General features: G+C 36.7%; 51 protein-coding genes, 3 tRNA genes and 1 pseudogene (1 of these 55 running past the window's edge). 23 read left to right on the top strand and 32 right to left on the bottom strand.

The annotated features are described in order from the left end of the window. Positions 1 to 101, bottom strand: the 5' portion of a protein-coding gene (locus tag AB2B47_RS06675; RefSeq protein ID WP_320693916.1) for a glycoside hydrolase family 125 protein. The gene continues 1,180 nt to the left of window position 1, outside the view; only the first 101 of its 1,281 coding nucleotides appear in the window; the start codon lies at positions 99 to 101; its stop codon lies off the left edge, out of view. 172 nt (positions 102 to 273) lie between these two features. Between AB2B47_RS06675 and AB2B47_RS06670 the strand changes: the two genes are divergently transcribed. Continuing rightward, a complete protein-coding gene (locus AB2B47_RS06670; RefSeq protein ID WP_320693915.1) occupies positions 274 to 2,358 on the top strand; it encodes a GH92 family glycosyl hydrolase in 2,085 nt (694 codons plus the stop codon). 428 nt (positions 2,359 to 2,786) lie between these two features. Beyond that, positions 2,787 to 4,235: an APC family permease gene (locus AB2B47_RS06665; RefSeq protein ID WP_006153364.1), complete on the top strand. Its 1,449-nt coding sequence runs from the start codon at positions 2,787 to 2,789 to the stop codon at positions 4,233 to 4,235. Between the two features lie 105 nt (positions 4,236 to 4,340). Here AB2B47_RS06665 and polA read toward each other — a convergent pair whose 3' ends face one another. From polA to AB2B47_RS06620, 9 genes and pseudogenes are all read right to left on the bottom strand, one after another. Then, entirely contained in the window at positions 4,341 to 6,974 is a 2,634-nt protein-coding gene (gene polA / locus AB2B47_RS06660) for a DNA polymerase I (RefSeq protein ID WP_320693914.1), read from the bottom strand. 64 nt (positions 6,975 to 7,038) lie between these two features. Then, positions 7,039 to 8,160 carry an SH3 domain-containing protein gene (locus tag AB2B47_RS06655; RefSeq protein ID WP_006153391.1) on the bottom strand — a complete coding sequence of 374 codons (1,122 nt, stop codon included), beginning with the start codon at positions 8,158 to 8,160 and terminating at the stop codon, positions 7,039 to 7,041. Positions 8,161 to 8,254: 94 nt separating this feature from the next. Continuing rightward, positions 8,255 to 8,521, bottom strand: coding sequence for a Veg family protein (locus tag AB2B47_RS06650; RefSeq protein ID WP_004250994.1), 267 nt, complete (start codon positions 8,519 to 8,521; stop codon positions 8,255 to 8,257). Further along, the gene (gene dnaB / locus AB2B47_RS06645) at positions 8,518 to 9,876 is read right to left on the bottom strand and encodes a replicative DNA helicase (RefSeq protein ID WP_320693913.1); all 1,359 of its coding nucleotides are present in this window, start codon (positions 9,874 to 9,876) and stop codon (positions 8,518 to 8,520) included. Before dnaB ends, AB2B47_RS06650 begins: the two co-directional genes overlap by 4 nt. 42 nt (positions 9,877 to 9,918) lie before the next feature. Continuing rightward, positions 9,919 to 10,371: a 50S ribosomal protein L9 gene (rplI, locus tag AB2B47_RS06640; RefSeq protein WP_004250991.1), complete on the bottom strand. Its 453-nt coding sequence runs from the start codon at positions 10,369 to 10,371 to the stop codon at positions 9,919 to 9,921. Continuing rightward, positions 10,368 to 12,327 (bottom strand): annotated as a pseudogene (locus AB2B47_RS06635) (GGDEF domain-containing protein). The gene rplI and the pseudogene AB2B47_RS06635 overlap by 4 nt, the downstream one beginning before the upstream one ends. A 166-nt stretch (positions 12,328 to 12,493) precedes the next feature. Next, positions 12,494 to 13,042, bottom strand: coding sequence for a ribosome hibernation-promoting factor, HPF/YfiA family (gene hpf / locus AB2B47_RS06630; protein ID WP_006153348.1), 549 nt, complete (start codon positions 13,040 to 13,042; stop codon positions 12,494 to 12,496). Positions 13,043 to 13,121: 79 nt separating this feature from the next. Next, positions 13,122 to 13,784 (bottom strand): ComF family protein, encoded by a 663-nt coding sequence (locus AB2B47_RS06625; RefSeq protein WP_006153403.1) that lies wholly within the window; start codon positions 13,782 to 13,784, stop codon positions 13,122 to 13,124. Beyond that, positions 13,781 to 15,079 (bottom strand): ATP-dependent helicase ComFA, encoded by a 1,299-nt coding sequence (locus tag AB2B47_RS06620; RefSeq protein WP_006153344.1) that lies wholly within the window; start codon positions 15,077 to 15,079, stop codon positions 13,781 to 13,783. Before AB2B47_RS06620 ends, AB2B47_RS06625 begins: the two co-directional genes overlap by 4 nt. A gap of 55 nt (positions 15,080 to 15,134) precedes the next feature. On the opposite strand from AB2B47_RS06620, the gene AB2B47_RS06615 reads away from it, so the two are divergent. Beyond that, positions 15,135 to 15,770, top strand: coding sequence for a YigZ family protein (locus tag AB2B47_RS06615; RefSeq protein ID WP_006153416.1), 636 nt, complete (start codon positions 15,135 to 15,137; stop codon positions 15,768 to 15,770). A 155-nt stretch (positions 15,771 to 15,925) separates the two neighbouring features. Then, positions 15,926 to 16,852 carry a cysteine synthase A gene (gene cysK, locus AB2B47_RS06610; protein WP_006149073.1) on the top strand — a complete coding sequence of 309 codons (927 nt, stop codon included), beginning with the start codon at positions 15,926 to 15,928 and terminating at the stop codon, positions 16,850 to 16,852. An 87-nt stretch (positions 16,853 to 16,939) separates the two neighbouring features. On the opposite strand, the gene tsf is transcribed toward cysK, so the two are convergent. From tsf to yfmF, 12 genes are all read right to left on the bottom strand, one after another. Then, on the bottom strand, positions 16,940 to 17,980 hold the full coding sequence (gene tsf, locus AB2B47_RS06605) for a translation elongation factor Ts (protein ID WP_006149074.1): 1,041 nt from the start codon (positions 17,978 to 17,980) through the stop codon (positions 16,940 to 16,942). Between the two features lie 78 nt (positions 17,981 to 18,058). After that, positions 18,059 to 18,841, bottom strand: coding sequence for a 30S ribosomal protein S2 (rpsB, locus tag AB2B47_RS06600; RefSeq protein ID WP_004250981.1), 783 nt, complete (start codon positions 18,839 to 18,841; stop codon positions 18,059 to 18,061). A gap of 223 nt (positions 18,842 to 19,064) precedes the next feature. Then, entirely contained in the window at positions 19,065 to 20,273 is a 1,209-nt protein-coding gene (pcsB, locus tag AB2B47_RS06595) for a peptidoglycan hydrolase PcsB (protein WP_320693912.1), read from the bottom strand. Positions 20,274 to 20,366: 93 nt separating this feature from the next. After that, positions 20,367 to 20,861, bottom strand: coding sequence for a rod shape-determining protein MreD (mreD, locus tag AB2B47_RS06590; protein ID WP_320693911.1), 495 nt, complete (start codon positions 20,859 to 20,861; stop codon positions 20,367 to 20,369). Further along, complete coding sequence (gene mreC / locus AB2B47_RS06585; RefSeq protein ID WP_006153401.1) at positions 20,858 to 21,679, bottom strand: rod shape-determining protein MreC; 822 nt, start codon at positions 21,677 to 21,679, stop codon at positions 20,858 to 20,860. The genes mreD and mreC overlap by 4 nt, the downstream gene beginning before the upstream one ends. 31 nt (positions 21,680 to 21,710) lie before the next feature. Further along, entirely contained in the window at positions 21,711 to 22,505 is a 795-nt protein-coding gene (locus tag AB2B47_RS06580; protein WP_320693910.1) for an energy-coupling factor transporter transmembrane component T family protein, read from the bottom strand. Next, a complete protein-coding gene (locus tag AB2B47_RS06575) occupies positions 22,498 to 23,337 on the bottom strand; it encodes an energy-coupling factor transporter ATPase (protein ID WP_006153365.1) in 840 nt (279 codons plus the stop codon). Before AB2B47_RS06575 ends, AB2B47_RS06580 begins: the two co-directional genes overlap by 8 nt. Beyond that, positions 23,322 to 24,149, bottom strand: a complete 828-nt coding sequence (locus tag AB2B47_RS06570; RefSeq protein ID WP_320693909.1) for an energy-coupling factor ABC transporter ATP-binding protein — start codon at positions 24,147 to 24,149, stop codon at positions 23,322 to 23,324. Before AB2B47_RS06570 ends, AB2B47_RS06575 begins: the two co-directional genes overlap by 16 nt. Before the next feature lie 2 nt (positions 24,150 to 24,151). Then, positions 24,152 to 24,691, bottom strand: a complete 540-nt coding sequence (gene pgsA / locus AB2B47_RS06565) for a CDP-diacylglycerol--glycerol-3-phosphate 3-phosphatidyltransferase (protein WP_320693908.1) — start codon at positions 24,689 to 24,691, stop codon at positions 24,152 to 24,154. An 11-nt stretch (positions 24,692 to 24,702) separates the two neighbouring features. Continuing rightward, a complete protein-coding gene (gene rodZ / locus AB2B47_RS06560; protein ID WP_320693907.1) occupies positions 24,703 to 25,530 on the bottom strand; it encodes a cytoskeleton protein RodZ in 828 nt (275 codons plus the stop codon). Positions 25,531 to 25,572: 42 nt separating this feature from the next. After that, positions 25,573 to 26,853: an EF-P 5-aminopentanol modification-associated protein YfmH gene (yfmH, locus tag AB2B47_RS06555; RefSeq protein ID WP_320693906.1), complete on the bottom strand. Its 1,281-nt coding sequence runs from the start codon at positions 26,851 to 26,853 to the stop codon at positions 25,573 to 25,575. Beyond that, a complete protein-coding gene (gene yfmF, locus AB2B47_RS06550) occupies positions 26,850 to 28,100 on the bottom strand; it encodes an EF-P 5-aminopentanol modification-associated protein YfmF (RefSeq protein ID WP_320693905.1) in 1,251 nt (416 codons plus the stop codon). Before yfmF ends, yfmH begins: the two co-directional genes overlap by 4 nt. A gap of 159 nt (positions 28,101 to 28,259) precedes the next feature. Here yfmF and yaaA point away from each other — a divergent pair, with 159 nt between their 5' ends. After that, a complete protein-coding gene (gene yaaA, locus AB2B47_RS06545) occupies positions 28,260 to 28,628 on the top strand; it encodes a S4 domain-containing protein YaaA (RefSeq protein WP_006153329.1) in 369 nt (122 codons plus the stop codon). Between the two features lie 2 nt (positions 28,629 to 28,630). Further along, positions 28,631 to 29,722: a DNA replication/repair protein RecF gene (gene recF, locus AB2B47_RS06540; RefSeq protein ID WP_006153325.1), complete on the top strand. Its 1,092-nt coding sequence runs from the start codon at positions 28,631 to 28,633 to the stop codon at positions 29,720 to 29,722. Between the two features lie 50 nt (positions 29,723 to 29,772). Here the strand turns inward: recF and guaB are convergent, their stop codons facing one another. Both guaB and trpS read right to left on the bottom strand, forming a co-directional pair. Next, complete coding sequence (guaB, locus tag AB2B47_RS06535) at positions 29,773 to 31,251, bottom strand: IMP dehydrogenase (protein WP_320693904.1); 1,479 nt, start codon at positions 31,249 to 31,251, stop codon at positions 29,773 to 29,775. Between the two features lie 162 nt (positions 31,252 to 31,413). Further along, positions 31,414 to 32,439 (bottom strand): tryptophan--tRNA ligase, encoded by a 1,026-nt coding sequence (gene trpS / locus AB2B47_RS06530; RefSeq protein ID WP_006149093.1) that lies wholly within the window; start codon positions 32,437 to 32,439, stop codon positions 31,414 to 31,416. Between the two features lie 206 nt (positions 32,440 to 32,645). Between trpS and AB2B47_RS06525 the strand changes: the two genes are divergently transcribed. Beyond that, positions 32,646 to 34,268 carry an ATP-binding cassette domain-containing protein gene (locus tag AB2B47_RS06525; RefSeq protein ID WP_036756440.1) on the top strand — a complete coding sequence of 541 codons (1,623 nt, stop codon included), beginning with the start codon at positions 32,646 to 32,648 and terminating at the stop codon, positions 34,266 to 34,268. Between the two features lie 194 nt (positions 34,269 to 34,462). Here AB2B47_RS06525 and AB2B47_RS06520 read toward each other — a convergent pair whose 3' ends face one another. Next, complete coding sequence (locus AB2B47_RS06520; protein ID WP_320693903.1) at positions 34,463 to 37,117, bottom strand: YhgE/Pip domain-containing protein; 2,655 nt, start codon at positions 37,115 to 37,117, stop codon at positions 34,463 to 34,465. Between the two features lie 129 nt (positions 37,118 to 37,246). Between AB2B47_RS06520 and AB2B47_RS06515 the strand changes: the two genes are divergently transcribed. Next, positions 37,247 to 37,789 carry a TetR/AcrR family transcriptional regulator gene (locus AB2B47_RS06515; protein ID WP_320693902.1) on the top strand — a complete coding sequence of 181 codons (543 nt, stop codon included), beginning with the start codon at positions 37,247 to 37,249 and terminating at the stop codon, positions 37,787 to 37,789. 39 nt (positions 37,790 to 37,828) lie between these two features. Here AB2B47_RS06515 and AB2B47_RS06510 read toward each other — a convergent pair. The 7 genes from AB2B47_RS06510 to rlmH all read right to left on the bottom strand — a co-directional run bounded on the left by AB2B47_RS06510 (position 37,829) and on the right by rlmH (position 41,005). Next, positions 37,829 to 37,902, bottom strand: a tRNA-Asn gene (locus AB2B47_RS06510). A 5-nt stretch (positions 37,903 to 37,907) separates the two neighbouring features. Then, positions 37,908 to 37,979 (bottom strand) — tRNA-Glu (locus AB2B47_RS06505). A 51-nt stretch (positions 37,980 to 38,030) separates the two neighbouring features. Beyond that, positions 38,031 to 38,783 (bottom strand): competence system response regulator transcription factor ComE, encoded by a 753-nt coding sequence (gene comE, locus AB2B47_RS06500; RefSeq protein ID WP_004250949.1) that lies wholly within the window; start codon positions 38,781 to 38,783, stop codon positions 38,031 to 38,033. Further along, positions 38,780 to 40,099 (bottom strand): competence system sensor histidine kinase ComD, encoded by a 1,320-nt coding sequence (gene comD / locus AB2B47_RS06495; protein WP_320693901.1) that lies wholly within the window; start codon positions 40,097 to 40,099, stop codon positions 38,780 to 38,782. Before comD ends, comE begins: the two co-directional genes overlap by 4 nt. 21 nt (positions 40,100 to 40,120) lie before the next feature. Beyond that, positions 40,121 to 40,246, bottom strand: a complete 126-nt coding sequence (gene comC, locus AB2B47_RS06490) for a competence-stimulating peptide ComC (protein ID WP_006149099.1) — start codon at positions 40,244 to 40,246, stop codon at positions 40,121 to 40,123. A gap of 164 nt (positions 40,247 to 40,410) precedes the next feature. Next, positions 40,411 to 40,484: transfer RNA gene (locus AB2B47_RS06485), tRNA-Arg, on the bottom strand. Positions 40,485 to 40,525: 41 nt separating this feature from the next. Continuing rightward, positions 40,526 to 41,005 (bottom strand): 23S rRNA (pseudouridine(1915)-N(3))-methyltransferase RlmH, encoded by a 480-nt coding sequence (gene rlmH, locus AB2B47_RS06480; protein WP_320693900.1) that lies wholly within the window; start codon positions 41,003 to 41,005, stop codon positions 40,526 to 40,528. A gap of 184 nt (positions 41,006 to 41,189) precedes the next feature. Here rlmH and AB2B47_RS06475 point away from each other — a divergent pair, with 184 nt between their 5' ends. The 15 genes from AB2B47_RS06475 (at position 41,190) to ftsH (ending at position 57,536) form a co-directional block, all read left to right on the top strand. After that, entirely contained in the window at positions 41,190 to 42,371 is a 1,182-nt protein-coding gene (locus AB2B47_RS06475) for a S1C family serine protease (RefSeq protein WP_320693899.1), read from the top strand. Between the two features lie 59 nt (positions 42,372 to 42,430). Then, positions 42,431 to 43,192: a ParB/RepB/Spo0J family partition protein gene (locus AB2B47_RS06470; RefSeq protein WP_320693898.1), complete on the top strand. Its 762-nt coding sequence runs from the start codon at positions 42,431 to 42,433 to the stop codon at positions 43,190 to 43,192. Between the two features lie 212 nt (positions 43,193 to 43,404). Then, entirely contained in the window at positions 43,405 to 44,763 is a 1,359-nt protein-coding gene (gene dnaA, locus AB2B47_RS06465; RefSeq protein ID WP_004250937.1) for a chromosomal replication initiator protein DnaA, read from the top strand. 158 nt (positions 44,764 to 44,921) lie between these two features. Then, positions 44,922 to 46,058 (top strand): DNA polymerase III subunit beta, encoded by a 1,137-nt coding sequence (gene dnaN, locus AB2B47_RS06460; protein ID WP_006152838.1) that lies wholly within the window; start codon positions 44,922 to 44,924, stop codon positions 46,056 to 46,058. 66 nt (positions 46,059 to 46,124) lie between these two features. Then, positions 46,125 to 46,319, top strand: coding sequence for a DUF951 domain-containing protein (locus tag AB2B47_RS06455; RefSeq protein ID WP_004250933.1), 195 nt, complete (start codon positions 46,125 to 46,127; stop codon positions 46,317 to 46,319). An 84-nt stretch (positions 46,320 to 46,403) separates the two neighbouring features. Next, a complete protein-coding gene (gene ychF / locus AB2B47_RS06450; protein ID WP_006153052.1) occupies positions 46,404 to 47,519 on the top strand; it encodes a redox-regulated ATPase YchF in 1,116 nt (371 codons plus the stop codon). Between the two features lie 72 nt (positions 47,520 to 47,591). After that, positions 47,592 to 48,161: an aminoacyl-tRNA hydrolase gene (gene pth, locus AB2B47_RS06445; RefSeq protein WP_004250929.1), complete on the top strand. Its 570-nt coding sequence runs from the start codon at positions 47,592 to 47,594 to the stop codon at positions 48,159 to 48,161. Continuing rightward, complete coding sequence (mfd, locus tag AB2B47_RS06440; protein ID WP_320693949.1) at positions 48,154 to 51,657, top strand: transcription-repair coupling factor; 3,504 nt, start codon at positions 48,154 to 48,156, stop codon at positions 51,655 to 51,657. Before pth ends, mfd begins: the two co-directional genes overlap by 8 nt. A gap of 65 nt (positions 51,658 to 51,722) precedes the next feature. Next, on the top strand, positions 51,723 to 51,989 hold the full coding sequence (locus AB2B47_RS06435) for an RNA-binding S4 domain-containing protein (protein WP_004250926.1): 267 nt from the start codon (positions 51,723 to 51,725) through the stop codon (positions 51,987 to 51,989). Then, positions 51,982 to 52,350: a septum formation initiator family protein gene (locus tag AB2B47_RS06430; protein ID WP_320693897.1), complete on the top strand. Its 369-nt coding sequence runs from the start codon at positions 51,982 to 51,984 to the stop codon at positions 52,348 to 52,350. The genes AB2B47_RS06435 and AB2B47_RS06430 overlap by 8 nt, the downstream gene beginning before the upstream one ends. A gap of 6 nt (positions 52,351 to 52,356) precedes the next feature. Further along, positions 52,357 to 52,479: an SP_0009 family protein gene (locus tag AB2B47_RS06425; protein WP_004250924.1), complete on the top strand. Its 123-nt coding sequence runs from the start codon at positions 52,357 to 52,359 to the stop codon at positions 52,477 to 52,479. Next, positions 52,472 to 53,740, top strand: a complete 1,269-nt coding sequence (locus AB2B47_RS06420) for a serine hydrolase (RefSeq protein ID WP_320693896.1) — start codon at positions 52,472 to 52,474, stop codon at positions 53,738 to 53,740. The genes AB2B47_RS06425 and AB2B47_RS06420 overlap by 8 nt, the downstream gene beginning before the upstream one ends. Continuing rightward, complete coding sequence (gene tilS / locus AB2B47_RS06415; protein WP_320693895.1) at positions 53,737 to 55,014, top strand: tRNA lysidine(34) synthetase TilS; 1,278 nt, start codon at positions 53,737 to 53,739, stop codon at positions 55,012 to 55,014. The genes AB2B47_RS06420 and tilS overlap by 4 nt, the downstream gene beginning before the upstream one ends. Positions 55,015 to 55,018: 4 nt before the next feature. Further along, the gene (hpt, locus tag AB2B47_RS06410; protein ID WP_006149113.1) at positions 55,019 to 55,561 is read left to right on the top strand and encodes a hypoxanthine phosphoribosyltransferase; all 543 of its coding nucleotides are present in this window, start codon (positions 55,019 to 55,021) and stop codon (positions 55,559 to 55,561) included. Between the two features lie 16 nt (positions 55,562 to 55,577). Further along, a complete protein-coding gene (gene ftsH / locus AB2B47_RS06405; RefSeq protein ID WP_320693894.1) occupies positions 55,578 to 57,536 on the top strand; it encodes an ATP-dependent zinc metalloprotease FtsH in 1,959 nt (652 codons plus the stop codon). The last annotated feature ends 135 nt before the right edge of the window (positions 57,537 to 57,671 follow it).

The following is a 57,671-nucleotide window of genomic DNA, read 5'->3' as shown; positions in this document are numbered from 1 at the left end:
GTATAGCAACGCTCAAAAACATCGACCCATTCAGGATGTTCCTTGGCTCTCTCCGCTACCTCATCTAGCCACTCTCTGACGATTTCTTTAGAATAAACCATAAACTATTTTGCCTCTTTCAAACAGATTTTCATTTTCAGTATATAGCTTTTAGCCCAGAAAATATATACACAAATGTTAGTCATTATTCTACAAAATTGTTATATTTTGAAGTCATTTTCTAAAAGTATCCTTTTTCTGATATAATGTAGAAAACTACAGAAGGAAATCGCTATGAAACCGATACTTGAAACCATTGATACCCGATTTGGTACCGCGAGCAAGCATGCCTTTTCACGAGGCAATACCCTACCATACACTGGAGTGCCTTTTGGGATGAATTACTTTGTCCCCCAGACTAGTGACCAGGAGGGGTCTTGGTTTTTTGACCCTCATCTTCCTATCTTTCAGGGTATTCGACTAACCCACCAGCCTAGCCCTTGGATTGGCGATTACTCCTGGATCTTACTGACTCCAGTTACAGGAAAAATCAAGGGTAACACTCTCTTTCATCGTCAATCTTCTTATAATCTTGAACGTGCTATTTTCAATCCTCATTTTCTAAAGATTTTTTCTGAGCGTTATCAGATTGAAACGCAGCTAAGTCCTACTTGCTATGGAGCTTCTATTCAACTAAGACAGATACAAGGCAAGAAACTCTCACTCTATCTGCATGCAGCTGATGATTTATCATTAGAGCAAGTAGATGAGCGTACTGTCAGCCTTGGTCAAAGCGGATTAACCGAAACCAACAAAAGTCCCCTCGTCATGTTTACTGCTCTCGCATTCTCTACGGATATTCTATCTATCAATCAAGTGGGGCAAGACTGGCGTATCGACTTGGCTGGAGCAGAAGTTCAAGTTCAACTGGCAACTTCTTTTATTTCGAAGAAACAAGCCCTCTTTAATCTTCCTAAACAAGATTTTGAAGAAACAAAAGCAGATGCTAAAGTAAGTTGGGAAGATCTTCTAGGCCGATTTGATGTCGTGGAAACCGGCTCTGTAGACCGAACATTTTTTGATCATTGTCTATACAGACTCTTTCTCTTCCCACAAACCTTTTATGAGGTGAGTGAACAGGGAGAAGAGATTCATATAGACCTCGCTTCAGGAACAATTAAACCAGGTCTTCTCTTTACCAATAATGGTTTCTGGGATACCTTCCGCACTTCATTCCCACTCTTTGCCTTGATTATTCCAGAATACTATCGTCAATTCCTTGAAGGCTTCCTCAATAGCTACCGCGACACTGGATATCTTCCTAAGTGGCTTGCTCCTGATGAAAGAGGAATGATGCCTGGCACTTTGATTGATGGTCTTATTGCAGATAGCGCCTGCAAAAACATGGCACCTGAGCTTGAGGAAGAATTTCTCAAAGCCATGATCAAAACTGCGACCAAGGCAGATCCAAAAGCTATCAACGGGCGGCACGGCCTAAGCCAATACCAAGAACTGGGCTATTTATCCACAGATCACCACGAAAGTGTCAGTCATACGCTAGATTATGCCTACAGCGATTTTTGTATCTCTACTTGTGCAGAAAAATTAGGTCAAGAAGAGCTGGCTCAAACCTATGCTCAATATTCTAAAAACTATCAGAATCTATTTGACTCTGAGACGGGTTACATGAGGGCGCGTGATGTAGATGGCAACTTCCGTCCTGACTTTTCTCCATATAGTTGGGGGCGAGATTACGCCGAATGTTCAGCTATTCAAGCCAGTCTAGGTGTCTTACATGACATTTCTGGACTTAGCCAACTAATGGGTGGAAAAGAAGCCTTTAGTAACTATCTTTTAAAAGCTTGTCAAAGTCTCCCTCTCTTTGAAACGACAGGCTATGGATATGAAATTCACGAGATGAGCGAAATGGCAACAGCACCATTTGGTCAACTAGCCATTTCCAACCAACCAAGTTTCCACATCCCTTATCTCTTCCGCTATAGCAATTATCCTCAATACACCAGTCTCTTAATCAAGACTCTCCGTCAAAAAGCCTTTCGAGCTGGCTGGGATGCTTATCCAGGCGATGAGGATAACAGTAGTCTATCTGCCTGGTATGTCTGGTCTGCCCTTGGACTTTACCCGACCTGCCCAGGAAAAGCAAGTTATGACCTTGGAATTCCACTCTTTGACCACCTTCGTGTCTATCTGGCAAAAAAAAATCAGTGGTTGGATGTTCGTACTCAGCAAAATCATGCACACTTCCACTTTGTCCAAGACTGTCAACTGGACGGAAAAGAAAAACAAAGCATCAGCCATCAGGAATTGCTCAATGCTAAGACTCTTGACTTTACCCTCAGCTGGTTGCCAAAGCATTAATAACCTGACCCCTTTGTCAGACGCAAAGGGGTCTTCTTATCCATATAAAGTTATCCACAAACTGTGAATAACCTTCAACCTTTTTTTGGAAAAGATTTTCAAGTTTTTCCAAAATATCTTTCCAATCCAAGTTCATAGGATGTACAAGAGAATAAAGTCTATAAAGCTTGTCCTAACAAGGTTTATAAGAGATTGATTTGTTTCCTATTCTATAAACTTCGTCTCTCTTTTTCCTATTAAAATTATAAAGAGACAATTGTTGTTAATACCTTTAGTTATCCACAGTTTGTGGATAATCCTTTTCTAAACCAACAAGCCCTATTCCCTATCTGTTAGCTAGCTTTTACTTTTTTTATAGTAAATTTCAAATTTTGTTAGGCGCTTTCAAAAAATCATGATATACTGAAATTATCAGAAAAGGAGACATTATGAAAAAAGATCAACACCAACTTAATTGGCTGATGGTTTCTCTAATTGCTTTCAACATGGTTTGGGGGCTAGGAAACGTCGTCAACAACTATTCTCAACAGGGAATTTCAGTAGTCGTATCTTGGGTTTTAATCCTCGCACTCTACTTTATCCCATATTCACTCATCGTCGGACAACTAGGTTCTACCTTCAAGGAAAGCGGAAGCGGTGTTAGCGACTGGGTTGAAAAAACATCAACCAAACGCCTCGCCTACTTTGCCGCTTGGACCTACTGGGTTGTGCACATCCCTTATCTCGCACAAAAACCTCAAGGAATCCTGATTCCGCTTGGATGGGCCTTGCAGGGTAACGGACAATTTCTAAAACAAATCGATATCCACTGGATTGTTATTCTCTGCTTGCTAATCTTTGGACTTTTCCTCTATCTTTCTACAAAAGGATTGACAACACTGAAAGTCATCGGTAGCTTGGCAGGAAGTGCCATGTTGATTATGTCTTTACTCTTTGTGCTTTTGGCTGTCGGTCTGCCTTTCATTAAGCCAGACATCCAGTTTGCGACACCACATATGGATCAACTGAGTACCTACATTCCAAACTTTGATTTTTCTTATTTTACAACCATCTCACTACTGGTCTTTGCCGTTGGTGGTTGTGAAAAAATTTCCCCTTATGTGAATCAAACTCGCAATCCTGCAAAAGAATTTCCAAAAGGTATGATTGTCATGGCCATCATGGTAGGACTCTCTGCTATCCTTGGTTCAGTTGCCATGGGAATGCTATTTGATGGTAATAACATCCCTGAAGATCTTATGCGTAATGGTGCTTATCAAGCCTTCCAAATGTTAGGAAATTCTTGGGGAGTTGGAAATCTTTTCGTTGTGATTTACGCTCTTACAAATATGGTCGGACAAATCGCTGCGCTTGCCTTCTCTATTGACGCACCATTACAAATCCTACTCAATAACGCTGACGAAAACTACATCCCAAGCTGGCTTCGTAAACGGACTGAAAAAGGTGTCCTCATTAACGGTTACCTCCTTACAGGTGTCCTCGTTAGCCTTATCATCATCCTTCCAATTTTTGGTATCCAAGAAATTGATGGACTTGTAAAATGGATGACCAACCTCAATTCTATCGTAATGCCAATGCGTTATCTCTGGGTATTCCTTGCCTACATGATGCTCAATCGCGCTTGGAAAACATACAAAAATGCCGAATACAAGTTTGTGAACAATCCTAAGCTTGGCTTTGTGATCGGTACTTGGTGTTTCCTCTTCACTGCCTTTGCTTGTATCCTAGGTATGGTTCCCAAAATTAGCTATGCTGAAAATCCAACTGCTTGGCAATTCTCTCTTCTTACAAACATCTTGACCCCAATTATTCTGATTGGTTTAGGTGTTATTCTACCAATCCTTGCAAAAAAAGAACAAAAGAAACAAATCAAATAAATCCTACTATTAGCTAGATAGTTTCACTTTTGTCTTTTCCTGAAAGAAAAATCCCCTTTGAACCATAATGTTCAAGGGGATTCTTTTTGTCTAATAGTCTATTTTTTATTTGGCCTCATACCAAGTCACGCCTTCATTTTCATCAGCAATCAGGGGCACACTGAGTTGAATGGCTTCTTCCATGGTTTGTTTGACGATTTTTTTAATGGCAGCCAATTCTGACTTAGGCACTTCAAGAACAATTTCATCGTGTACTTGCAGAAGCATCTTAGTCTGATAACCACCTGCAACCAAGGCCTTATCTAGCTGAATCATAGCGATTTTGAGAATATCTGCAGCCGATCCTTGGATAGGTGAGTTGATAGCTGTACGCTCTGCAAAACCACGAATGTTAAAGTTACGCGAATTGATATCTGGTAACTCACGACGACGTTTAAAGAGAGTATCCACATAACCCTTATCACGCGCCTCACGAACGACTTCATCCATGTAATTTTTGATACCTGGGAAGCGTTCAAAGTAAGTGTCGATGTATGCTTTAGCCTCTTTACGGCTGATACCTAGGTTATTGGATAAACCAAAGTCTGAAATTCCGTAAACCACTCCAAAGTTGACAGCCTTGGCATTGCGACGGTCGTTTGGAGTCACATCCTCAGGACGTTCAATTCCAAAGACCCGCATGGCTGTCGAGGTATGGATATCAGCTCCCTCTTGGAAGGCCTTGATTAAGTGCTCATCTTTAGAGATATGCGCCAAAACTCGCAACTCAATCTGTGAATAGTCAGAGCTGAGAAGGACACTATCCTCCCACTCTGGCACGAAAGCCTTACGAATGAGGCGACCTTGTTCCAAGCGAACAGGAATATTTTGCAAGTTTGGATCCACACTAGATAGACGCCCTGTCTGAGTCAAATCCTGCACATAGCGCGTGTGAATCTTGCCATCCGCTAAAATCCAATCCTGCAAACCAATCACATAAGTCGATTGAATTTTAGCAATCTGACGATAATCTAGAATTTTCTTGACGATTGGGGCAATAGGAGCTAGGCGCTCTAACACATCCACTGCTGTTGAATAACCTGTCTTGGTTTTTTTGGTGTATTCTATAGGGAGACCTAGCTTTTCAAAAAGTAGTTCGCCCAACTGCTTTGGCGAGTTGATATTAAACTCCTCACCAGCCAATTCATAAATCTCTTGAGTTAGCTTTTCAATGACAAGCTCATTTTCAGCTTGCATCTCGAGTAGAGTTTCTTTTTTAACCTTGATCCCAGCGATTTCCATCTTAGCAAGAACAAAGGCCAGAGGTTGCTCCATGTCATAGAGAAGGTCTAATTGTCCGTTTTCACTTAACTTTTCAAGCAATACAGGCTCTGTCTCAACCAGCACAGCAACCTTGCGAGCCAAGTGCTCCAAGAAGGTTTCTCTCTCAGGGATAGCTTTCTTGACCCCCTTACCATAGAAGGTTTCATCATCGACTAGGTAAGTTTGACCATAGAGACTAGCAATGGTTGAAATTTCATTATTCTCTACAGTAGAGAGAAGGTATTTGGCCAAGCGACTGTCAAAGGCAGGAGCCTGCAAGTCCAAACCAAAACGATTTAAGAGAACTTTAGCTTTCTTAAAGTCATATACTTTCAGAGGTGTTTTTTCTAGAAAATCCTTAAGAATCGGATCCTGCAGAAGTTCCAGCTTATCTGTAGCATAGAGCTTGTCTCCACAAGACCAGGCAAAACCAACCAAATCATCTGTATGGTAATTTTCACCAAAAAGTTCAAAGTGGAAGATAGAGTCGGCACTCAGCATATCTTCAGTCACTTTGTCCACCATGGTAAAATTCAAAGTCTCAGATTGATTCGCCTGAGAAGCATTCAAGGCTTGTTTGAGTTGTTTAAAGCCCATCTCATCGTAGAATTTCCCAAGGTTTTCCACATTTGGTCCACTATAGACCAAATCATCTAGACCTATCTCGATTGGCGCTTTCGTGTCGATGGTAGCTAGTGTTTTAGACAGAAAGGCTTGTTCCTTGTCATTGACAAGATTTTCCTTCATCTTGGAAGCCTTCATACCATCGATATTTTCATAAATACCTTCCAGCGAGCCGTGTTCTAACAAGAGCTTAATACCAGTCTTTTCACCAATCTTGGTTACACCAGGGATATTATCAGACTTATCCCCCATGAGTGCCTTAAGATCAATAAACTGAGCTGGTGTGATTCCCATCTTTTCCATGAGATATTCTGGTGTAAAGGCCTCAAACTCAGCCACACCTTTCTTAGAAATCTCAACCACCGTATGTTCATCCGTCAACTGGATTAAGTCTTTATCTCCGCTAACGATCGTCACATCAAAAGAATCCTTTTCAGCCAAGCGACCAAGAGTTCCAATGATATCATCTGCCTCATACTGGGCTAATTCATAGTGGCGAATCCCAAGATGGTCTAGCATCTCACGAATGAAGGGGAATTGCTCACGAAACTCATCTGGAGTTTTAGCACGACCACCCTTGTAGTCTGCATACATCTCTGTACGGAAAGTCGTTTTCCCCGCATCAAAAGCAACCAAAATATGACTCGGCTGGACACGTTCCAATAGGTGATTTAGCATCAGATGAAATCCGTAGATTGCATTGGTATGTAGTCCATTGTCATTTTTAAAACGATCCAACTGCTGATAAAGAGCGAAAAAAGCTCGAAAAGCAACTGAAGATCCATCAATCAATAATAATTTTTTCTTGTCCATACACCCATTATAAAGGAAAGCAGGGAAAAATACCATTGCTAAGAGTTAGATTATCGGTGAAGGCTTATTGGGGTGATTCTTCCACTCGCGCACCATTGCTGTCAACTTGGAATCCATCGATAGTCGTATCTACTGCCAATTCTCCAGATGCGTTCACGTAATAATATTTCCCTGAAACTTGGAACCACTGACTAGTCTTCATAGATCCTGAGTTTTCAAGATAATACCAAATACCTTTATCCTTCAACCATCCTGTCTGCATTTCTCCAGATGATTTCAAGTAGTACCACTTGGAACCGTCTTTTAGCCAACCTGTTCTCATTGAACCATTAGTTTGGAAATAGTACCAACTACCGTTTATCTTTTTCCAACCAAGAGCGACTTTCCCATTTTCATAATAGTACCAAGTTGTCCCCTGTTTTTCCCATCCATTCTTAGCAGTTGCTGTTTTAGCTAGCTGGACATATCTGCGATTTCCAGTTCGGGATAGATAAGAAATCCATTTATAACCATCTTTTTCAAGAGTCTGATCGTAATGAACACTTTCTCCAGGATAGTAATAGTCAATAATCGCAGCCGCTTGTGATGGCTGGTTCATAATAGCAGCTTTTTCTGTAAAAACATGGGTTCCACTAGATACTAAAGTTGACTGATGATTTCCTGTGCTAGCCTGTCCGACATCTTTAAAATGAATGAAACCAGACATAGAGCTTGCCTTCACAAGTCTACGATTGTACTTCTCTCTAATACCATAATTGTACTCCTCAATTTCAATCATATCACCAAAAACATTAGAAACCCATGCAACGTGGCCATAGTCTCCGCTTCCGTCCCAAGCAATCGAACCAATTGTTGGAGTCTTGTCCACACGATAACCTTCTCGTTTAGCACGATAACCCCAATCCTTAGCATTCCCGTACGCAGCAGGTAACTCAAAACCATTGACACTACTTAAACGAAAGGCAGCGAAAGATGTACACTGTCTGGAGTATAGACGCCATTTATCAATTTCTTGACTTCCATTTTTATAATAATAGGGATAATCATCTCCTCGTGCCAGTGAGCCATTGTTTGCCTGATTGGCATGAACAGCTCCTCCACCAAACAAAAAAGCACCTGCTAACAGTAGGGAAGCTGTCCCCACTGTCGTTCTCTTAAGAAAAGTTCCCTTTTTACTATATGTCATTCATTCTCCTTCGAATAGATAAATTTTTGAGGTTGACCTCATTTATATCATTCGAAAGAAAAATAAAAAAGTGAGAAAACTCCCACTTTCAACCTTAATCCAAATAGTGAATCAAATTCTTTTCCGTTAAAATATCAGAATACGTGAAGGATTCAACGTAGACGTTGGCCTGTTTGTCCCCTTCAACATCCCCAAATTCAACGATAAAGAGTGATGGATAGACTTCAATAAGTCTTCCTAAGCGATTCTTTTGGCGTTTACGACCATTTTCCAAGGTCATTTCCACGACTTGTCCTTCATGCGCCTTGATTTCTTCTTTGATTTTTTTCATCTTGGCTACATCTGTAAATGCATCTGTCATCTTTGTTCCTCTCTCTTCGAAATACTTGAAAACTTGTTATACTCTTTTTGGAAAATCAATTCTACCGTTCCACGTGCACCGCTACGGTTTTTCTCGATAATAACTTCTACTTTGTTATTAGGAAGACCTTCCTCTTCTTCGCCACCACGCTCATAATAGTCATCACGATAGAGAAAGGCTACGATATCCGCATCCTGCTCGATAGATCCAGACTCACGAATATCTGATAATACCGGTCTTTTATCTTGACGTTGTTCAACACTACGCGACAACTGACTTAGCGCGATAACGGGAACCTTCAATTCCTTGGCCAGAATTTTCAACTGACGTGAAATCTCTGATACCTCTTGCTGACGGTTCTCACGACCAGTCCCTGTGATTAACTGCAGGTAGTCAATCAAAATCAATCCAAGATTGCCTGTTTCCTGAGACAATTTTCTGGCGCGTGAACGAATCTCTGTGATTCGAATCCCTGGTGTATCATCGATATAAATACTTGCTTTTGCAAGATTACCTTGAGCAATCGTATATTTGCGCCACTCTTCCTCAGTCAATTGCCCTGTACGGATAGAGTGAGACTCCACTAGTCCTTCGGCAGCCAACATACGATCGACCAGACTCTCAGCACCCATCTCAAGTGAGAAAATTGCAACGGTCTTGTCTAGCTTGGTTCCGATATTTTGAGCAATATTCAAGGCAAAAGCAGTCTTACCAACCGCAGGACGAGCAGCAAGAATGATTAACTCCTCCTCGTGCAAACCAGTTGTCATATGATCCAGGTCCTGATAACCAGTTGCAATCCCTGTAATATCAGAAGTTTGTTGTGAACGAGCTTCTAAATTTCCAAAGTTAAGATTTAGGATGTCTCGAATATTTCTAAAACCACTACGATTTGCATTCTCACTGACATCGATCAAACCTTTTTCTGCTCGCGCAATGATTTCATCTGCTGGACTAGAGGCTTCGTAAGCTTGATTTACAGACTCTGTCAACTTCGCAATCAAACGACGAAGCGTGGCTTTCTCTGCTACAATTTTTGCATAGTATTCAGCATTTGCAGAGGTTGGTACAGAGTTGATAATCTCAACAAGGTAGGACAAGCCACCAATATTTTGTAAATCACCTTGATCATCTAATATCGTACGAACAGTCGTTGCATCAATGGCTTCGCCTCGATCCGACAAATCAACCATGGCCTGAAAAATCAAACGGTGAGCATACTTAAAGAAGTCTCGAGAGTCAATATATTCTCGAACAAATACGAGTTTACTCTCATCGATAAATATAGCTCCCAATACAGATTGTTCTGCCAAAATATCCTGGGGCTGAACTCGTAGTTCCTCTACTTCTGCCATCAGACTTTCCTTCCTTTTACAAAATCATTACTCAAATCTAGCTTATCCTTCTTTTACACGAAGATTGATGACGCTAGTTACATCCTGATAAATTTTTACTGGAACATCAATCAAGCCAACTGCTCGAATTGGAGATTGAACTTGAATATGACGTTTATCAATTTTAATTCCAAATTGTTTTTGGAGCTCTTCCGCAATTTTCTTGCTAGTAATTGAACCAAAAGTTCTTCCATCTGGACCAACTTTTTCAACAAACTCAACAATTGTTTCTTCTGCTTCAAGTTTCGCCTTAATTTCTTGTGCTTCTGCAAGAAGTTGAGCATGTGCTTTTTCTTCAGATTTTTGCTTCCCGCGCAACTCACCAATTGCTTGAGAAGTCGCTTCTTTAGCAAGGTTTTTCTTAATCAAAAAGTTTTGCGCATAACCTGTTGGCACTTCCTTGATTTCGCCTTTTTTTCCTTTGCCTTTTACATCTGCTAAAAAGATTACTTTCATTCTTCTGTCTCCTTTTCTCTAATTTCATTAGAAATAACGGTTTTTAGTTTATCACCTGCTTCTTGCAGGGTCATATCTGTCAGTCGGGCAGCTTGCCAGGTTGAAGTGACCTCCACCTCCCAACTCTTCCATAATCCGTTGCACATTGATCTTACTTCGACTTCGTGCAGAAATGGAAATATCCCCTTGGTTGTTTTTAGCAATGACAAAACTAGCTTCAATACCTGACATAGCTAACATAGTATCAGCTGCTTTACTAATCACTACAATATCATACTCCTTACCATCCTTGGCCTGAGCCACAAGAATAGAAGGTTGTACGACCTGTCCTTGCAAGATTAGCTCATTAACCAATCGATACTCTTCAAAGTCAGTCGCCGCAAGTTCTTGAATTACAATACTATCACTACCACGTGTTCTTAGATAACTTGCCACGTCAAAGGTTCGGCTAGTTACACGAGAGGTGAAATTCTTAGTATCCAGCATCATACCGCCCATAAGAACACTGGCTTGGATACGACTTAAGCGTGCTTTCTTAGAGTTTTGGAATTGAATTAACTCTGTTACAAGCTCGCTCGCGCTACTTGCTCCACTCTCGATATAGGTGATAACAGCATTTTCCGGGAAATCCTGATCTCGTCTATGGTGGTCAATAATGATGGTTTGTGTGAATAAATCATAAAACTCTTTTGACAAGGTTAAAGCTGTCTTAGAATGGTCGACCATCACTAGCAAGGAACGATTAGTGACCATTCCCATAGCTTGAGTTAGAGGGATGAGTTTTGTTACTCCCTCATTCTCTAAGAATTGAATGGCACGATGAATGTCCGGAGACATTTGTTCTGCATCATAGACCACATAACTTTCATCCAAGACGTTACTCGAGAACAATTGCATACCAACAGCAGAGCCTAAAGCATCCATGTCTAAGTTTTTATGACCAACTACGAAAACATGGTCAACACTTCTCAACTTTTCAGAGATTGCCGTCATCATTGCTCTTGTACGTGTTCTTGTTCGCTTAATAGAAGCTGCAGAGCCACCACCAAAATAAATTGGATTTTTCGTCTCATCATTTTCTTTTACAACGACCTGGTCTCCACCTCGAACTTCTGCAAGGTTGAGATTTGATAAAGCAACTTTACCAATACCCTCATGATCGCCATCACCGTATGACAAGCCCATACTCATGGTTAAGGCTAAATCTCTCTGCTTAGCTTCTTCACGGAAGGTATCAATTACAGAAAATTTATCCTGCATCAATTGCTCTAATACCGTATAGTCGGTAAATAAGTAAAAACGATCCATGGTCACTCTACGAGAAAACATCTGATATTTTCCAGTAAATTCTGATACAAAATTTGCGACAAAACTATTAATATGACTGATGTCAGATTCAGATGTTTCGTCCTCTAAATCATCATAATTATCTACCGAAATAATACCAATAACAGGGCGACTTGTAACCAATTCTACTGTGGCTTCGTACTCTCCAGAAACGTCAAAAAAGTAGAGTACACCAGAATTTCTATCTAGATGTACAGCATAACGTTTTTCTCCCACATTTGCATAAATTCCAGGAGAAGATATGGATGTTTTTATAATTTCTTGAACTTGAGGAAGATCAATTTCTCCATCTTCCGTTGTCAGCATTAACTCTGCGTAGGGATTGAACCACTCAATCTCACTACTTTCCATGTTTAGTTTGACAACTCCAACCGGCATCTGTTCTAAGAGTGAACTTAAACTATCTTCCGCCTGATGGTTTACGTACTGAATTTGTTCAATTTCTGTTTTTTGATAAGATTTCTTCTGAAAATAAAATAGCAAAAGAAATGCCACCATCAAGAAAAATAAGCATGCTATTGTGACTAGGTTATTTTGAAGAAAAATAACCAATACAGTCATGATTATAAAAGCAATCCCAACAAATAAGTATATAAAAAAGGGATTCATTTCATTTTTTTCATTACAAACCTCTTGCGCAATATTATACCATATTTGCACTGAAAAAGCGACCTTTAAAGAAGGAATAGCACTTGTGCTCAAATGTAGTATTCATGAACACAAAAGGTAGTTTACACTAGTGTAAACCACCTTTTTAATCTAAGCATATTAAGTATTATGATTCTTTCACTTCAAGAAGACCAATATCTCCATCTTCGCGTCGATAAATGACATTTGTTGTTTCATCTTCAACATCGATATAAATGAAGAAATCATGGCCCAATAAGTCCATCTGAAGAAGTGCTTCTTCAAGGTCCATTGGTTTTAAATCAATTTGTTTTGAACGAACAACTTTAGGTTGAGCAGCATCTGTCTCTTCTACCAAGGCATCTGTAAATAGTTGGCTAGTAGAAACTTTATTTCTGTTCTTACGTTCAATTTTAGTTTTATTTTTACGGATTTGACGTTCAATCTTATCTGTCACCAAATCAATAGATCCATACATATCTTGAGAAACGTCTTCTGCACGAAGAGTTATAGACCCAAGCGGAATTGTTACTTCTACCTTAGCAGTCTTTTCACGATACACTTTCAAATTTACACGTGCATCTAGTTCTTGATCTGCTTGGAAGTATTTTTCGATCTTTTCGAGTTTAGAAACTACATAATCACGAATTGCTTCAGTTACTTCTAGGTTTTCACCACGGATACTATATTTAATCATATAAGTACCTTCTTTCTAAACATATTTGTTTTTCTACATTTATTATAACGCTTTCATTATCTTTTTGCAATCTTTTTCCTCATCTTACGAGGGAAAATGTTCTAACCTCTTCTGCTCCTGCATTCTCTAGCATACTCTTGACACGGTTAACAGTCGCTCCTGTCGTATAAATATCATCAATCAATAGAATCTTCTTTGGAATCCTACTGTCTTCTTTAATAAAAAACGGAAGTTCCGTGGCCAAACGCTCCGAACGATTTTTAGAAGAACTGGCTTTCTCTTCTCTTTTCCCTAATACATCCAGATGGGAAAGTCCTGCAGCCTCTATTAGGCCTGCAACCTGATTAAAACCTCTTTTTGCGTATCTCTCAGGACTTAACGGTATTAAAACAAAATCGTAGCCCTTGTACTTTTTTAAATTCTCACTTAAAATCGTTGCGAAAACTTTTCGGAGCATATAATCACCATCAAATTTATAACGATTAAAGAAGTCTTTCATGGCTTGATTATAACTAAAAATCGCTTCATGGCTTACTTCAATCCCTTCTTTACACCAAAGTTGACAATCTTGACACGAACTTGACACTCCTTTTTTATGACAATTTGGGCAATGTTCTTCCCCAATCATTTCAAAACTTGAGTAACAAGCTAAACAAAGTGAGCCCTCCTCCTTTTTCAAAAAAAGAAGTTCTCCAAAGGTTAGATTTTTCTTCAAATGTTGAGCACATAGTAAACAAATCATAGGCCTGCCTCCTTGTTCATCAGTTTAATTTCCTTTATAGCATTCTTAATCGAACAATTTAATCCATTATGAAAGAAAATTAGATCTCCCGTAGGTCTATCCATGCTACGACCGACACGTCCTCCAATTTGAATGAGGCTTGATTTTGTAAAAAGACGATGGTTTGCTTCTACGACACAGACATCAACACAAGGGAAGGTAACTCCGCGCTCCAATATTGTTGTGCTTATCAATATGGTCAATTCCCTATCCCTAAAAGCTTGAACTTGCTCTAATCTATCTTCAGTAACTGAGGATACGAAACCAATTTTCTCATTTGGAAATTTCTCTTGTAAGATTTCCTTCAACTTCTCTCCCTTTGTAATTTCTGATGCAAATATTAGTAAGGGGTAGCCAGTTCTTCTCTGGTTTTCAACATATCTTTTTAGCTTTGGTGGTAGGCGAAACTTATCCAAACATTTATCCAGATCAGATAGCCAAACGGGTTTTGGAATAATTAAAGGATTTCCATGGAACCGCCTTGGCAGGCTTAGTCGTTTTAGCTCCCCTAAGCGAACCTTCTTATCCAACTCATCTGTAGAAGTTGCAGTGAGAAAAATTCTGAGTCCATTTTCCTTTACACAATTCTTTACAGCTTTGTAAAGCATCTTGTTGTCAACATAGGGAAAAGCATCTACTTCATCTACTATTAGTAAATCAAAAGCGTGATAAAACTTTAATAATTGATGAGTTGTTGCAACAACTAGTGGTGTCCGAAAGTATGGTTCAGACTCACCATGCAGTAAAGCTATTTCGCAAGCAAAGTCATTCTGCAATCGCTTATACAATTCCAAACAAACATCTATCCGTGGACTTGCTAGACAAACTGCACCACCATCATTAATAACTTTCGCAACAACTTTATAAATCATTTCTGTCTTCCCAGCGCCAGTCACTGCATGAACTAAAGTCGGTTGCTGGTTCTCTACTGCTTGAAGTAAGCCTTCTGATACTTTCTCTTGAAATGGAGTCAATTGTCCCTTCCATTTAAGAACATCTTGTTTAGGAAAATCTTCTTGAGGGAAATAATATAAGGCCTGATCACTCCTAACTCGCTTCATCAACAAACATTCTCGGCAGTAATGAGCATTAATAGGTAGAGACCATTCATCTTGAATCATACTATCACATCGTTGGCAGAAGAGTTTCCCCTTCTCTTTTCTCATGCTTGGCAGCTTCTCCGCCAGTTGTCGTTCTTCAGGGCTTAATTCTTGTTCTGTAAAAAGTCGACCAAGATAATTTGGATTTATTTTCATACTTCTTTATTCGTAAAATCTAGAACTTTAGACTATTTTTTAGTACAATAAAAATATGGAATTTAGAACGATAAAAGAGGACGGACAAATCCAAGAAGAAATCAAAAAATCACGATTTATTTGTCATGCAAAACGTGTCTATAGTGAAGAAGAAGCTCGTGCCTTTATCACTGCTATCAAAAAAGAACACTATAAGGCTACGCACAACTGCTCTGCTTTTATTATCGGTGAGCGCAGTGAAATCAAGCGAACCAGTGATGATGGGGAGCCAAGTGGAACTGCTGGTGTACCTATGCTAGGAGTTCTAGAAAATCACAATTTGACCAATGTTTGTGTAGTTGTTACCAGATATTTTGGTGGTATCAAACTGGGAGCAGGAGGTCTTATTCGCGCTTATGCAGGTAGTGTTGCCTTAGCTGTCAAAGAAATTGGAATTGTTGAAATTAAAGAACAAGCAGGGGTTCAAATTCAAATGAGCTATGCTCAATATCAAGAGTATGGGAATTTTCTTAAAGAACATAATCTTGTGGAACTCGAAACCAACTTTACAGATCAAGTTGACACAATTATCTTTGTCGATAAAGAAGTTAAAGAGGATACCAAAGCTGCCCTCATAGAATTTTTTAATGGGAAAGTTATTCTAACAGATCAAGGCTTACGAGAAGTTGAAGTCCCTGTAAACCTGGTGTAAAGTACTTTTAAATATCTTCCCTCAATTTTTATATTTACACTAACTATTTTTCTGATTGTTATAAAAAAATCCTATCGCTTCGATAGGATTTCTATATTTTACAAAAGTCAAAGTTAGCGTTATACTAGAAGCATCTTATATAAAGAGGTGCTAACATGGCTATTTATAACAATATCACAGAACTTATCGGAAAAACACCGATTGTTAAATTGAATAACATTGTACCAGAAGGTGCAGCAGACGTTTACGTAAAACTAGAAGCTTTTAACCCAGGTTCATCCGTTAAAGACCGCATCGCTCTTAGTATGATTGAAAAAGCAGAACAAGAGGGTAAACTGAAACCAGGCTCTACTATTGTAGAAGCAACAAGCGGGAACACTGGTATCGGTCTTTCATGGGTTGGCGCTGCTAAAGGTTATAAAGTTGTCATCGTTATGCCTGAAACAATGAGTGTTGAACGCCGTAAGATTATCCAAGCTTATGGTGCTGAACTAGTCCTCACTCCCGGTAGTGAAGGGATGAAAGGTGCGATTGCAAAAGCGCAAGAAATTGCTGCTGAACGCGATGGTTTCCTACCATTACAGTTTAATAACCAAGCTAACCCAGAAGTTCATGAAAGAACAACAGGAGCTGAAATTCTAGCTGATTTCGGAGCTGATGGTTTAGATGCCTTTGTTGCTGGTGTAGGTACTGGAGGAACTATTTCAGGTGTTTCTCATGCTCTTAAAACTGCTAACTCAAACATTCAAGTTTTTGCAGTTGAGGCAGACGAGTCAGCAATCTTGTCAGGTGAAAAACCAGGACCTCACAAAATTCAAGGTATCTCTGCAGGATTCATCCCAGAAACACTTGATACAGAAGCTTATGATGGTATCGTTCGCGTGACATCAGACAATGCTCTTGCACTTGGTCGCGAAATTGGTGGAAAAGAAGGCTTCTTGGTAGGTATTTCTTCTGCCGCAGCTATCTATGCAGCAATCGAAGTTGCTAAAAAACTTGGGGCAGGTAAAAAAGTCCTTGCGCTTGCACCAGATAATGGAGAACGTTACCTATCTACAGCGCTCTATGAGTTCGAAGTCTAGTCTCCTAAATACACAAAGCCCTTTAACAAGGGCTTTGTAATTTTTTCTATAAGAAAGAGGAAGCAAATCTGCTTCCTCTTTTTATTATTAGTTATTCAAAGCTGCTGCCATTGTAGCTGCAACTTCAGCTTCAAAGTCATTTGCAGCTTTTTCGATACCTTCACCAACTTCAAAGCGAGCGAACTCAACTACTGAAGCGTTAACTGATTCAAGGTATGCTTCAACTGTCTTGCTGTCATCCATGATGTAGACTTGTGCAAGAAGTGTGTATGCTTGGTCAACTTTAGTGTTGTCAAGCATGAAGCGATCCATCTTACCTGGGATGATCTTATCCCAGATTTTTTCTGGTTTACCTTCTGCAGCCAATTCTGCTTTAATGTCAGCTTCAGCTTGAGCGATAACTTCATCAGTCAATTGTGCTTTTGATCCATACTTCAAGTGTGGAAGAGCTGGTTTGTTAACCATTGCACGGCTTTCGTTATCTTGGTCGATTACGTGGTTCAATTGAGCCAACTCATCTTTAACAAATTGCTCATCCAATTCTTTGTATGAAAGAACTGTTGGTTTCATTGCAGCAATATGCATTGAGATTTGTTTAGCAAGTGCTTCGTCTCCACCTTCGATTACAGAGATAACACCGATACGTCCACCGTTGTGTTGGTAAGCACCGAAGTGTTGTGCATCTGTTTTTTCAATCAAAGCAAAGCGACGGAATGAGATTTTTTCTCCGATAGTCGCTGTTGCAGACACATAAGCTGCTTCAAGAGTTTCACCTGAAGGCATTGTCAAAGCAAGAGCTTCTTCGTTGTTAGCTGGTTTTCCTTCAGCGATTACTTTTGCAGTTGCATTTACCAATTCAACGAATTGAGCGTTTTTCGCAACGAAGTCAGTTTCAGCATTTACTTCAACTACTGCTGCAACGTTACCGTTAACATAAACACCAGTCAAACCTTCAGCAGCAACACGGTCAGCTTTCTTAGCTGCCTTAGCCATACCTTTTTCGCGAAGCAATTCGATTGCTTTTTCGATATCACCGTCAGTTTCTACAAGTGCCTTTTTAGCGTCCATGACACCAGCACCAGATTTTTCACGCAACTCTTTAACAAGTTTAGCTGTAATTTCTGCCATTTTGATTCTCCTATATTTTTTAAAAATAAGAGAGCCGGGCTAAGCCCCGCCCTCCTAGGTAATTACTATTTATACGAATTAAGCGTTGTCGCCTTCAACAACTTCAACGATTTCTTCGATTGAGTCTGCTTGAGCTTCTGAAGCTGCAAATTCTGCTTCAACTGCTGCTACAGCATCTTCACCTTGGCGACCTTCGATGATAGCGTCTGCCAATTTAGCTGTAATCAACTTAACTGCGCGGATAGCGTCATCGTTAGCTGGGATGATTACATCGATATCATCTGGATCAGTGTTTGTGTCAACCATCGCTACAACTGGGATACCCAATTTTTTAGCTTCTTTAACAGCGATTTGCTCTTTATGCGGGTCAACTACGTACATTACATCAGGGATGCGAGGCATGTCTTCGATACCACCCAAGAATTTTTCAAGACGAGCGCGTTGTTTGTTAAGAAGTGCAACTTCTTTCTTAGGAAGAACGTCGAAGATTCCTTCTTCTTCCATGCGTTTGATTTCTTTCAAACGAGCGATACGTTTTTGGATTGTTCCCCAGTTAGTAAGGGTACCACCCAACCAACGGTGGTTGATGTAGTATTGACCTGAACGTTCTGCTTCTTCTTTAACAGCGTCAGCAGCTTGTTTCTTAGTACCAACAAACAATACAACTGCATCGTTAGCTGCTGCATCACGCATAAAGTCGTATGCTTGGTCAGCGTATTTTACAGTTTGTTGCAAGTCGATAACGTGGATTCCGTTACGCTCAGTGAAGATGTACTTAGCCATCTTAGGGTTCCAGCGACGAGTTTGGTGACCAAAGTGTACACCAGCCTCAAGAAGTTGTTTCATTGAAATTACTGCCATGAGTATTTCTCCTTTTTGTTTTTTCCTCTTCTCGATTTCAGCTTGCAAAACAACCCAAAGGCAACAGTTTCACAATTCATCAAGAATGAGTATTATCGTTCACACGACAAGTTTCATTTTACCACAATTTCTCAATATTATCAAGCTATTTTGATAGTTTTTTAGCAGAACTTCTCAATTTAAAGATAAGAAAAGAGACTCGGAAAGAGTCTCAATTTTTTCATTAGTTTGGATAGATGTAAGTAACATAACCTTCAGAAGTTGTAGTTGGGTTGAACCATCCACGTTTGTTACCGATTGTACGATCTCCACCGTAGTTAGATTCTGATACTTGGATACTTGTTGTAGATGAAACAGCTGTAACAACCGCTACGTGTCCATAGCCACCATCATTCCAACATGCAATCGCACCAACTTGTGGTTGAGAACCAGTACGGAAACCTGCTGCAGCTGCGCTTGTTGCCCACTGCGCTCCGTTACCCCAGTAATCTCCAGCCCAAGGTGCCAATGTTTTAGCTCCCCATGTACATTCACCTGTTGGATAACTTGAAGCGTTTGTACTATATGTAGGACGTTGGCTTACAGGAGTTGGTGCAGGTGTGTAACTTGAGTCATCATCTGATGAAGATGAAGAACTTGAAGTTGCTTGTACTTGTGCTGCAAATGTAGTGTTTGCTGAAGCTGCAACTGTTTGTTGTTGACTTGTTTGTTGAGCTTTGTAAGCTGCTTCTGCTTCTGCTGCTGCTTTCGCTTCTGCCTCAGCTGCCGCCTTTTTCTCTAGCAAGGTAGCTTTTTCACTTTCTGCAGTAGCTTTTTCTGCTGCAAGATTCAACTCAGCCACTTTCAATTCAGCTTGTTTTGTTGTCAAAGCTTGGGCATCATCTGCAAGTGTTTGTTGGTTGGCAATAACTGTGTTGATTGCATCATTGTTAGCAACTTGTTTCTCAGCAATAGCTTTTTTATCTTCTTTTTGTTGTTGCAACATTTTGTTGTTAGCTGATACAATTTCACTCATAGCTGCTACACGAGAAATAGCTTCTGTGATTGAGTTAGAGTTAATAATTGTATTAATGTAGCTTGTAGCAGTTCCGTTAGTTTGTGCACTACGAGCTTGGTTTTCAAGCGATTCATTACGAGCTACGATATTTTTTGAAAGCTCTGTGATTTCACCTTCAAGTTTTTTAGATTCTTCTTGAAGAGTTTCATTCTCAGTTTGCAACTTTTCTTGTTCTGTTTGAATAGCTGTAACTTGAGTTTGAATCTCATCAACTTGTTTTTGAGCTTCCTTTTGTTGCGTTGTCAACTCACTAATTTTGCTATCTTGAGCTGCAATTTTTTCATCTGTTGTGTTAGCTTTAACACTTGAAAGAACAGCTCCTTGCGAAACCAATACTGTACTTAACAAAAGTGATGCTAGAATTTTTTTCTTCATATGTGTAAATACTCCTTCTTAAAAAAGACAATACTAGTATATCAAAAAAAGGCCTAATAAATATTACGCCTTTATTACAGTTTTGTTTCTTTCTTATATATATATTTTTTCAAAAATATATTGGAAAACTATCATCCATATAAAATTCAATATCATAGTAGGACCCAGACTATAAACTATAAAAACAGGTAGATTTTCTGCAGTCAATCCTACCACGTGTGCTAGGATAAAGCTACCAAATTCAAATGTAAAAGTCATCATTAAAATAGCTAATAATCTTGTCCATCTATTTAACAAAATAACAGAGTTGCTTTTATATACGATTGCTCCAATAATCACAAAAAGAAGACTGGCTATCCCTATCAGATGGAAGAAATAGATATCGTATATAAGTCCTAGAACCAAGCAGTAGGCCAAAAACAAATATTCTGATACTTCTATTGTCTCGAATAATAAGAAGATGAAGATAAAGTGGCTTACAATTTGAAGATGTGGAAAAAAGCTATTTACAAATTGTCCTAAGTGGCTATCTATTAAAATGATTACGGGCAAGAGCAAAAACATCCCTATTTGCTTAAAAAGTCTCATGATGGATTCCCCACTAACTCTACGACTTTAAGATTCATTGGATCAGCATGCATTTTGACCATAACTTCTCTTGTCAGATAATCATTGGTAGGGGTCACAGATACAACTTCTCCTACAGGAATGTCTGTGACATTGAAGTTCCCCAAACCTCCAGTTACCACTTTATCACCTTGACTAATATCTCCACTATTATTTAGCTGACTAATTTTCAGTAGTTCTTTTTCCTTGTCATAGCCAACGATAATACCATAAATACTACTAGATCCATGCTGAATTTTAACAGAAATTTTCTCTGTATTTTCAGCATTTGTTAATAAATTGACCACAGTTGAGTTGTCTTCTACGTTTTCAACGCTTCCAACCAATCCTCCACCAGAAACAACAAGCATACTAGTTGTTACACCTTGTTGCGAACCAACATTAACTGTTAATTCTTGTTTCCAAGTCGCCGGAGTTCTCATGATAACATCCGCAGCAATTAGCTTAGTCGCATTCAATTTTGACTTCATATCTAGTAATTGACGCAGTTGTTCATTTTCTTCTTTTAAGCGATCTGCTTCATTCTTTTCCTTTTCCATTTGATAGAATTCTTTTTTGAGAGTTTCATTCTCATTATAAGCTCTCGTCAAATTTCCTAAATCTGACTTTGTAGATTCTAACCATTGAAATGGTTTTTGCACAATTCTATCTATCAGAGAAATGCCATCTCCAGCTTTTGTCACAACTGTACTTGATTTCGTCATTACTAAAAGAACAGAAACTACTAACACAACGACAAATAGAACAATGATATATTTTGATTTTTTAAAACGGTTCATACCTCTACCCTATCTCATTCTATACTTCACTTTAGGATTTCAACAAAAATAGAATCAAACCCAACACACATACCAGGAGTAAGGCCACACTATCTTTATTCATCCAAATCAACTGCCGGTACTGACTGCGTCCGTTACCACCTTGATACCCTCTAGCCTCCATAGCTGTAGCAAGAGAATCCGCTCGTTTCAAACTCGTAGCGAATAAAGGAATCAAAATAGGAATCATAGCCTTAACTTTTTGGATTATATTCCCTTCTCCAAAATCAACACCACGCGCCTTTTGAGCGTTCATAATTCGAATCGTATCATCCATTAAGGTTGGTACAAAACGTAAACTCATAGACAACATGAGTCCGATTTCATGAACAGGAACCTTAAATCTTTTCAAGGGTCCAAGCAAGGATTCAACTGCTGTAGCCAAGCTTAATGGCATGGTTGTCAAGGTAAGCAAAGTTGAGAAAAAGATAATCAACACAAAGCGGCAAAAAATGATTCCCGCCTGCTCAATGCCATGACTCGTGATTTTAATAAACCCCATCTCGAACAAGACATCTCCACCAGAGATAAAGAAAAGTTGAAAAAGGGTTGTAAAAGCAATCAGAAAAAACATGGACCGCAAACCTTTTATGAAAAAGGATAAGGGAACCTCAGATAAGGCTACAAATATACCTGTTACAACGAAAAGGATCAGATTAGTTATTGGATTATTGGCCCAAAAAACGATCATAATCAATAAAATCATTGCCACTAACTTACTACGAGGATCCAAACGATGAACAATCGAATTTCCTGGTATGTAACGACCTAAAATCATATTATCCATTGATGAACTCCTTAAACTCCTCTATCGTTATCGGCAATTGTTTAAAAGAAACCCCTCGTTCAGCTAGCCTTTGAGCAAATCTTGTGATTTTTGGAACACCTAATTGGATTTTCTCCATGAATTCGACATTTTGAAAAACAAGACTTGGCTTCCCACTCTTGACCAACTTTCCTTTTTCCATCACATAAACTTGGTCAGCAAATTCGGCCACGTCATCCATCAGATGGGTCACTAAAACAATCGTGATACCATCCTGATGAAGTTTTTTAAACAAGGCCATTAACTCTTTTCGACCAATTGGATCCAAACCAGCTGTTGGCTCATCTAAGACCAAAATGCTAGGCTCCATCGCCAAAATACCAGCAATCGCAACCCTTCTCATTTGTCCGCCTGAAAGCTCAAAGGGACTACGTCCAAAGAGTGACTCATCAATTCCTACTAAAGCTAGTTTTTCACGCGCAATAGCTTCTGCCTCTTCTACAGAAACTCCAAAATTTTGAGGTCCAAAAGCCACATCTTTTAAGACAGTCTCCTCAAAGATTTGATTTTCTGCAAACTGAAAGACTAAGCCCACTTGTTTGCGAATTTGACGAATTTGCTTATTGACGGATGTTGATGTAATTAGTGTATCAAAGACACGAACACTTCCCTTTGTGGGAACCAACAAACCATTCAAAAGTTGAAGAATTGTAGATTTCCCGCTTCCTGTATGCCCAATAATTGCTGTATAAGATCCATCCTCTATTGACAAATTAACATCGGACAAGGCAGCTGAGGCAAAGGGGGTTCCTTCCTGATACGTATAACTCACATTGTCTAGAATAATTCCCATAAAGCCTCCTCGAGCTCCTCTTCGGTTAGGTAGTGCTCTGGTAATTTCAAGCCACTAGTACGTAGCGATTCTTTTAATTGGTTGACAAAGGGTTGATCTAAACCAATTTGATCTAAATCTGACCTAGAGAATAATTCTCTAGGAGTACTAGTTGATTCGATTTCTCCTTTTTTCATCACCAAAATACGGTCACTCATGGCCACCTCATCTAGGTCATGCGTAATGGAGATTACTGTCATTTGGTGATCTTGGCGAATCTTTTGGACGATCTTAATCAACTCTAGACGCCCCTCTGGATCCAACATGCTTGTAGCTTCATCCAAAATTAAAATATCTGGTCGCAAGGCGACAACGCCTGCGATAGCCACTCTCTGTTTTTGGCCACCTGACAAGCGAGCTGGTTCCTTTTTAGAAAATTCAGCCATCCCAACTAATGACAGAGCTTCAGAAACTCGCTTCTTCATCTCTTCAAGTGGAATCCCTTGATTTTCAAGCCCAAAAGCAACGTCATCTTCTACGGTTGCCCCCACGAATTGGTTATCAGGATTTTGAAATACCATACCAATCTTACGTCTTTTTTCCCAGACGTTTTCCGGAGTTAGGCAATCACCGTCTATCCAAATTTCTCCAGATTCCGCTTCTAGCAAACCGTCAATCAAGCGAACAGTTGTTGATTTTCCACTACCATTATGACCAACGATAGACAACCATTCTCCACGTTGCACGTGAAACGAAATGTTATGAACATCATAGTGTTCTTGATCTGCCTGGTATCGAAATGACAGATTCTTAATTTCAATAATCGATTCCATATCTAGCGAAAAGTTCCTTTAAACAAATACGCGCTTCCCTTGAAGTAATCATAACCAGAATAAACTGTAAAGAACAAAGCGATATAAAGAGTTATCTGACCAAGTAAATTCCAATGAAATAACAAGAAGATAATCGCAAACATCTGGCTAAATGTTTTTATTTTTCCTGGCATTGCTGCAGCTAAAACAGTTCCACCAGTTTCAACTAAGAGTAGGCGCAACCCAGTAACTGCAAGTTCTCGGCAAATGATAATAGCAACTACCCAAGCAGGAGCCATATTTAGACCTACTAGCATGATAAAGGCCGACATAACTAACAACTTATCTGCCATTGGATCTGCGAATTTCCCAAAATTGCTAACTACTTGCCATTTTCTAGCTAAATAGCCATCTAGATAGTCAGTGATACTGGCAATGGCAAAAATAATTGCTGCTATTATATGTAACACAGGAGACTGTCCAAATGATAGAAGGAGAACAAAAACTGGAATAAATAAAATTCTACCAAGCGTAAGTATGTTAGGAATATTCTCTTTTTTCATGTTATCCTTCCTTAATTTGAACTTAATTTCAATGTAATCCAGCCAGTTTGACCAGTTAATTTTGAAGTATCGATTTCCTGATTATCGATCTTGATTTTCACGCCTTTGACAACACCTAATGTGATAGTTACTGGAGAGCCTTTAGAAACTGTTGTTTTGGCCATCTTATTATTAGGCTCAAGAGTAGTTCCTCCAGCCAATTCAGTATCTGAAACACTAATCCAGCTTGTTGCATCCGTCACAGATAGTTGAAGTTCGGCAGTATCTTTAGCAGTTTTATATTCTACCGATATAACATCTCCCTGACCAGAAACCGTCACAGTTGATGCGTCGCTCGAACTTGACGGGCTAGTGGTTTGATTGCTAGTTGTTGTTTCACTACTTGTAGCACTTGTAGTTGTAGACACAACATTATAGTTGGCTAAAGTTGTTGCTGTCGGTTGTGTTTGAATGTAATTCCAAACATAATAAGAAACAAAAATTATAATAGATAAGGAGAAGAGAATAAAGTAAAACAGAGGGAGCAAGGAACGTTTCTTGCGATTAGAACGTCTACGACCTGATAGTTCTATCTCATCAACATCAACTTCCTCATAGGTAATCATACTCCCTGAATCATATGCGTCTAAAACAAGGTTTTCATCCAACTCAACTGCCCAAGCATACTTCCTCAAAAAAGAACGTGTATAAAAAGGGCTTGGCAATTGGTCGAAATCATCTGATTCTAAAGCCTCAAGCAGATTCAGTTGAATGTCTGTTTTGCGCTGCAATTCCTCTAAACTCAAACCTTGATTGATTCTTGCTAAACGTAACACTTCACCAATTGTTTTTTTTCTCATACTTACCATGCCTTCTTTCTAGTTTATTTTATATTTCGATGGCTATAGTGGAAAAATCGTAAATTCAACAATTTCACTATTATCGATAAAATGATGTCCTACCTCAAGAACATCATCCAAGGTCATTTCCTGTATAATCTTTGGTAAATCAAACAGGGTTGTTTCATCAGAATGTGACTGATATTGGGTCGCAATAAATTCTAAAGAGTTCATACTATGGATAAATTCTCCATAAATTTCACTTTTGATTAAATCAAGATGTTCCTCTGATACATCCGAATCTGTAGCAAAATTCTGAATTGCCTTTCGGAATTGATGCGAAATAGACACAGGCTCCTTCGTGTCCATTGTCAGCATCAAAAAGTTAAAACGTCGATTGATTTCAACTTCTAAAGATAATGAAGAATCTAATTTTCCTGTTTCATACATACTCTGAAATCTTTTAGAGGTCCAACCAAACATCATCGTAAATAACGCTCTTAATAGAACGCTGTATCGATAGCAGTCCTGATGACCCATATCAGAATTCGTTCGAACTCCTATTGCTAATTTAGGTGATGCAACATCCATACGAATGCTCTCAACCTTCTTTACAGGGTGTAAAGCGATTGGTTCTTTTGGATTTTGAACTATACTACCTCCAACATCCTTTTGCGAGAAATAATTCTGTATCAACTCTAAATCAAAATTTCCAACGAGGAAAATTTGGCTATTGACAGGAGTGTAAAATTCATCAAAATTGTCCCGTAGATCCTCTAAACTAATATCTTCTATCGAATCTTCAGTCCCAACAATATCTGAAGCTAGTGGAGTTGCCGGATATAGATTTGCAAGTGTTTTAAAGAACAAGCAAGAATCAGGATCATCCTGATACATTTCGCGTTCTTGTTGAATAATATCCTTTTCTCGTTCAACAGATTCTTCAGTAATGTTAAAGCTAGTAACAAGCTCGTCAAGCAAGTCCAAACACTCAGCGACATTGTCAGAGGTTGAAAAAAGATAACTTGTATTTGTAAAGCTTGTAAAGGCGTTACTATCTGCACCTAATTTGGTAAATGCAGCCATGATATCTTCAGAATTTTCTCTTTCAAAAAGTTTATGTTCTAAAAAATGAGCGATTCCCTTAGGATATGTTTTCTTTTTACTATCTCTAGCTGTAAACTCAGTGTCAACTGAACCAACATAGACAGTTACTACACCATAAACTTCGTTAAAATCATTTTTAGGAAGTAAAGAAACTGTCAATCCATTTTCTAATTTTGCTTGATAAAGAGTTTCCTTTACAGCAGGATAATATTTCTCTTGAAAAGTAACTCTAGTCATTCTGCTCCTTCCATAAAATAGATAGCCTGCAATTTCAAACTAGATGCCGCCCTACAGATTTCATCCTTGTCAACTTGCTCTAGGCTCTCTATCAAAGTATCCAGGTCTAAAACCGATTTACCAAAAAAGAGGCTTAAGTGTTCTCTATCTATAATCGAATCTTGATTATCCTGACTCAACAACATCGTCCTACGAATCATTTCCTTAGTTTGATTAACTTCAGCATCTGTAAATCTACCATTTTTGATAGCTAACAACTGATCATTCATCAATTTTCTTACCTTGTTTCGGTTTTGACGATTTATCCCAGCAAACAATCTTAAAAATCCACTAAAGAGATCTAAGTGACTAGAAACAGTGTAGGCCAAACCTTCCTTTTCCCTAACTTGAGTAAACAATATAGAGTGCGGGAAAGCTCCAAGCAAACCATTCACAAGAAGCAAGGCCATCTTTTGATCATCTCCATAACCAATTGTGCTATGATAACCCATTTCTAGAATAGACTGACCTAGGTTTTTTCTAGCAATTCCTTCTCTAAGAACATTTGAATAACCTTGCTGATATTGAATGTTTACAGTTTCTTTACGACCTGTCAAGTTAAATTTCTTCAAGTTTTCTAAGACTTCAATTTCATTAAAATCACCTAAAAAGAATAAATCAATTCTATCTTCCTTCAGCATTTTTTGAAAACTTGAATAGCAAGATTTAGAAGTCTCTTCGGAAATTCTGGCAATTAAATCTCTAGGAACTAACTGCATTGATTCCTCTTGGAAAAACAACTGATCCAATTCTTTATGGGCAAAGAAGAAAGGATCCTCTAATTCTGATTCTAATCTCGCCAACAATTGTTTTTTTTCAATTTCAAAGGCATTGTCGTCAAATTCATCTTCATTTGACAATGGATTAAATATGACTTGATACAATAATTCTAAAATCTGAGCAGTTAATACGTTCTTCTTACTTAAAAATTCATCTCGAACATAAGTCAAACTCACGTCTACTAAGTGACTTTGCCCCCTTCTATACGCATGAGTTGACAAATCTGCTCCATACAATGCTGCCAGATGTTTTCTAAGAACCTGAGCAGTTGGATAGCCTTTATTAGCAGTTTCAAGCATACTGGCACTTAGCATGCGACCAGAAATTAAATCCAGAGATAATGGAGCTGTGAAACGCATGGTTATTTTATTTGTCTTAAACTTTTTAGATTGGATAAAATGCACTGCAATTCCAGGGAATAACTCCATATTTTACCTCCTTTTACATAGAGTTCTATTATACCATGAAAACGAAAATTTTTCCCGTTCTCTTTGACTCTTTTGAAATTAAAATCGTTTTCATATCAGTTGTTTCTTCTCAACTATTTTGTGCAAAATATGGTATAATACCAAAGATTGAGGTGAACTATGGAATACAAATTATTTGAAGAATTTATTACTCTCCAAGCTCTTTTGAAAGATCTTGGAATCATCCAAAGTGGCGGTGCTATTAAATCTTTTTTAGCGGACCATCTTGTATATTTTAATGGAGAATTAGAGAATCGTCGAGGCAAGAAAATTAGAATCGGGGATTCTATTGAAATTCCTGATTTAAAAACTCAAATTATTCTAGTTAAACCAACATCAGAAGAACTAGAGGAGTTTCGTCTAGAAAAACTTGAGAAAGAACGTGTAGCTAAGCTTGTCAAGGAAATGAATAAAAAAGTTCAAAAAAAGCCAACAAAAAAAGCTCAAGCAACAAAAACAAAACCTACACCACGTTTCCCAGGTAGATAAATATGTGGCTGAAAAATCTATCCATTAAACAATTTCGTAACTATCGAGATGTCGAAGTTAATTTTAATCCAAAATTAAATGTATTTGTTGGCCGAAACGCTCAAGGAAAAACCAATCTTCTTGAAAGTATTTACTTTTTAGCCTTAACGAGAAGTCATCGAACTAAGACTGATAAAAATTTAATTCAATTTGAAGAAGAACAACTGCAAGTTTCTGGAATCTTACAAAAGAAAACAGCAACCATTCCACTTGAAATCGACCTCACACAAAAAGGGCGAATTACTAAAGTGAATTACTTAAAACAAGCTCGCCTATCAGACTATATTGGTCATATGAATGTTGTCTTATTCGCTCCAGAAGATTTACAACTTGTCAAAGGCGCTCCGGCCATTCGTCGTAAATTCATTGACATAGAATTAGGGCAAATCAAACCGATTTACTTGTCAGACCTGTCAAGTTATAACCACGTCCTTAAACAGAGAAATACCTATCTCAAATCTACACAAAACATAGATGAGACTTTCCTATCTGTTCTTGATGACCAACTGGTAGAGTATGGCTGTCGTGTAATGAATCATCGAGCTGACTTTATCCAGAAAATGGAACTCTTTGGCAAGAAAAAACATTTTGACATCTCAGATCAGTTGGAAGAACTGTCAATCTATTATCACCCTTCTGTAAACTTTGTTGACAAGAAACATTTGGCTGAATCTTTCCATATAGCACTTCAAAAAAGTAGATCCAGAGATTTATTTAAGAAGAATACTGGAGTTGGTCCTCATCGGGATGATATGATTTTCATGATTAATGGAATGGAAGCAAGTTTCGGAAGTCAAGGGCAACATCGTAGCTTGGTGCTTTCTATAAAACTTGCTGAAATCGAATTGATGGAGAGCATTACCAAAGAATCTCCCATTCTTTTGCTTGACGATGTCATGAGTGAACTTGACAATACTCGTCAACTTAAATTATTAGAAACTATTTCTCATAACATTCAAACTTTTATTACAACTACTAGTTTAGACCATCTTCAAAACTTGCCTGATAACTTGAGCGTCTTTACAGTAGATAATGGTCAATTGACTGTAAATTAAACTTTACATCTATGTAAAAAAAATCTCCCGTTTAACAGGAGATTTTTTTATTACATTGAATAGTTTGGTGCTTCATTAGTGATTTGCACATCGTGTGGATGGCTTTCTTTTAGACCAGCACCTGACATTTCGATAAACTGAGCATTGTCATGTAATTCTTTTAAGTTAGCAGCACCACAGTAACCCATACCAGAACGAATACCACCAATCATTTGGAAAACAATATCAGCTGCTGCACCTTTATAAGCAACACGACCTTCGATTCCTTCTGGAACCAGTTTGTTTGCTTCATTGACAGAACCTTGGAAGTAACGGTCGCTTGAACCCTTCTTCATAGCAGCGATTGAACCCATACCGCGGTATGTCTTGAACTTCCGCCCTTGGAAGATTTCAGTTTCACCTGGAGCTTCATCTGTTCCTGCAAACATTGATCCGAGCATCACTGCGTTTCCTCCAGCAGCAAGAGCTTTTACAATATCTCCAGAATATTTGATTCCACCATCAGCAATAATTGTTTTGCCATATTCACGAGCAACTGCTGCTGCATCGTAAATTGCTGTTACCTGGGGAACTCCTACACCAGCAATAACACGAGTTGTACAGATTGAACCTGGGCCAATACCGACTTTAACAACGTCAACACCTGCATCATAAAGAGCACGCGCACCTTCAGCAGTAGCGATGTTCCCAGCAATCAGTGTACGGTCCGGGAAATGAGCACGAATTTCAGCGATTTTACGAAGTACACCCGCTGAGTGACCATGGGCAGTATCGATAACAATAGCATCAGCTCCTGCTTCAAAGAGGGCTTCTGCACGTTCAAATGTGTCAGAAGTAACACCTACCGCACCAGCAACTAGAAGACGACCGAATTCATCTTTTGCCGCATTTGGGAACTCAATCACTTTTTCAATATCTTTAATGGTGATTAAACCAGAAAGACGACCCTCTTCGTTAACTAGAGGTAGTTTTTCAATACGGTGTTCTTGAAGAATACTCTCAGCAGTTTTTAAATCTGTACCAACCGGAGCAGTAACTAGGTTTTCACTAGTCATGTGTTTTGAAATTGGTTGGTTGTAGTCAGAAATGAAACGCAAATCTCGATTGGTCAAAATACCAACTAACTTACGGTTTTCTAGAGTTTCAACCACTGGGATACCACTGATACGGTAACGGCCCATGAGTTCATCTGCTTCAGCGATTGTATGTTCAGGGGTCAAGAAGAATGGATCAATGATAACACCATTTTCAGAACGTTTTACCTTACGAACTTCGTCAGCTTGTTGCTCAATAGACATGTTTTTATGGATAACTCCAAGTCCACCTGCACGCGCGATTGCAATGGCCATTTGGCTTTCTGTTACAGTGTCCATTGCAGCTGTAATAATTGGGATATTTAAAGTCAAATTATCTGCTAATTTTGTTGTTAAATCCGCATCATTAGGCAACACATGACTCTCTGCTGGAATTAGCAATACATCATCAAAGGTAAAACCTTTTTTCAAAAATTTAGTGTCCCAATTAGACATTGAAGTTTCCTCTTTTCTTTCTTTATTGAGCTAAACGCTTTTTGTATTGTATCTATCATACCATTCTATGAAAATTTGTCAATTAAATTTATAAGAGAATAAATAAAAAACTATCCCTCTTATTTTAAAGCAGAAATAGTTTTATAGTTCATATTTTATCCATTAGTGAAAGTAATTTAGACCCATTGCAGCTTTTACTTCTGATAGTGTTTGCCCAGCAACTTCTCGAGCTTTTTCACTACCTTTTTGGAGCATATTATAAACCTCACCCATATCTTTAGCATATTCTAGGCGGCGTTCACGGATTGGACCAAGTTCACGTTCTAGGATTTCAAGTAGGTAACGTTTGGTCTTAACATCACCAAGGCCTCCACGTTGATAATGTTCCTTCATTTCAGCAATTTCTTGAGCATCCTCAGGTCGACCGAATACGTCCAAGTAATGGAAAACCATATTTCCTTCAATCTTACCTGGATCCTCAACACGAATATGGTCTGGATCTGTATACATACTCATTACTTTTTTACGCAAAGTATCTGCATCATCAGCTAAGTAAATTCCATTATTAAGTGATTTCGACATTTTGGCATTACCATCAAGACCTGGTAAACGTCCCGCACCTTCGTGCTCAGGGTAAATTCCTTCTGGTTCTACTAAAACATCACAGTTATAGGTATGGTTGAAAGAACGCACAATTTCACGTGTTTGTTCAATCATCGGCTTTTGATCATTCCCTACTGGAACCAAGTTAGCCTTAAATGCTGTAATATCTGCTGCTTGCGCAACAGGATAAACTAAAAATCCAGTTGGAATACTTTCACCAAAGCCTTTTTGAGCAATTTCAGTCTTTACGGTTGGATTTCGTTCCAAGCGAGCTAATGAAACTAGGTTCATATAATACATAGAGAGCTCTGCCAATTCTGGAATCTGGCTTTGAATGAAAATCGTTGCTTTATTAGGATCTAATCCCACTGCAAGATAGTCCAAAGCAACATTCCCAATAGACTCTACAATAGTTTGTGGATCTTTTGCATGGTCTGTTAGTGCTTGCTGGTCAGCTAAAAAAACAAACATGTCATATTTATTTTCTTCTTGTAGTAAGACACGATTTTTCAAACTACCAACGTAGTGCCCAATGTGTAATTTCCCCGTTGGACGATCTCCTGTTAAAATAATGGGTTTACTCATCTTATTCTCCTTTGATATGGTCCTTTCAATTATAGCATTTTTTTAATAAAAAGACAGATAATTTTTTATCGAAACAATAGAGATATTACCCCTTTCAATCGTAAAGAGGTTGTCAACTTTGTTTACAAAAAATTGACAAATAAAAATTTGAATAATTGGTGATTTTCTAGTAGAATTAGAGTATTACATATAATAGGAGAAAAACTTTGCTAACAGTATCTGATGTTTCACTACGTTTTAGTGATCGTAAACTTTTTGATGATGTAAACATCAAATTTACAGAAGGAAATACCTATGGTTTGATTGGGGCCAACGGTGCTGGAAAATCAACCTTTTTAAAAATCTTAGCTGGAGATATTGAACCGACAACTGGGCATATCTCTCTTGGACCAGACGAACGTCTTTCAGTACTTCGTCAAAATCACTTTGACTACGAAGATGAACGTGTTATTGATGTTGTTATCATGGGTAATGAAAAACTATACAACATCATGAAAGAAAAAGACGCCATTTATATGAAAGAAGATTTTTCAGAAGAAGATGGTGTTCGCGCAGCTGAACTTGAAGGAGAATTCGCTGAACTAGGTGGTTGGGAAGCTGAGAGTGAAGCTTCACAACTCTTACAAAATTTGAATATTCCAGAAGAACTTCATTACCAAAATATGAGTGAACTAGCAAATGGCGACAAAGTAAAGGTTCTCCTTGCTAAAGCCCTCTTCGGTAAACCAGATGTCCTTCTTTTGGACGAGCCAACCAATGGTCTGGATATTCAATCCATCACTTGGCTAGAGGATTTCCTAATCGACTTTGATAATACTGTCATTGTCGTATCTCACGACCGTCACTTCTTGAATAAAGTATGTACTCACATGGCTGACCTTGACTTTGGAAAAATCAAACTCTATGTCGGAAACTACGACTTCTGGAAGGAGTCTTCTGAGCTTGCTGCTAAATTACTAGCAGACCGTAATGCTAAAGCAGAAGAAAAAATCAAACAACTTCAAGAATTCGTTGCTCGTTTCTCTGCTAATGCTTCTAAATCAAGACAAGCAACTTCACGTAAAAAAATGCTTGACAAGATTGAGCTAGAGGAAATTGTTCCTTCTAGTCGTAAATACCCATTTATCAGCTTTAAAGCTGAACGTGAAATTGGGAACGACCTCTTGACAGTAGAAAATCTATCTGTAAAGATTGACGGTGAAACTATTCTTGACAACATCAGCTTCATCTTGCGTCCAGGTGACAAGACAGCTCTTATCGGACAAAATGACATCCAAACAACTGCCTTGATTCGTGCCATTATGGGTGAAATTGACTATGAAGGGACTGTCAAGTGGGGAGTTACAACTAGTCGCTCTTACTTGCCAAAAGACAATTCAGCTGATTTTGCTGGCAATGAATCTATCCTTGACTGGCTCCGTCAATTCGCAAGTAAAGAAGAAGATGACAACACTTTCTTGCGTGGTTTCCTAGGTCGTATGCTCTTCTCTGGAGACGAAGTTAACAAACCTGTAAACGTCTTGTCTGGGGGAGAAAAGGTGCGCGTGATGCTTTCAAAACTCATGCTTTTAAAGTCAAACGTTCTTGTACTTGACGATCCTACAAATCACTTAGACTTGGAATCTATCTCAAGCTTGAACGATGGATTGAAAAACTTTAAAGAGTCCATCATCTTTGCCAGTCACGACCATGAGTTTATTCAAACTTTGGCTAACCACATTATTGTCTTATCTAAAAACGGCGTCATCGATCGTATTGATGAAACCTATGATGAATTCTTAGAAAATGCTGAAGTTCAAGCAAAAGTCAAAGAACTTTGGAAAGATTAGGTAGAACTTAAAAAAAAACTCAGTTGGGAGCCCAACTGAGTTTTTTTATTTCTTATGAATTTTTAGTTGATAGTTCTGTCAATCTGATTCTATTCAACCTATTCATTGTTTCACGTGAAACATTCTATTATTAGATTTATAAATTCTTGACAAGATTCATGCACATAAAAAATCGACCAAATTGGTCGATTTTTTTAATCTTCTTCCAGTTTTTTAGGTTGATAAGCAAGCATACCTAATCCTATGAATAGAATTAAAGTTACGAGAAGGAAAATTACCTGATAATGAATATTCCCTGTCATAGAAATCGTTTGTCTCAATCCTGAAACTGAATAACTCATTGGTAACCAAGGATTGACAGCCTTAAAGAAATCATTAGTCAAAGCAAGCGGATAAGTTCCTGCACTTGATGCTAATTGTAATAATAGTAAAATAAGAGAGAAGAAAGCACCTAAACGACTATTCCATGTCGTTAACGCGGTTACCATAGACATAAATGTCAAACTTGCGATGATGATCAAGAACAAGGTTCTCATTTCATGATTTGCCGTTAGACCGATAAGATGAACTCCTCCATAGACTAAGACAGCTGCTAAAACAGCTATAACTCCATTTATTTCGAAACGAGATTTAACCCAAGCCCAACGACTTTCAGGATGACGACCTGAAGGTAACTTAGCAAAAATCATATTTGTTGATAACGCAGCAACAAAGAGGGCGACTGATATCATATAAGGAGCCATGGCAATTCCATTTACAGGAACTTGATCATTATCTGTTTTTGAAAGACTCAAAGGCTCAGATAATACTTCTGCATTATTAGACTCTGTTGATGCTGATTTTAATTGATTGCTAGCGCTGTTCAATCCATGTTCTAGTCCAGTAGCTCCTACTTGTAAACTTTCAATACCAGCAGTTAAAGTTGTTCCACCATCTGCTAGTTTTCCAGCACCATCAGCAATTTTCATTGCTCCACTTCCTAACTGAGAGCTAGCTGAAAGCAATTGACTTGATTTATCTGTTAATTGACTAGAACCTAGCTGTATTTTATCCAGTCCTGCAATTAAGTCTGAACTCTTACTATTTAATTGGCTAGAACCAGATGAGAGTTTTTCGATACCTGTTACTAGTTCTGGAGTTTTCCCAGCTAGCGAATCCAAACCAGTTGTCAAGGTTGAAGAGTTTTCTGTCAACTTACTTGATCCAGAAACCAATTGATCCAAACTTGTTGTTAAAGTTGTATTCTTTCCACTTAGTTTGTTTACACCTAAAGAAATAGTATCCAACCCTTTAGTATAATCATTAACTCCATTTTCAATCGATTGACTTCCAGGAACTAACTGATTATCTACAGCATTTTGCAACTGTGTAAATCCACTTGACATAGATGTCAAGGAACTAGACGCCACAGGTAATACTTGATTTGCTTTAGTCTGTAAAGTAGAAAGATTAGAGACTGGTTGGTTTACACTTCCCAAATTTTCTTTTAAATCTCCTACCGTCGTTAAAATTGCTTTTGCTGACTCTATCGTAGAATTAGAATTATTTGAAACAGCTGCAGTCAGTTCTTGTTTCTGAGTATCAGTAAGAGATTGATAAGTTGCTGTTGCTTGAAGATTGGTAAGAGTTTTCTCTTGCTCTGTTTGACTATTAGTCACAATAGTTTGGGCAAGAGTAGATATATTCGCTAAATCATTAGATATTGTGCTTTTAAGTTCCGTATTATCTGAGATTGTTACTGCTTGAAGTGCTTTATTCAATTCATCTAAACTAGTTGCTAATTGAGTGATTTCCTCTTTTTGTTGAGATGAAGTATTCAATTGAGTCGAAATTTCTTTAATACCTTTATTTAATTCGGTAATACCGTCTCTCAATGTATCTGATTGACTTGATAGCTGGTTTGTACCAACAGATAGTTTGTCAACACCGCTTGTATAGGCATTAACACCAACCGAAAATTGATTGAGACCTGTATTCAGTTGCGAAACTCCTCCAGCATATGTCTTCATTCCAGTATTGAGCTGATTGACACCTGTTACTAATTCTGGAGTCTTGGAAGATAATTGATTAAGTCCAGTGTCAACCTGTGAAACCGCACTTGTATAGCTCTGTAAACCATCATTAAATGTTCCTAAGCCACTATTCAGTTGCTTTACACCTGTGACATATGTTGTCAACCCTTTTGTAAATTGATTCGTTCCATCAGAAAAGGTTAAACTTGAACTAGCTAAAGTATCAAGATTGGAAGACAATGTCTGACTTCCTACAGCTAACTTACTAGCCCCATTTGCCAATTGTTCACTTCCATCGGCTGCCTTCGTTAAACCGGATTTTAAATCACCCATCTTTTGAAATAAAGCTTTCGTATAGGATTCGGTTACATTAGCAGAAACATTCTGTTTTAACTGTGTCATGGCAGAATCACTCATCTTGCTTGCAATGAAACTATGCCCGCTAGAAGTTTGATAGTTAATATTCATTTGTTCTGGGTGATCTGATAGAATAGAAGCAGCCTTTTCAGATAAGTCACTTGGTAAAGTTACTACCATATAGTAGTCACCGTCTTCTAGACCCTTCTTACCTTCTTCTTCATTGACAAAATGAAAATCTAATGATTTATTTTGCTCTAAATTAGACACCATGTCTTTTCCAATGCTCATTGTATTTCCATTGTAAGACGCTTCTTTATCATTATTAACGACCGCTACAGGCAACTCAGATAATTGGCCATATGGATCCCACATAGATGATAAAAATATGATGTTGTATAAAGCAGGAATTAGAGAAATCCCTATCATTACAATGATAAAGGTTGGTTTTTTAAAAATTGCTTTCCATTCTTTAAACATATTTTCTCCTTTTTTTACACATAATATCTAAAATTTTGATATAATAGATTATACATTAAAAATTCTTATTTACAAGTCAAAATTATCATATTTAGACACTACGTCTATTTTTGTTCAAAAGGAGGAACTATGAAAGAGAGCAACAAACGCTTAAAAACCAAACGTACTATTGAGAACGCCATGGTTCAATTATTAACGGAACAACCATTTGATCAAATTAGCACTATTAAGCTGGCAGAAAAAGCTGGAATTAGTCGTTCTAGTTTTTATACTCATTACAAAGATAAGTATGATATGATTGAACATTACCAAAGTAAGCTTTTTCATACCTTTGAGTATATTTTCCAAAAACACGCAAGTCATAAAAGAGATGCTATTCTAGAAGTGTTTGAATACTTAGAGTCTGAACCTTTACTAGCTGCTCTTCTATCTGAAAATGGTACAAAAGAGATACAAAACTTCTTGAGAAATAAACTTCACATTATGCTTAGCACTGACCTCCAAAAACGCTTTATGCAATTAAATTTAAACAATATTGAGTTAGAGTATAGCAGTATTTATCTAACAAACGCACTATTTGGTGTATGCCAAACCTGGATTGCTCATGGAAAAAAAGAAAGTCCACAAGAAATGACAAACTTTCTTATGAAAATGTTAGGAGATGCAAATTAGAGACAAAAAAAGAACACCAATGGTGTTCTTTTTGTTTAACTCCGCCAGTAGGACTCGAACCTACGACATCATGATTAACAGTCATGCGCTACTGCCAACTGAGCTATGGCGGATAATATAGTCCGTCCGGGATTCGAACCCGTGTTACCGCCGTGAATAGGCGGTGTCTTAACCCCTTGACCAACGGACCATCTATCTGTAGCAGATATAACCATTATATCAATTTCTTACTAATTGTCAATCACTTTTTAGATTTTTTCTCCAGAATATCTCTTAATTTCCGTACCTTTAGACGGGTAATTGGACAACGATGATCCTCATAAAAAACCACTTCTAAATTTTTTCGATCAATTTCCCTAATATTTCCTACATTGACAAGAAATGATTTATGAGCAGAATAAAATCTTTGAGTATCTTTATCTTTTTCTTGAATATCCGCCATAGTACCATAAAATTCTTTGGCAAAATTCTTACCAATAATCCTTAACTTATGAGATACTCCTGTTGTTTCAATATATAAAATATCATGGTAGGGAATTTTCAAATCATTTCCTTTGTAATTATAGTCAAAATAATCCACAACATCTTTATTTTCAAGCAGCATACTTTTGGTATATAAGATACTCTGTTCGATACGTTTTTTAAATAATTCATCATTGATATCTTTATCAACAAAATCCAAGGCTGATACTTGATATTTGTAAGTTAAGGTAGCAAATTCTGATCTACTAGTGATAAATACGATAATTGCATAGGGATTGTGGCGACGAATAAATTGTGCTACCTCAAATCCTTTTTTCTCAACGCCATGAATATCAATATCTAGAAAATAAAGCTGGTTTACTTCATCATTTTCGATATATTCCTTAAATTCTCGTTCTTTACCTGTTGTTTTATAAGAAATAGGAATATTCAATTCCTTTGAAATTTCATCTAGGGTTCTTTCTAGTCTGACCTGATGTTGAATAACATCTTCTAAAATTAATACTTTCATTCAAACTCTCTCTTAAATCTAATAATCTGTCTAAACGTACTATCTTCCATCTCTGTTTCTAAAATGATATTTTCATACTTATCCAAAATCTCTTTGACATTATTAAGGCCAATTCCTCTATTTCTACCTTTAGTAGAAAAACCTAGTTCAAATAAGTCTTCTGAAGGCGTCATAGTAATTTTACACGAATTTTGAATCACGATAACTGTTTCTAAATCCATCTTAATCACTGCAACCTCCATTTGTTTTGAGGAACTTTCTGCAGCACCCTCAACGGCATTGTTCAATAATACGCTCATAATACGCACAAGATCGAGTAAATCGATTGACAATCTAGTGATAATATCCTTTACTTCTAGTGTAAACTCTACGTCATTATTTCTGGCATATACAATAGATTGAGCAATCAAACTTCGTAAAGCTGAATCTTCTATATTGTTTAAATCAAAGTATGTATACTTATCTGAACGTAATTTTTGATTAGCTTTGACTAGAACTTCATTGTAAATCCTGTCAATTTCCTGTAAATCTTTACTGTCAATCGCCATTTGCATACTGACAAGCATACCTGCATAATCATGACGAAAACCACGGATTTCATTATACAAACCAACAATTTCATCTGTATAGGTCTGTAAATGTTCTTGTTCAAATTTTTTCTGTTTTAGGGCAATTTCTTTTTCAACTCGCACTTTGTGAGAATTCATAGCGAAGAAAATTAGTAGTAAACAAATAAAGACAATTGTTGCTAAAATACTACCAAAACTATTAAAATGCGCATAAGCACTTACCATATCTGAAATGAATGATAGAATATGTAAAGCAAAGAAACCAAGTATAACTTTTTTTAAAAATGGATAGAGGTAATCTTTATCAAAATAATTGAGTTCCAAGTGAAAATAAAAAATAATTTTTTTTATTACAAAATAAGTCAGCAATAAAACTACTACAAAAAACAAATCTTCATATTTGGTTACAAAAGAATCACCTGTAACAGAGGATATGGTTACGGATAAAAAAGTATGAGTGCCATGATATAATAAAGACAATAGCAGACTGATAAAAATAGCTTTGTATTTATCAAACTTTTTTAACCCTTTTAGAAAAATATATATAATAAAGGGAAACATGAGTTTTTCTAAACCTAACCCATGTAAAAAAACAAAATAAAAGAAAATTTCAACTACGGACTGCAGTATAAAAATCCAACTTATGAATAGAAATCTTTCTTTTTTTGTTGCCCTACAAATTAGTTTGTAGCTATTTGTTAGAATAAAAATATTAAGAATAACTATGAATATTTTTAATAAATCCATCATGTCTCCCTATAATGTTTTCTATTTTTTCCTTTTAGGAAAAAGATTAGTAATAAAGTAAGTTAATCTTTTATCCCCACCTTGGATTTCCTGTAATTCTTTTTCTGTAAGTTTTTTGAACTGCTCTAATTTAACTGTTTTTTCCATATTAAATTCTCCTTTATTGTTTTTTTCTTGTAAATTAACTTACAAGCTTATTATACAAAACGGAGTCTATTTTAAAACATTTCATTCTCAACTGCACATTTTTGTACCTGAACTGTCAATTTTTACAAAAAACGCTGGGTTTCCCCAGCGTTAAATCTAGTATATGATCCCAGCAGGATTCGAACCTGCGACCGTTCGCTTAGAAGGCGAATGCTCTATCCAGCTGAGCTATGAGACCTAACTAGTTTATCTTATCAAAATAATCGAGAATAGTCAATCCTATTTATGATAAGGAGAACCTTGTTGGATAGTAAAGGCTCGGTATATCTGTTCTACAAGAACTAGACGCATTAATTGATGTGGAAGAGTTAAACGGCCAAAACTAAGGGATAGATTCGCACGCTTTTTTACTTTAGGAGATAGTCCTAAACTCCCACCAATCACAAATGTTAAGGTTGAATAACCATTTATAGAAGCTTGTTCTAATTGGCTACTAAATTCTTCAGAAGATAATGTCTTCCCTTCAATAGCCAAAACAACAACAAATTCTCTATCCCCAATTTTGGAAAGGATTCGATTTCCTTCTAAATTCAAGATTTTTTCATTTTCTGAATCGCTGGCACGATCTGGTGTCTTTTCATCAGCTAATTCAATCATTTCTACGGTAGCAAATCGAGATATTCTCTTAGAATATTCTGCAATTCCATCTTTGAGATACTTTTCTTTTAGTTTTCCAACTGTTACAAGTTTAATTTTCATGCTTCTATTTTACCATAATCGTGTTCTATTCACATCTTATTCACAAATGAAAAAGGTGAAAAAACACAATAAATTCACAAATTTTCAACAATTATCCACAGATTGTTGAAAACTTAAGTTTTTTAAGTTAGAATTAAGTTAATAATCTTATACTTTCACTAATTAATCAAATATGGAGGATTCTATGAAAAACTTAAACAAGTTTTCAAAAACAATTGGACAACTTTTACTAGTTATTCTTATTAGCTTTTTTAGTGGTCTATTAGGAAGTTTGGCTGTTCTTCAGTTCAACCAAAAGCAGGGAAGTGGAGAACAAAATAGTGCAGCAGTCACTCAGACTGCTTCGAAAAATGAAAATTCTACCACACAGGCTGTAGATAAAGTTAAAGATGCAGTTGTATCGATTATCACTTATTCAGAAAACTCTCAAGGTAGTTTTGTTGGAACCGATGATACTGATACAGATTCAAACACTGAACAGATTAACAGTGAAGGTTCTGGTGTTATCTATAAAAAAGATGGAGATGATGCTTATCTTGTAACCAACACTCACGTTATTAGTGGCGCTAAAAAAGTTGATATTCGTCTAGCAGATGGAACAAAAGTACCAGGTGAAATTGTTGGTTCTGATACCTATTCTGATATTGCAGTAGTAAAAATATCTTCAGAAAAGGTCTCTACAGTAGCTGAGTTTGGTGACTCAAGTCAATTATCTGTTGGGGAAACAGCTATCGCAATCGGTAGTCCTTTGGGTTCAGAATATGCAAATACAGTTACACAAGGGATTGTATCAAGCTTGAACAGACACGTTTCTTTGAAATCTGAAGATGGTCAAGCTATTTCAACAAATGCCATCCAAACAGACACAGCTATTAACCCTGGTAACTCTGGAGGACCTTTGATTAACATCCAGGGAGAAGTTATCGGTATTACATCAAGTAAAATCGCCTCTAATGGTGGAACATCCGTAGAAGGTCTTGGTTTTGCTATTCCTGCAAATGATGTTAAGAATATTATCAAACAGTTGGAAAAAGATGGAAAAGTAACGCGACCAGCTCTTGGTATCCACATGGTTAATTTGACAAACCTTAGCACTACCGATCTACAAAAATTGAAACTTCCTGACAACGTTACTTCTGGTGTAGCTGTTCGTTCTGTTCAAAAAAATATGCCTGCAAATGGACATTTACAACAATATGATGTTATCACAAAAATAGATGATACTAAGATTTCATCTACAACTGAATTACAAAATGCTCTATATAGCCACTCTATTGGAGATGAAATGACTGTAACTTATTACCGTAATGGTAAAGAAGAAACAACTAAAATCAAGTTGGACAAGAGTACAAGTGATTTAAATTAATAGTTTACATATTTGTAAACCTACTTTACAGAATATTAAAGATATGATACTGTAGAGATATGGAAGAACTCAAACTAATTCGTATCAGTGATATTCAAAAAAATCCCTATCAACCTCGTAAAGAATTCTCAAAAGAAAAAATTCAAGAACTTGCCCAATCTATTAAGGAAAATGGTTTAATTCAACCCATTATTGTCCGTCAATCTCCAGTTATCGGATATGAAATTCTAGCTGGAGAAAGACGGTATCGGGCATCGATAGAAGCTGGGCTATCAGAAGTTCCTGTAATCATCAAAAAATTATCTGATCAGGATATGATGGTTCACTCAATCATTGAAAATTTACAACGAGAAGACTTAAATCCGATTGAAGAAGCAAAAGCTTATCAATCTTTAATTGATAAAGGATATACTCATGCAGACATTGCTGAAAAAATGGGGAAATCACGCCCTTATATCACTAATCTTGTTCGATTGCTAACGCTCCCTGATTTTATTTTAAAAGAAGTAGAAACTGGAAAATTGTCTCAAGCACATGCTAGACTTCTAATCCAACTACCTTTGAAAGAACAAAAAAAATTACTCAATCGCATTCAGAAAGAGGATTTATCAGTTCGGCAGGTGGAATATCTACTTAAAGAAGAAAAAAATAAGAAGAAAAGCAAAGAAAAAGATCACTTTATCAAAGAAGAAGAAGAAAATTTGAAAAAATTGTTGGGATTAGATGTCCAAATCGTCCTTCAAAAAAAAGAGGCAGGAAAAATAACTATCTCTTTTCATAATCAAGAAGAATACCAACGTTTTATTAACAGCCTGAAATAAGGCTGTTATTTTATTTTTCTAAACTCACATACTTATCCACTGGATTAGTATAGAAAAAGGCTATTAAATCAAAATATAGACCTCTTATCCACAAGTTGTGGATAAATCTTTTAAACATTGTGGATTGTTTTTCACAAGTTGTGGAAAAATTGCTTGCTATGTGATAAAATAGTGTTTAAGATTACACCATTTAGAAAAGGAGGGGTTTGTTGTTGAAAGAAAAACAATTTTGGAATCAGATTTTAGAATTAGCTAAAGAGAGATTGACACGATCAATGTTTGATTTCTACGCAACACCTGCTGAATTAATAAAGGTTGAGGGAAATGTAGCTACCATATTTTTGCCAAGATCTGAAATGGAAATGGTTTGGAGTACAAAACTCAATGATATTATTGTAGCTGTCGGTTTTCAAATCTATGACACTGAAATAAAAGCTCAATATGTATTGACTAAAGAAGATTCTAATACCTCCGATATAGCAAGCAATGTTGAAAACAGTAATCATCAACAGGAAGAAATTAAAAAATCTATACCCTATTCAGAAACAGGATTAAGAGACATCTATACTTTTGATAATTTTATCCAAGGTGATGGAAATATTTGGGCTAAGTCTGCTGCTTTAGCCGTCTCGGAAGATCCTGGACTAACTTATAATCCTCTTTTTATATATGGAGGACCTGGTCTAGGGAAAACTCACTTGCTCAATGCTTTGGGTAATGAAATTCTCAAAAAAAATCCTAATGCGCGTGTAAAATATATTCCTGCTGAAAGTTTTATTAATGAATTTTTAGATCATTTAAGACTCAATGATATGGATAATTTTAAAAAAACCTATCGAAGTCTAGATCTCCTTCTTATTGATGATATTCAATCTCTCAGCGGAAATAAAGTGCAAACTCAGGATGAATTTTTCAATACATTTAACAAACTTCACAGTAATAATAAACAGATCGTTTTAACGAGTGACCGTAGGCCAGAACAACTAGAAAATCTACCTGAACGACTTGTCACGCGCTTCTCATGGGGATTAACAACGGATATTACTCCACCTGATTTTGAAACTCGTATCGCTATCCTAAATAGTAAAACAGAGGATTTAGATTATCATTTTCAACCTGACACAATCGAATATTTGGCTGGCCAGTTTGATTCAAATGTACGTGAATTAGAAGGTGCGCTCAAAGATATTAGTCTTATGGCTAAAGTCAAACAAATCAACACTATAACTGTGGATATTGCATCTGAAGCTATACGTGCTCGAAAACAAAGCGTCAGCACCATGATCGTCATTCCGATTGAAAAAATCCAAGAGGAAGTCGGAAAATTTTATGATGTGAGCGTTAAGGAGATGAAGGGAACTAGACGTGTTCAGAATATTGTTCTAGCTCGCCAAGTTGCTATGTACCTAGCTAGAGAATTAACTGATAACAGTCTTCCAAAAATCGGAAAAGAATTTGGTGGTAAAGATCATACAACCGTCATTCATGCTCATGCAAAAATCAAATCTATGATTGAAACTGATGATAAATTACGTATAGAAATCGAAACCATCAAAAAGAAAATCAAATAACTTGTGGATAAGTGTTTAAAATTTTACTGATTTATTAACAAATTTTAAACAAGTCTAACTTCTTGATTTTTCTAAACTAAACTTGGTTTTCCACAGATTTCACACAGCCTACTATTACTATTAACCTTCTAATAATAAAAATAAATAAAGGAGATTCCATGATTCATTTTTCTATTAATAAAAATTTATTCCTGCAATCATTAAATATTACAAAACGTGCTATTAGTTCAAAAAATGCTATTCCTGTTTTATCAACTATTAAAATTGATGTGACTAACGAAGGAATTACATTAATTGGATCAAATGGTCAAATTTCAATTGAGAATTTCATTTCTCAAAAAGATGAAAATGCAGGTCTTTTGATTAACTCTTTAGGATCAATTCTTTTAGAAGCTTCTTTCTTTATCAATGTTGTTTCTAGTCTTCCAGATGTGACTCTTGATTTTAAAGAAATTGAACAACATCAAATTGTACTAACAAGTGGAAAATCAGAAATTACTCTGAAAGGAAAAGACAGCGAACAGTATCCACGTATTCAGGAAATTGTAGCAAGTAATCCTCTAGTTCTTGAAACAAAACTTCTTAAGAAAATTATCAATGAAACTGCTTTTGCTGCTAGTGTACAAGAAAGCCGTCCAATCTTGACTGGTGTTCACTTTGTTTTGAGTAATCATCAAGAATTGAAAACAGTTGCAACAGACTCACATCGTCTCAGTCAGAAAAAATTAACTCTTGAGAAAAATAGTGATAATTTTGATGTTGTCATCCCAAGTCGCTCTCTACGCGAATTTTCAGCTGTTTTTACGGACGATATCGAAACAGTAGAGATATTCTTTGCAAACAACCAAATTCTCTTTAGAAGCGAAAATATTAGCTTCTATACACGTCTCTTAGAAGGTAATTATCCTGATACAGATCGTCTGATTCCAACAGATTTTAATACGACAGTGACTTTTGATGTTGTGAATCTACGTCAATCTATGGAACGTGCTCGTCTCTTATCAAGTGCTACTCAAAATGGAACTGTAAAATTAGAAATCAAACAAGGAGTAGTTACAGCTCATGTAAATTCTCCAGAAGTTGGTAAAGTAAACGAAGAAATCGATACAATTGCTGTATCTGGTGAAGATTTAACTATTAGCTTTAACCCAACTTACTTGATTGAAGCACTAAAAGCCTTGAATAGTGAAAAGGTAACAATCAGCTTCATTTCAGCAGTTCGTCCATTTACCTTGGTACCAGCTGATACAGATGAAGATTTCATGCAGCTGATTACACCAGTTCGTACAAATTAAGTTAAAGAGGTTGAGCCTAGCTCACCTCTTTTATGATATAATCAGAAATATGAAAAGGAGAGTAATATGTATCAAGTTGGAAATTTTGTTGAAATGAAAAAACCACATGCTTGTACAATCAAGTCTACAGGTAAAAAAGCCAATCGTTGGGAAATTACACGTCTAGGTGCAGATATCAAAATAAAATGCAGTAATTGTGATCATGTTGTCATGATGAGTCGCTATGATTTTGAAAGAAAAATGAGTAAAATCATCGACTAAATGCAAGTAGTTAGAGGGTTAGCAAGTTTTCCCTTTTTGTGTTATAATATTGAAGATTGAAATGTGAACGGAGATTGAGAAACTATGGCTTTAACAGCAGGTATCGTGGGGTTGCCAAACGTTGGTAAATCAACCCTATTTAACGCAATTACAAAAGCAGGAGCAGAGGCTGCAAATTATCCATTTGCAACCATTGATCCGAATGTTGGGATGGTAGAAGTTCCAGATGAACGCCTCCAAAAATTGACTGAAATGATTACTCCTAAGAAGACAGTCCCAACAACCTTTGAATTTACAGATATTGCAGGGATTGTAAAAGGTGCGTCAAAAGGAGAAGGTCTCGGTAATAAATTCTTGGCCAATATCCGTGAAGTTGATGCGATTGTCCATGTAGTTCGTGCCTTTGATGATGAAAATGTCATGCGTGAGCAAGGTCGTGAAGATGCTTTTGTAGATCCATTAGCAGATATTGATACCATTAACCTAGAATTGATTCTTGCTGACTTAGAATCTGTTAATAAACGCTACGCGCGTGTGGAAAAGATGGCACGTACACAAAAAGATAAGGAATCAGTTGCAGAATTTAACGTTCTCCAAAAGATTAAACCTGTCCTTGAAGACGGTAAATCAGCTCGTACTATTGAATTTACAGACGAAGAGCAAAAGGTTGTCAAAGGTCTTTTCCTCTTGACCACGAAACCAGTTCTTTATGTAGCGAATGTGGATGAGGATGTGGTTGGAGACCCAGACTCTATTGATTACGTGAAGCAGATTCGTGAATTCGCAGAGACAGAAAATGCAGAGGTAGTGGTCATTTCTGCGCGTGCTGAAGAAGAAATTTCTGAGTTAGACGATGAAGATAAAAAAGAGTTTCTTGAAGCCATTGGTTTGACAGAATCAGGTGTGGACAAGTTGACTCGTGCAGCTTACCATCTATTAGGACTTGGAACTTACTTCACAGCTGGTGAAAAAGAAGTTCGTGCTTGGACCTTTAAACGTGGTATGAAAGCTCCTCAAGCAGCTGGAATTATCCACTCTGACTTTGAAAAAGGATTTATTCGTGCAGTAACTATGTCTTATGATGATTTGATTAAATACGGATCTGAAAAGGCTGTAAAAGAAGCTGGACGCTTGCGTGAAGAAGGAAAAGAATATGTCGTTCAAGATGGCGATATTATGGAATTCCGCTTTAACGTATAATCAACATTTTTAATAGTGTCAATTAGGTTGGAAAAAAATTCCAACCCTTTTGGCTTTTGAAAGGAAATTTAAATGACAAAATTACTTGTAGGATTGGGAAATCCAGGGGATAAATATTTTGAGACAAAGCATAATGTTGGTTTTATGTTGATTGACCAACTAGCAAAAAAACAGAATGTATCTTTTACACACGATAAAATATTCCAAGCTGAATTAGCTTCATTTTTCCTTAATGGTGAAAAAATTTATCTAGTGAAACCAACAACTTTTATGAATGAAAGTGGGAAAGCAGTTCATGCTTTATTAACTTACTATGGTTTAGATATCGAAGATTTACTGATTATTTACGATGATCTTGACATGGAAGTAGGAAAAATTCGACTTCGCGCTAAAGGATCAGCTGGCGGTCATAATGGTATCAAGTCAATTATCCAACATATTGGTACACAGGTTTTCAATCGTGTAAAGATTGGTATCGGTAGACCTAAAAAAGGAATGTCTGTTGTTCACCACGTTTTGAGTAAATTTGACAAGGATGACTATATAGGTATTTTACAGTCTATTGACAAGGTTGACGATGCTGTAAATTATTATTTACAAGAGAAAAACTTTGAAAAAACAATGCAGAAATACAATGGGTAAAGAAATGTCATTAATCGAATTCTTTTTAGAGAATAAACAAATCCTGTCTTGGCATGAAAATTTAACACAGAAGCAAAGACAATTACTATTAGGATTTTCTGGTTCAGCAAAGTCTTTAGCTATTGCAAGTAGTGTTAAAAGTCAGAACAAGATTTTAGTAATGACATCTACTTATGGAGAAGCTGAGCGTCTAGTAAATGATTTAATTTCTATCCTGGGTACTGATATGGTTTATCCATTTTTAGTAGATGATTCACCAATGGTAGAATTTTTAGTATCGTCTCAAGAAAAGATTTTTTCAAGAGTTGAAGCCTTGCGTTTTCTAAGAGATAAATCTCAAAAAGGAATATTAGTTTGTAACATGGCAGCTAGCCGTTTATTCTTACCAGATCCTCAAGTTTTTGATAACAGTGTGTTAAAACTTGAAGTTGGCGAAGAGTGTGAACAAAGAGAATTAAAAAATCAATTGATTTCACTTGGTTATAAAAAAGTTACTCAAGTTCAAAGTCAAGGTGAATTTAGTCTTCGAGGGGATATTTTAGATATTTTTGAAACTTCACAACTATCTCCTTACCGAATAGAATTTTTTGGTGATGAAATAGATGGGATTAGAGAATTCGACGCAGATACACAATTATCAAAAGAAAGTCGATTAGAAATTTCTATATATCCAGCTAGTGACATTTTATTAACTGTTGAGGATTACAATCGTGGTCAACAATTCTTAGAACATGAGATTGATAAAACTATTTCACCTACATTAAAGTCGTACCTAGAAGAAGTTTTTAGTTGTGCGAAAGAGCAAGTTCTTCATGCTGATATTCGTAAATTTTTGTCTGTTTTTTATAAAAAACAGTGGACATTGATTGACTACTTGAACCAAGCGCCTATTATCTTTGATGATTTTCAAAAAATCATGAATCAGTATGATATTTTTGATAAGGAAACAGCTAGCTACTTTACAGAGGATTTACATAACAGTAAAGCTGTATCAAGTTTACAATATTTTGCTGATGTAGAAAGTCAGTTTAAAAAATATTTACCAGCCAGCTTCTTTTCTAATTTTCAAAAGGGACTTGGAAATCTAAAATTTGATCATCTTTATCAATTTAATCAATATCCTATGCAAGAATTCTTCAATCAGTTTTCTTTTCTGAAAGAAGAAATTGAACGCTATAAAAAATTAAAATATACGATTGTTCTTCAATCAAGCAGCCAAACAGAACTAAAAAAACTGTTAACGATTCTTGATGAATATAGCATTAAAGTTGACAATAGTAATCAAAGTGAAATCTGTAAAGGAACTGTCAATCTTGTTGAAGGAAATCTTCGTCATGGTTTTCATTTTGTGGATGAGAATCTTGTATTCATCACTGAATATGAAATTTTTAAAAAGAAGATTAAACGCAAATACAGAAGACAAAATATTAGCAATGCTGAAAGATTAAAGGATTATAGTGAACTCCAAAAAGGAGATTATGTTGTTCATCAAATTCATGGGATTGGTCAATATTTAGGAATAGAAACGATTGAACTCAAAGGGATTCACCGAGATTATGTAAGTATCCAATATCAAAATGGAGATCGTATTTCTATCCCTGTAGAACAAATCCAAACCTTATCTAAGTATGTTTCAAGTGACGGTAAGGCTCCAAAGTTAAACAAATTAAACGATGGACGTTTTAAAAAAGCTAAGCAAAAAGTTAAAAATCAAGTTGAAGACATTGCAGATGACTTAATTAAGTTATATGCAGAGAGGAGTCAACTTGAAGGTTTTGCTTTTTCAAAAGATGATGAAGATCAGGTTGCTTTTGATGAGGCTTTCCCTTATGTTGAAACTGAGGACCAACTTCGAAGTATCGATGAAATTAAGAAAGATATGCAGGCTTCTCAACCAATGGATAGACTTTTGGTTGGAGATGTTGGTTTTGGTAAAACAGAAGTTGCTATGCGAGCTGCTTTTAAGGCTGTCAACAATCATAAACAGGTTGTTGTTTTAGTACCTACTACAGTTTTGGCTCAGCAACATTATAGTAATTTCAAGGAAAGATTTGAGCAGTTTGCTGTCAATGTAGATGTTTTGAGTCGTTTTAGAAGTAAAAAAGAGCAGACTGAAACACTTGAAAAATTGAAAAAAGGCCAAGTTGATATCCTGATAGGAACCCATCGAGTTTTGTCTAAAGATGTTGAATTTGCAGATTTAGGCTTGATCATCATCGATGAGGAACAACGTTTTGGTGTCAAACATAAGGAAGCTTTGAAGGAATTAAAAAAGAAGGTTGATGTCTTAACTTTGACAGCTACACCAATTCCTCGAACTCTACATATGTCTATGCTAGGTATTCGAGATTTATCTGTCATCGAAACTCCCCCAACCAATCGATATCCTGTACAAACCTATGTCCTTGAACAGAATGATCGTGTCATTCGAGATGCTGTATTGAGAGAAATTGATCGTGGTGGTCAGGTTTACTATCTTTACAATAAAGTTGACACGATTGAAAAGAAGGTTTCAGAGTTACAAGAACTGATTCCAGAAGCTTCTATTGGTTTTGTTCATGGTCAAATGAGTGAAATTCGTTTAGAGAACACACTACTTGATTTTATTGAAGGTGAATATGATATTTTAGTAACCACGACAATCATTGAAACAGGGGTAGACATTCCAAATGCCAATACCTTGTTTATAGAAAATGCAGACCACATGGGATTGTCTACCTTGTATCAATTAAGAGGTCGAGTTGGTCGAAGTAATCGTATTGCTTATGCCTATCTCATGTATCGACCAGATAAATCATTGACAGAAGTTTCAGAAAAGAGATTAGAAGCTATCAAGGGATTTACCGAATTGGGTTCTGGTTTTAAAATCGCTATGCGCGATTTATCCATTCGTGGAGCGGGTAATCTTTTAGGAAGTTCGCAGTCAGGTTTTATAGATTCTGTTGGTTTTGAACTCTATTCTCAATTACTGGAAGAAGCAATTGCTAAGAAAAATGGAACTGATAAGAAACGTGAAAAAGGAAATGCTGAGTTAATTCTGCAAATTGATGCCTATCTTCCAGATGAGTACATTTCAGATGAACGACATAAAATTGAAATTTACAAGAGAATTCGTCAGATTGACAACCGTGTCAACTATGAAGAATTACAAGATGAGTTAATTGACCGTTTTGGTGAGTATCCAGATGTAGTTGCCTATCTCTTAGAAATTGGATTAGCTAAAGCTTATCTAGATAAAGTATTTGTCAATCGTGTTGAAAGAAGAAGTAATAAGCTTGTCATTCAATTTGAAAAAATATTGCAACAGCTATTTTTAACCCAAGATTATTTCCAGGCTCTTTCTCAGACAAATTTGAAGGCTAATATTTCTGAAAATCAAGGTTTAATCGAAGTTGTTTTTGATATTCGAAATAAAAAAGACTATGAGATTTTAGAAGGACTCTTAACCTTTGGAGAATCGTTAGCGAAAATAAAAGACTTAAAAGAGTCACATTAGGGTTTACCTTTTTTCTTCTATAAAAGGGATAAAAATGGTACAATAATAATTTGAGGTATTATAAGATGAGATTAGATAAATATTTAAAAGTATCACGAATTATCAAACGCCGTACGGTAGCTAAGGAAGTTGCAGATAAAGGGCGAATCAAGGTAAACGGTATCCTTGCTAAAAGTTCAACTGATTTAAAAATCAATGATCAGGTTGAAATTCGTTTTGGAAATAAATTGTTGCTTGTAAAGGTGCTCGAAATGAAAGATAGCACAAAAAAAGAAGATGCAGCTGGAATGTATGAAATTATCAGTGAAACAAGGGTAGAAGACGATGTATAAAAAAATAGTCCAAATGAATAATTCATTTATTCAAAATGAACACCAACGACGTAAATACATGATGGAAGAACGTCAAAAACGTAATCGTTTTATGGGTTGGGTTTTGATTTTGATTATGTTGCTATTCATCTTACCAACTTACAATTTAGCACAAAGTTACCAACAATTACTAACACGTCGCCAGCAACTAGCTGATTTGAAAAAACAATATCAGGACTTGAGCGATGAAAAGGATAAAGAAGCTAGTTTAGCAACTAAGCTAAAAGATGAATCCTATGCGGCTAAATATTCCCGTGCAAAATATTATTATTCAAAAACATGGGAGAAAGTTTATACAATTCCGGACTTACTTCCTAGGTAATGCGAAATGGAAAATTTATTAGATATTATCGAAAAATTTTTAAGTCAGTCAGATGAAAAATTAGATGAGTTAGCTCAAAAGAATCATCTGTTACGACTACAAGAAGAAGAGGGGAAAAAGAATGCGTAAATTTTTAGTGATATTACTACTTCCTATTTTCCTAAAAAGCGTTCAAGTAGTAAGCACTGAGAATCCAGTTATCATTCCAAAACAAGAAGTTTATTCTTTAACTCATACTCCATATCATTTTTATTATCAAGATGTTATAGAATCTCCAAAATTTTATGGTGAGACGCCAGTTTATTCTACAGAAGACCTGATTAATGAATCGGGTAAAGTAAATGCAGAAACAAAATTATCTGTTTTAGAATGGCGATTAAATAAACAAGGACAGCCTGTCTTTAAATTGTCAAATAATCAATTTGTAATGGCTGATAAACGACTTTTATACGATAGTTCCATCGTAAACGATTTTTCTAAACGAGTATGGCTAGAACCAGGATTTGTCGTTTATAATAGTCCTTATGATCAACAAGAATTAAAGTCTACTTTAGCGCCTTATCAAGAAGTTGAAGCAGATATGTCTATTTTTGCTGAAGGTCGTGAATTCATACATGTCAAGCAAACGGGCTGGATTTCGACGGATTATATTTCCGATGATGATAATCGTATTCAGAAAGTACAAGAGTTGCTATCTGCGAATTATCAAAATGAACAGTTCTCTATTTATGTGAAACAATTGAGTACAGGTAAGGAAGCTGGCATTAATGAAAATAAAAAAATGTACGCTGCTAGTGTTATGAAATTACCTTATCTTTATTCTGTTCAGGAAAAAATCAATCAAGGTGATTACCAACTTGACACGAAATTGAAGTATGTTTCCGAAGTTAATGATTTCCCTGGCTCTTATAAACCGGAAGGAAGCGGAAGTCTCCCTAAAACAGCGGACAATAAAGAATACACAATCAAAGATTTAATCACAAAAACTGCAAAAGAATCTGACAATGTAGCTCATAATATTCTTGCTTATTATATTACGAATAAATCAGATGAAGCCTTTAAAACAGAAATGGCTACTATCGCAGGTGAAGAATGGAATGTGACAGATAAATTGGCTTCAGCTAAAATGGCTGGTCAAGTTATGGAATCTATTTACAATCAGAATGGTTTTGTTTTAGAATCTCTTTCACAAACATCTTTTGATAATCAGCGGATTGCTAAGAATATTTCTGCTAAGGTAGCCCATAAAATTGGGGATGCAGATGAATTTAAACACGATGTGGGAATAGTCTATACAGATTCTCCTTTCGTTATTTCAATCTTTACCAAAAATTCTGATTACGATACCATTTCTAAAATTGCTAAGGATGTCTACGAGGTCCTAAAATGAGAGACCGCGATTTTTTAAATCATTTTCTAGAAAAAGGTTACTTTGAAAGACATTCAAGAGTTGTGCTAGCCTTGTCTGGTGGATTGGATTCGATGTTTCTTTTTCAAGTTCTTTTGGCCTATCAAAAAGAACTTGGTATTGAATTGTTTTTAGCTCATGTAAATCATAAACAAAGACCAGAGTCAGATAAGGAAGAAAATGAATTAAGAAAATTAGCTGAACAAGCTGGAGTTCCAATTTATGTAGCTTGTTTTACTGGAGATTTTTCAGAAGCAAATGCTCGTCAATTTCGCTATGAATTTTTTAGAGAAGTGATGGAGAAAACTTCATCTACAGCTCTTGTAACAGCTCATCATGCAGATGATCAAGTTGAGACAATCTTTATGCGATTGATTAGAGGTGTTAGACTACACCATTTATCAGCTATTAAAGAAAGACAAACGTTTAATAAGGGAGAGTTAATTCGTCCTTTGTTGTCTTTTTATAAGAAGGATTTTCCTAAAATTGATCATTTTGAAGATTCAACGAATAAAGAAAATCACTATCTTCGCAATCGTCTTCGCAACCTCTATCTGCCACAGTTAGAAAAAGAAAATGTTCAGGTGAAAAAAGCAATTTTAGAGTTTGGAAAAGAAGTTTCTGACTATCAAATTGCTCTGGCTGAATTATCTCAAGCGGTTGATGTGGAAGATTTAACTCAGTTTTTATCTTTTAGTGAAGCAACGCAAGGAGTTTTACTACAACAATACCTTAGTCGTTTTGCTGATTTAAATGTAACAAGAGAACAATTTCAAGAAATTCATCATATTTTAAAAACTAAGAGTCAATATCGCCATAATATAAAAAATGGTTATGAACTTATAAAAGAATACCAGCACTTTCAAATTAGTAAAATCAGACCAAAGTCTGATGAAAAAAGTAGTGAGTGTGTGTTAAACTATCAAAATCAAGTTTATTATGAAGGTTTTCTATTTTCATTTGGAATTCCTCTAAAAGGTGAAAATGTTCAACAAATAAATGTTTCCCGTGAAACATCATTGATTTTGCGGCATCGACAGCCAGGTGATTATTTGATAATAAATGGTCATCGAAAAAAAGTAAGGCGGCTTTTTATTGATTTAAAAATACCTACAGAAAAACGAAAAAATGCGATTATTGTTGAGCAATTTGGACAAATTTATTCAATTTTAGGAATCGAACTCAGTGATTTGAGTATAAAAATGAAAAATGATATAATGGACACTGTACTTTATATAGAAAAAATAGATAGGTAAAATCATGTTAGAACAAGATATCAAGAAGATTTTGATTTCACAAGATGAAATTACAGAAGCAGCTAAGAAGTTAGGTGCTCAATTGACAAAAGATTACGAAGGTAAGAATCCGATTTTAGTTGGAATTTTAAAAGGATCTATTCCTTTTATGGCAGAATTAGTCAAATATATCGACACTCACCTTGAAATGGATTTTATGATGGTTTCTAGTTATCATGGCGGAACTGTAAGTAGTGGTGTCATTAATATCAAACAAGATGTCACTCAAGATGTTAAAGGTAGACACATTGTCTTTGTAGAGGATATTATTGATACTGGACAAACATTAAAAAGCTTGAGAGATATGTTTACTGCTAGAGAAGCAGCGTCTGTTAAGATTGTTACTATGCTGGATAAACCAGAAGGACGTACTGTAGAAATTGAAGCAGATTATACATGTTTTACAATTCCAAATGAATTCGTTGTAGGCTATGGTTTAGACTATAATGAAAATTATCGTAATCTTCCTTATGTAGGCGTATTGAAAGAGGAAGTTTACTCAAAATAGAAGGGTAAGTTGTTGAATGCAAAAACAAAATAATGGTTTTATAAAAAATCCATTTCTTTATTTGTTGATGATTTTCTTGCTAGTAACGGGATTCCAGTACTTTTTTGCTGGGAGAGCTGCCGGGCACAGTCAACAAATTAAATACTCAGAATTGGTGCAGGAAATCACTAATGACAATGTAAAAGAAATAACCTATCAACCAAGTGGTGGTGTTATTGAAGTGTCTGGTGTCTATAAAACTGCTAAAACAGAAAAACCGGAAACAGGTATTCAGTTTTTCACACCTTCTGCAACAAAAGTAGAAAAATTTACAAGTATTATTCTTCCATCGGATACTACTGTAGCAGATTTGCAAAAACTAGCTGGTGAACACCAAACACAAGTTGAAGTCAAGCACGAAAGCTCAAGTGGTATGTGGATTAACATCCTAGTTTCGGTAGTACCATTTGCCATTTTATTCTTCTTCCTATTTTCTATGATGGGAAATATGGGAGGAAATAGCGGACGCAATCCGATGAGTTTTGGACGCAGTAAAGCTAAGGCTGCTAATAAGGAAGATATCAAAGTACGCTTTTCAGATGTAGCAGGAGCTGAAGAAGAAAAACAAGAACTTGTTGAAGTTGTTGAATTCTTGAAAGATCCAAAACGCTTTACAAAATTAGGTGCTCGTATCCCAGCTGGAGTTCTCTTAGAAGGACCTCCGGGAACTGGTAAAACATTACTTGCTAAAGCAGTAGCAGGAGAAGCTGGAGTACCATTCTTTAGTATTTCAGGTTCTGACTTCGTAGAAATGTTCGTCGGTGTCGGTGCCAGCCGTGTACGTTCACTCTTTGAGGACGCTAAAAAAGCAGCACCAGCTATTATCTTCATCGATGAAATTGATGCCGTTGGTCGCCAACGTGGTGTCGGTCTTGGTGGAGGTAATGATGAACGTGAACAAACCTTGAACCAACTCTTGATTGAAATGGATGGTTTTGAAGGAAACGAAGGAATCATTGTCATTGCGGCAACGAACCGTTCAGATGTTTTAGATCCAGCCCTTCTTCGTCCAGGTCGTTTTGACAGAAAAGTATTGGTTGGTCGTCCAGATGTTAAAGGACGCGAAGCAATTCTGAAAGTCCATGCTAGAAATAAACCTCTAGCAGAAGATGTAGATTTGAAATTAGTGGCACAACAAACTCCAGGTTTTGTTGGTGCTGATTTGGAAAATGTGTTGAACGAAGCAGCCTTAGTTGCAGCTCGTCGCAATAAATCAGTAATTGATGCTTCTGATATTGATGAGGCAGAAGATCGTGTTATCGCTGGACCATCTAAGAAAGATAAAACTATTTCACAAAAGGAACGTGAAATGGTTGCTTACCACGAAGCAGGACACACTATTGTTGGTTTGGTCTTATCAAACGCACGTGTAGTGCATAAAGTGACAATTGTTCCTCGTGGTCGTGCGGGTGGTTACATGATTGCTCTTCCAAAAGAAGATCAAATGCTACTATCTAAAGAAGATATGAAGGAACAATTAGCTGGTTTGATGGGTGGACGTGTTGCTGAAGAAATTATCTTTAATGTCCAAACAACAGGTGCATCAAACGACTTTGAACAAGCTACACAAATGGCGCGTGCAATGGTTACAGAGTATGGTATGAGTGAAAAACTTGGACCTGTTCAATACGAAGGAAATCATGCAATGTTTGGTGCTCAAACTCCACAAAAATCTATTTCAGAGCGTACAGCTTATGAAATTGACGAAGAAGTTCGAGCATTGTTAAATGAAGCACGTAATAAAGCAGCTGAAATTATTCAATCAAATCGTGAAACACATAAATTAATTGCAGAAGCCTTATTGAAATATGAAACATTGGATAGTACACAAATTAAATCTCTTTACGAAACAGGGAAAATGCCTGAATCAATAGAAGAGGAATCACGTGCCCTATCATATGATGAAGTCAAATCAAAAATGGCTGAAGAAAACTAAATATTAGTAGACGAGATACAAGAGAGGGTATTATTATATCCTCTCTTTCTTATTATAGAAACTAATCTATGAAAAACCAGTAAAAAAATTTCAGAAAAAACAAATCAAACTAGTTGACAAGATTCTAAAAGTAGG

This window comes from Streptococcus wuxiensis (genome assembly GCF_040888245.1).
GTDB lineage: Bacteria > Bacillota > Bacilli > Lactobacillales > Streptococcaceae > Streptococcus > Streptococcus wuxiensis.
Note: the sequence above shows the minus strand (reverse complement) of the source record. Positions and strands in the feature narration are given on the sequence as shown.

What these genes read in the sequence shown, in the direction of transcription:
- mreD (WP_320693911.1), bottom strand. Translation starts at nt 20,861, where the DNA reads ATGAGACTTTTTAAGCAAATAGGGATGTTTTTGCTCTTGCCCGTAATC.
- dnaN (WP_006152838.1), top strand. Translation starts at nt 44,922, where the DNA reads ATGATTCATTTTTCTATTAATAAAAATTTATTCCTGCAATCATTAAAT.
- AB2B47_RS06665 (WP_006153364.1), top strand. Translation starts at nt 2,787, where the DNA reads ATGAAAAAAGATCAACACCAACTTAATTGGCTGATGGTTTCTCTAATT.
- AB2B47_RS06570 (WP_320693909.1), bottom strand. Translation starts at nt 24,149, where the DNA reads ATGGAATCGATTATTGAAATTAAGAATCTGTCATTTCGATACCAGGCA.
- ychF (WP_006153052.1), top strand. Translation starts at nt 46,404, where the DNA reads ATGGCTTTAACAGCAGGTATCGTGGGGTTGCCAAACGTTGGTAAATCA.
- recF (WP_006153325.1), top strand. Translation starts at nt 28,631, where the DNA reads ATGTGGCTGAAAAATCTATCCATTAAACAATTTCGTAACTATCGAGAT.
- AB2B47_RS06575 (WP_006153365.1), bottom strand. Translation starts at nt 23,337, where the DNA reads ATGGGAATTATTCTAGACAATGTGAGTTATACGTATCAGGAAGGAACC.
- AB2B47_RS06455 (WP_004250933.1), top strand. Translation starts at nt 46,125, where the DNA reads ATGTATCAAGTTGGAAATTTTGTTGAAATGAAAAAACCACATGCTTGT.
- mfd (WP_320693949.1), top strand. Translation starts at nt 48,154, where the DNA reads ATGGGTAAAGAAATGTCATTAATCGAATTCTTTTTAGAGAATAAACAA.
- tilS (WP_320693895.1), top strand. Translation starts at nt 53,737, where the DNA reads ATGAGAGACCGCGATTTTTTAAATCATTTTCTAGAAAAAGGTTACTTT.
- AB2B47_RS06520 (WP_320693903.1), bottom strand. Translation starts at nt 37,117, where the DNA reads ATGTTTAAAGAATGGAAAGCAATTTTTAAAAAACCAACCTTTATCATT.
- AB2B47_RS06655 (WP_006153391.1), bottom strand. Translation starts at nt 8,160, where the DNA reads ATGACATATAGTAAAAAGGGAACTTTTCTTAAGAGAACGACAGTGGGG.
- AB2B47_RS06670 (WP_320693915.1), top strand. Translation starts at nt 274, where the DNA reads ATGAAACCGATACTTGAAACCATTGATACCCGATTTGGTACCGCGAGC.
- yfmH (WP_320693906.1), bottom strand. Translation starts at nt 26,853, where the DNA reads ATGACTAGAGTTACTTTTCAAGAGAAATATTATCCTGCTGTAAAGGAA.
- polA (WP_320693914.1), bottom strand. Translation starts at nt 6,974, where the DNA reads ATGGACAAGAAAAAATTATTATTGATTGATGGATCTTCAGTTGCTTTT.
- AB2B47_RS06625 (WP_006153403.1), bottom strand. Translation starts at nt 13,784, where the DNA reads ATGATTTGTTTACTATGTGCTCAACATTTGAAGAAAAATCTAACCTTT.
- pth (WP_004250929.1), top strand. Translation starts at nt 47,592, where the DNA reads ATGACAAAATTACTTGTAGGATTGGGAAATCCAGGGGATAAATATTTT.
- comD (WP_320693901.1), bottom strand. Translation starts at nt 40,099, where the DNA reads ATGGATTTATTAAAAATATTCATAGTTATTCTTAATATTTTTATTCTA.
- yaaA (WP_006153329.1), top strand. Translation starts at nt 28,260, where the DNA reads ATGGAATACAAATTATTTGAAGAATTTATTACTCTCCAAGCTCTTTTG.
- comE (WP_004250949.1), bottom strand. Translation starts at nt 38,783, where the DNA reads ATGAAAGTATTAATTTTAGAAGATGTTATTCAACATCAGGTCAGACTA.
- AB2B47_RS06435 (WP_004250926.1), top strand. Translation starts at nt 51,723, where the DNA reads ATGAGATTAGATAAATATTTAAAAGTATCACGAATTATCAAACGCCGT.
- AB2B47_RS06620 (WP_006153344.1), bottom strand. Translation starts at nt 15,079, where the DNA reads ATGAAAATAAATCCAAATTATCTTGGTCGACTTTTTACAGAACAAGAA.
- AB2B47_RS06425 (WP_004250924.1), top strand. Translation starts at nt 52,357, where the DNA reads ATGGAAAATTTATTAGATATTATCGAAAAATTTTTAAGTCAGTCAGAT.
- AB2B47_RS06430 (WP_320693897.1), top strand. Translation starts at nt 51,982, where the DNA reads ATGTATAAAAAAATAGTCCAAATGAATAATTCATTTATTCAAAATGAA.
- pcsB (WP_320693912.1), bottom strand. Translation starts at nt 20,273, where the DNA reads ATGAAGAAAAAAATTCTAGCATCACTTTTGTTAAGTACAGTATTGGTT.
- tsf (WP_006149074.1), bottom strand. Translation starts at nt 17,980, where the DNA reads ATGGCAGAAATTACAGCTAAACTTGTTAAAGAGTTGCGTGAAAAATCT.
- dnaB (WP_320693913.1), bottom strand. Translation starts at nt 9,876, where the DNA reads ATGGCAGAAGTAGAGGAACTACGAGTTCAGCCCCAGGATATTTTGGCA.
- AB2B47_RS06420 (WP_320693896.1), top strand. Translation starts at nt 52,472, where the DNA reads ATGCGTAAATTTTTAGTGATATTACTACTTCCTATTTTCCTAAAAAGC.
- AB2B47_RS06615 (WP_006153416.1), top strand. Translation starts at nt 15,135, where the DNA reads ATGGAATTTAGAACGATAAAAGAGGACGGACAAATCCAAGAAGAAATC.
- ftsH (WP_320693894.1), top strand. Translation starts at nt 55,578, where the DNA reads ATGCAAAAACAAAATAATGGTTTTATAAAAAATCCATTTCTTTATTTG.
- hpt (WP_006149113.1), top strand. Translation starts at nt 55,019, where the DNA reads ATGTTAGAACAAGATATCAAGAAGATTTTGATTTCACAAGATGAAATT.
- hpf (WP_006153348.1), bottom strand. Translation starts at nt 13,042, where the DNA reads ATGATTAAATATAGTATCCGTGGTGAAAACCTAGAAGTAACTGAAGCA.
- AB2B47_RS06515 (WP_320693902.1), top strand. Translation starts at nt 37,247, where the DNA reads ATGAAAGAGAGCAACAAACGCTTAAAAACCAAACGTACTATTGAGAAC.
- yfmF (WP_320693905.1), bottom strand. Translation starts at nt 28,100, where the DNA reads ATGGAGTTATTCCCTGGAATTGCAGTGCATTTTATCCAATCTAAAAAG.
- rodZ (WP_320693907.1), bottom strand. Translation starts at nt 25,530, where the DNA reads ATGAGAAAAAAAACAATTGGTGAAGTGTTACGTTTAGCAAGAATCAAT.
- rplI (WP_004250991.1), bottom strand. Translation starts at nt 10,371, where the DNA reads ATGAAAGTAATCTTTTTAGCAGATGTAAAAGGCAAAGGAAAAAAAGGC.
- comC (WP_006149099.1), bottom strand. Translation starts at nt 40,246, where the DNA reads ATGGAAAAAACAGTTAAATTAGAGCAGTTCAAAAAACTTACAGAAAAA.
- mreC (WP_006153401.1), bottom strand. Translation starts at nt 21,679, where the DNA reads ATGAACCGTTTTAAAAAATCAAAATATATCATTGTTCTATTTGTCGTT.
- rlmH (WP_320693900.1), bottom strand. Translation starts at nt 41,005, where the DNA reads ATGAAAATTAAACTTGTAACAGTTGGAAAACTAAAAGAAAAGTATCTC.
- AB2B47_RS06475 (WP_320693899.1), top strand. Translation starts at nt 41,190, where the DNA reads ATGAAAAACTTAAACAAGTTTTCAAAAACAATTGGACAACTTTTACTA.
- pgsA (WP_320693908.1), bottom strand. Translation starts at nt 24,691, where the DNA reads ATGAAAAAAGAGAATATTCCTAACATACTTACGCTTGGTAGAATTTTA.
- AB2B47_RS06580 (WP_320693910.1), bottom strand. Translation starts at nt 22,505, where the DNA reads ATGGATAATATGATTTTAGGTCGTTACATACCAGGAAATTCGATTGTT.
- cysK (WP_006149073.1), top strand. Translation starts at nt 15,926, where the DNA reads ATGGCTATTTATAACAATATCACAGAACTTATCGGAAAAACACCGATT.
- rpsB (WP_004250981.1), bottom strand. Translation starts at nt 18,841, where the DNA reads ATGGCAGTAATTTCAATGAAACAACTTCTTGAGGCTGGTGTACACTTT.
- guaB (WP_320693904.1), bottom strand. Translation starts at nt 31,251, where the DNA reads ATGTCTAATTGGGACACTAAATTTTTGAAAAAAGGTTTTACCTTTGAT.
- AB2B47_RS06650 (WP_004250994.1), bottom strand. Translation starts at nt 8,521, where the DNA reads ATGACAGATGCATTTACAGATGTAGCCAAGATGAAAAAAATCAAAGAA.
- trpS (WP_006149093.1), bottom strand. Translation starts at nt 32,439, where the DNA reads ATGAGTAAACCCATTATTTTAACAGGAGATCGTCCAACGGGGAAATTA.
- AB2B47_RS06470 (WP_320693898.1), top strand. Translation starts at nt 42,431, where the DNA reads ATGGAAGAACTCAAACTAATTCGTATCAGTGATATTCAAAAAAATCCC.